Below are 52683 nucleotides of genomic sequence, written 5' to 3'. Positions count from 1 at the left end.
GGAGCAAATAGCGCTCGCGGATCATGCGGGCCAGCTCTGGCGTGTCGCGCACCTTGACCATCTCGTCAGCCGCGTGCAGCACACCGTCTCGCATGACGTAGATGATCCCGGCCATGTTGTTGACGTTGAAGTCGATGCCGACGTGGATCGGCTCGCCAGGCTGCACAGTCGTGTCGCAGTGGTTCAGCACCCGGGAGAACTCCGGGTACACAGCGCCAGATGTCAGGTTGACGAACTCACCCTCAAGGTAAGCCTCAATCAACTGAGGTGGGTAGCTGGCGCGCAGGCTGTCGATATAGTCGGGCGGCAGGAACGGGTTGGTGCGCGTCGGCGCCTGGACAATCTCGTATCCGGGCTTGGCGTCACGCTTCCATGTCTCGTAAACGAAACGGAAGCCTTCCGGTGTCGTGTATACGCTCACCCGGTTGAATGGGTTCTGGACGCCCTTGGGGCGCTGCCTGTTACGCGCAATGATCTTTCGCCATGCATCGGCAGCGTGGTCGCGCTTGAGCGTGTCCAGCTCGTCCACATGAGCGCAGTACGACTCATAGCCAACGATCCGGGCCGGGTTGTCCAGTGTCCGCAGCACGAAGTCGGCACAACCGCCCGAGCTGCAGTAAATGATGTTCTCTTGCTTGTTGTACTTGTACCGAATGCCGTAGTCGGTGAGCTTTTCTTCGATCCGGGGCGCCAGGATCAGGCGCACCAGGTCGTAGGTCGGTTCATAAAGGGCAATCATGCCGGTCGATGCTTCGAAGCCGTCACGAATGGCGCAGTTGGCCAGGGTCTCAGTCTTTCCGGTGCCGAAGCCGCCGACGAATGCCGGATACTTGCAGGTCTTCAGGAAGAACTCAGACTGAGGCGCGGTCATCACCATCTCGATTTCACGCGCCATTGGTGACCACCCTTACCGCAATGCCAGTGACAGGGCCGCCACCCGACTTGCCGTGTTCGCGCTCCTTGTCGGCCAGCTCAAGGCCGCGCAATGCGCGCTCTTGGCTCTGAGTCATCAAGTACGAGCGACGCGCCTCCAGCGATTCAATGCGAGCCGTCAGGCGATCAATCAGTCCGGCGTAGTCGCGGACCTTGAACTTCTCTTCTGTCTTGGCCTGGTATTCGCCAGCGCCTTCACGCTCAACACGAGCCTCAAGCTCAGCCGAATCACCGCGCTCAGCCTCTTGAGCCAGCGCGCGCATCAGCCTGATCCGCGTCAGGCGCAATTCATCGTCGACCGAACCAAGCTCAATGCTCGGCAGAAGGTCAGCTTCCTCATCAGTCAGGAACTTGCTGTAGATAGATCCAGGCTTCGCGGCGCGCTTGTTGCCAGACTGATCGCCTGGAACTTTTGGGCCGCTACTCTTGCCACCGTGCAACTTGCAGCGAGAGGAACCCGGTACTGCGTGACGCTTACATGGTTCCCCGTTGCCGCGCTTTGATGCGCCGCATAGGGCCATTGGAAGCCTCGTTCATGGGGTTCGGTTTTCGCAATGGATCATTCAACGTCGTTCGAACGTCATTCAATGATCATTCGTCTTGCGCTCGGCCTGCTCAAGGTTGTTCAGGCATTGCTCACAGTGCAGATACCGGCACAGCCAAGCCTTGACGCGCGGCCAGTGGTTGGCGACGAACCAGTGTCTCAGTCCAGCCAATGCGAGCGCTCCGTGGAAGGTGACGCCTGCAGCGCTGGGGCTGAGGAGTACAGCCTCGCCCCGGGTAGCAATCGCAAACCCGGACACGGCGATTGCCGCGTAAATGATCTTGCCGACAATACCGTCTCTCACCTTGTGGCTCAGTACGCACCAGGTCGCCCAAATGGCGATGATAGAGACGAAAGCCGTGCTCAATGTTTGAAGGCTCATGAATTAACCCCCTCCGAGCTTCGAGCGGATAAGCGCCCAGATGTCGGCGGCTTTGATGGCCCGGTTGATGGCGGTCAGGAGTGACCCGCCGAACGCCCCAAGAAGGAACCCAACACCAGCCACATTGCTAGGGTCAGTCACAGCCAGGCGGTCGCAAACAATGCCCGTCAAGTACAGGGCGCAGGCAATACCCGTCAGCAGGAAGATGACCCAGGACCAGAGATCCTTGAGGTCGTCCTTGCTCCACCAGCTCGCGATGATGGCGCCGACTACCCCGGCAAGGATCAGGTCGGCCTTGTCGAGCAAGCGATGCAGGAATTCCATGCGCTCGACCTCTCAGTTGCATGATTGGATAAAATGGCCGTCAGGTGGCGGCCAAACGCTGGGGAGCAGCGGCGAATAGATCAGCCCCGGCGGCACTCCCAGCTCAGAGCGAAGGGCGTGGCGGGGCCGAAAACAAGAAGGCCCCGATCAATGTCGAGGCCCTGAATAGGTGCGCGTGTCTTCCCACGCTGCCAGCCAAAGACAATCACGGCGTCGACACCCAAGTGCATCGATCTCGCCGATCCTGTCTCGCGCCACCCTGAAAGCGTGTTAGGTCAGGGCGCGTGGGCTGCCGGTGTTTTTCCGTAGCGCTGCACTACCGGCTTATCAGCGTCCAGGCCTCCCGAGGGCTGCCCTGGCTGCAGTTAAAATCAGAATGCTGGGGTGATATCGAAGTAGTAGTCCTTCCCTTCTTCGAAATGCTCAGCGCGATCTGCGGCCACGTTTACGGTGTATTCGCCGTATGGGGTGTACTTGCCGTAGATCGCATCCTCTTCCGCCGGGTTGGCCGACCACACGGCACCGAAGTGCAGGCGGGTCAGTGATTCCGTCGAGCCCTGAACAGGCCCTTTGGAGCGGAGAGTCATTTTGCAGCGGGTGATATGCGACATCGGTAGATCCTCTGGTATCGAATAAGCAGGAGGGTCTTTCCGGTCTTTCGCCTGCATTTTGGCAATAAAAAACCCGGCGCAGTGGCCGGGCTTCTTGGATCATCGAGTAAGTTGCCGAAGGCAAAACTCTAACAGTGGCGAAATCATGCCACGAGCCGCACGGGAACGCAATAGGCCCTCATGCGGCCTCGCGCATTTCGTAAATTACCGCCGCCACCGGACTGAGTGCTCGTCGGTCCAGATCCTCGCAGCAATCGAAGATCAGTTGCAGCATGCCGCCCCAATCCCGCTCCCAGTTGCATGACTCCAGGCGCACACCGTAGAACTGCCACATCCACTCCCTGAACTTCTCGGGATTGGCGAACGGGTCTTCGTTGGCCGACTGGCCGCCCTGGTGCATGTACTGGTACCGACGCATGACGCCCTTCACCACATACTCCAGCTTCTCCCGCTTGGCCGCTGTCATTCGCGGTGACTTGCTCTGCACCACCAGGAATACCACCTCCTCCGCAGCCTCGCGGATGTCGTCGCTCTGCTCAGCGGCGTACATGAAGTCGCCGAAGACGCGGATCTGCGGGTGCAGTCGAGCGATTACCGACTGGATATGCCCAGCCAGGGCGCCGTGGACTGCGTGATTCGCAGTAGGGCCGCGCTCGGTGTTCTGCACCACCACGCCCAACTGAACAACGTCAGAGGTCTGGCCCGGGGCCGGGTTGTATTTGCAGTCATGCCACGCCTGGCGCGCTGAGTTGATCTTCATGCTGCCTCCCCCTTCTTCAGCTCTTTGGACATTGCCCGGTATTTGGTCCTGATGGCCTTGATTTCTTCCACGGTGTATTTGCAGGCCGGGTGGCGGCCTTCTAGCCAAGCTACGATGTCTGCGCCGATGCGCAGCACCAGACGGATTCGGTACTCCACGGCGTTGCCGGACAGGTTGCGGTTGCACTTCACACACTGGCGGTGGATGTTCAGCGGCTCGAAGCGCAGCTCCGGGCAGGCGCCGACGGACCGGTAGTGCCCTGCATCCCAGCGGCTACCGGTCATAAGGTCGTTGTCGTTCGGCGTCGAGTCGCAACTAATGCACGGCAGGTGCGCGTCACGCAGGCGCACGTATTCGTTTACTGCGGCCTGGGCTTCGCGCAGGTGATCCGCCCTCGTCTTCAGTTTCTCCTTGCGGACCTTGATCTCGCGGCGCTCAACCTGGGCCAGCGACTTGTGCGCCTTCTCCTGGTGGACGTCCTTGATGGCCAGGCCGCACTTCGGACTGCATACCGCCTGCCCAAGGCGCTGCGGGACGAATGAGGCCCTGCAATCTGGGTTTTTGCAGGTCTTCGGCTTGGGTTGCTTGGTGGCGAGCATCAGATGTCCTCCCCGGCGAAATAACCCATGAGGAAGGTCGCCCCGGACACCAGGAACACCACGGCGCCGTGGGCGTGCTCAGTCGTCTGGCTGTAGGCGGTCGATGCGATCACCAGCATCAGGCCGGCGATCAACTTGAAGGTCTTGGAGGTATTCATGCCACCGCCTCCCGCGACTTCTGCTGCTCTGGCGCGAAATCGCCGCGCAGGGGCATGAGGTAGCGGGGCGATACAAGAGCAAGTCCATGAATATCGATGAACGAAAAAGCCTCAATATCGCCAACCACCAGCCAAGTCGCCTCGTCATCAGCATTGGTAAAAGGCCCGCGATTATTGAATAAGAAGCTCCCCTCCTGGCCTGGATGAAGGTACTCAACCAGCTCCACCACCTTCCCGATTGCATCCGGCCGGCGTCGAGCGCCTACGATCAGCGCCAGGTCGCCCGGCTTGAAGTTATGGCTCATGCGGCCTCCTTACTCAGCAGATCGGTGAACACAACGCCCTGGCCGGTGAAATAAGCGGCCATGCGGTCGGTGTACTGGACGCCCTGGGCGCGATTGAACAGGCTGGTCACCGGGAAGCCGTCAGGGCCGAACAAATGGCACTCCCCCATCATGGCCAGCTTGGTTTCGTAGGGCAGATGGCGCATGACCCGATACCACTCAGCTTGGAACCCGGCGTCCTCGTTCAGCAGGATCTGCACCCCGAAGTGCAGCTTGCAGTACCGTCGGGCGTCGGCCGCGTCGCCAATCTGGGTCATCTCGGCAATCCGCTTGTACATCGCGAACCACAGGGCGTTCTGGTCGAGGGTTCGGTCCTTGCCAGGTCGAAGGGAGACCACCACGAACTTCTTGTCCCGGTACATGGTGGTCAGGCAGGTGATGGCCTCGGAAAGCTTGGCCTGGCAGTTGACGGAGATTTTGTCGGTCATGGCTGGTCACCTGTACTGATCGGCTCCATTGGCGTGATACCTGGAATCATGTTGGCCCGACGGATCAGGACATTGCAGCGCTCATGAGGTATGCCGCTGGCATCAGACTTGCCGTTCATGTAGCCGTGCATGTAGGCCACGTTTCGGCGCTGAGGCGGTAGGCAATCCTTGCCGCGCATGTAGCCCTGGACCATTTCCCAATCAGCATCGGTGTAGCTTTCTGGCTTGGCGTAGGTCATGACTGCTCTCCCTGGCCCAGGGCGGCGCGGGCGGCGTCGACATTGATCGATTCACCAGGTCGCAGGTCATCCCAATGTGCAAGCAATGGCCGCAGAGCGTTGCGCAGCCCCTCTACCTCACCCTTCAGCTCAGCATTCACCCGCTCGTAGGCTTCGTAGCCGGTCTTGAGGCCAGCTATTTCGGCGCGGAGCTGGTCGCGCTCGTCGGCGGCCGCGACGTAGTTCGCGTGATGGCTTGCCTGCCATTCTTTGAATTGCGCGGCCTGGCGCTCGTTATCGGCCTTGAGCTGGTCGTTTTTGGCCTTGAACAGATCGGCGTTTTCGTTATTGAGGCGCACGACCGACTTCAGATCCACCCTCAGCCGCTCGTTCTCGGCGATCTGGGCCAGCACCGCAGAAGGCGTTGCGACGGCTTCAAACTCGTCCCATGCTTCGCCGATCGGTGCTTCGCCGTCGCCTGCCTCAAGATCGATTACGCGCTCGGCCAGCCGCTTCAGTTCGGTGTTGTCGGTCATGGCTTCACCTTCAGGCCGGCGGCCTCGATCGCTGAAATCCATCGCCCGACGATCTGCCGGTGATGGGCAATCAGGATTCGCGCGTTTGGGTTGCCGCCGTCCGTGAAGTCTTCTGGCCTTTCCACCGACGCAGCGCGGGAGCACTGCCAGCCCCACCACGCAGATTGCACCAGCGAATTCAGGTAATCATCACAGTGATCCTTTGCGAAAACTGAAGGATCAAACCGCGCCACTGCACGGCTCAGGCATGCGGCCTGGTAGGCAACCTCAAACTCTTCACGCATCTTGTCGTTCATGTCCGCTTCTCCCCTGCTTCTGCGATCAACGCCATGCGCTCCAGGCGCTCGGTGGCTTGCGTGGCCAAGTTCAGGTGGTCCGCCTCATCAACAGCCGGGACACACACAAAAAGGATTCCGAGCTTGACCATCTTGTTTGCCAGCTCAATGGCTTGGCGTAGCTGTGCCGGGTTTGCTCGTTTCATCACTTGCGCTCCCGTGCAGCCAACATTTCGTCAGCGAAGCGATAGGCGGCGCCCGAATACTCCGGCATCGATGTCCAGTTGTGGCGCTTTCCATCGCTGCCGGTGTGGCCCCAGCTACCGGCGATGATCATCGCGTTCAATGCCTGCATGGCGATCTCGTCGCGCAGCCGGACCAAATCTTCAGTTGATGCAATCTTTGTTTGTAGAATTGCCATCAGAATTTCTCCGCTCCGCGCTGTGCATCGCGCTTGATATTCATTTTTGCCAGAAGCAGTTCACGGGCTGACTTGCCGTCGGCCGGAATTCCTTGCTCGATGATTTTTGCCTGGACCTTCTGGTCGGCCAGCTCGTTTGCCAATTCGAAGGCGGTCTTCTGGCTGTCGTGGCCGATGCTGGTGAGGATCTTGCCGTCCAGCGGCCGGCCTTCCTGGGCGCGGCGGATCACCACGGCGTAGTTGTGGTCGAAGCGCTGGCGGAGGCCCTTGTCTTCCTGCTTGGCGGAACGCAGGTCGAACAGCCCAGTGGCAACGGCCGCGATCTTCACGCCTTCATGGCTGTAGACGCCCATCAATGCCTCCACCCATGCGTCAGCGCTCGCTGGCAGTCCGAACGCCTCAGGTCCAGGCTTGCACCAGCCTATGAACTGGCCGACGCTTGGAGCGAACGGTGAGCCGCTTTTCCGGCACTGCTCGATTCCATAGCGGATCTGCTCCAGCGTGCGAATGCCGGCAGCCATGAAACCCATCGTCCAGTTGCGCATCGCCGCGGCCTTGGCCTTGTCGTCAGGCCACGCCTGCTTGTGGGCCGGGAAGATGGCCTGAAGCTGGCGGAACAGGCGCTCAACCACTTCGCCGGTGGCGTCATCCACTACGCCGAGCTGGGTGCCGATTTGTGCCGGGGCCTGATAAGGCGCCGAGGTGCCCAGTGCCCGTGCCGCGCCGGGTATCATCTGAGTGACGTTCTTCATAGGTCATCACTCGTATCGGTGCGCCACGACTGGTCGTAGAAGTCAGGGCCGTTGCCGACAGTCCTGCCGCCCGCCACGACCTTCTCCGGGAACAGGCCGGTCCAGCCATTGCTGATGGACTGGTTGATCACTGCGTCAGGGTCGTGGTGACCGGCCATGGTTTTGGCTTGCTTGGCGCAGGTGGTGGCGGTCAGAGGCTTGCGGATCTCCTTCCGATGCTGGCACCAGTCAGCCCAGGCCGACTCGCTGACATTGGATGGCTTAGCGGTCAGAGGGTCGAATTTCACAGCCTTCGCTTTCGTGCGCGAGGGAGCTTTAGCGACCGGCTGCTCTACTGGTTCTATGACTGATTCAAAAGAGTGACTGGTTCTGGTGCTTTCTGGGCCTACAGGGGGTGTAGGCGGTGTGCCTACACCTGTGCTTTTTGGGCCTACAGGGGTGCTGTTTGTGCCTACACCCCCCAGGGTCAACAAATAGAGGTTCGACGAGTTGCCTTTAGGGCCGTCGCGATTCTCAATTTTAAGCAGGCGCTGCTCTTCCAAGTGCTTGATATGACGGCGGACAGTGCTGCGGTCGATCTCACACTGGTCGGCAATGTGCTGGTATGACGGCCAGCACTCGCCCACGTCGTTGGCATTGTCAGCCAGCTTGATCAGTACCAGCTTGCGCAGCGGGTTTCCTACCCTGGTCTTCATGGCCTTGACCATCAATTCCATGCTCATTGCAGAGTCTCCCACTGAGGCAAGCAATCGCTTCTCAGGAGCTTGTTAAAAGCCCTTTCACGAATGGAGCGAGGGTTGACACCGGTCAGGCGGCGGATCAACACCTTAGAAGCAAGAACGGCCGTCATAAGCTCGAAACGGGCGTCGTTCGTGCAGTCTTCACACTTCGATTCCTCTTCATCCAGGTAGACGCTCAGAGAGAACTCGCTTTTGTCCCAAGCCATGAAGGCCAACTGGTCGTTGGTAAACTGCTCCATGTAGGCGTCGTCAATCATCGTCGCCTGGATTTTTGGTTCGTCTTTCATGGTCAGAACTCCAGGCGCTTGATTTCGGAGAGAAGAGCCCGGCTATGGCGCTGGATGTAGATCTGGCTGAGCTTCTGCTTGCGGGATTCGAAGTCCATGCCCACGTCGATAAGGGATGCATTGACCCGCTGAAGGTGCTCAATGCAGCGGATCTCGCAGGGAGTGAGGTGGTCGCGGATCGAATCGGTTGGGCTGATGCAGTGCGCCGCCCGGTACGCCTTGGAAGGCATGCCCAGGGCAATGCGGTTGATCAGGTCGAATTCATTGCTGAAGTGGTAGTGCTTGGTTTCTTTGCCGGCGGCGAGACGGCCGTGCTTAATTGCGTCAGTTAAGGCCGGGGCCTCAAGGCGAGCCCTCTCCCTTGCCTGCTTCCCTTCGACAAGCTGAATGTGCCCGATGACGACAGCGTCGAAGGTGCGGATCACGTGCAAGTGGAATCGAGCATTGACCCACATTGCATAGGCGTAGATCAGCTCCTTGACCACGTAAGTCCCGCCGCTGCGCCCCTCAATAGTCACCACGGGTAAACTACCCGGATTCTGGGTAGTTAATTCATCGAACATTTCCGTGAACGATTCGGTTGCCATGTACTTGCCCGGCTCTTTGGTGCGCTTGTTCGCGCCATCCGCCACCGCCGCCTTGTGCAGGTCGTTCAGGCAATACCGACCTTCAAGGTCTTGCTTGATTTTGACGCCGCCGAGACTAAGAGCCATTGTCCGCGCCACGTTTTGCGATTGCAGAAAACGTGGCGCGGATTCGTTGGTGTTGACTGCTGATTGGGGAATAGGCATTATTCGCTCCAGAACGTTGTTGCAAGCGCTGTAAAAAGAACCGACCTGATCCGTCGGTTTTTTTGTGCCTGCGATTTGGTGGATGGGTGTTTCATTGGCAGATCCTCAATAGTCCCTGAGGGGCTAATCAGCCCTTGCGTCCTATGGAAGCGACGTTGCTCCGGCTTTTTGGTGGGCGCGTCATTCGATCTAGCGCCTCGTTCATGATCTTGGTGGTCAGCTGTTCGGTTGTGATGCCGTTCGCTTTGGCTAACAGCTCCAGTTGCGATTGGCCTTTCCCGTCAAGCCAGACCTCCAATGGTTTTCTTTCAGGCACAGGGACTCCTTGGCAACTTCATGCCACGTCTGTTTTCGCGTTAAGCTCTTCCATCATCTGGTTCAGGCCGCGCTCGAGGATTTCCCGGGCGAGTACTGCTTTCTGGGTCCGCTGGAACCTGGCCATGGCGGTCAGCAGGTCGTCGGCCACCTCGTCGAGGCGGACCTTTGTGGGTTTGTCGTGCATGTGGCTTGGGTCGAAGTGCATCGTTTTTGCTCCTTTGAGCATGCAAGGTGAATTAAGCGGCTTGAGTAGCAGTGTTCTTGGCGGCTTCTTCGCGATCAGCCAGCAGCAGCTCAATGGCTTTGCCGGTGCTGTAGCCGACCATCGTCCCGCTGGTTGCGCGGGAGATCGTGGCCTGCGTGGTGCCGCACTTCTCAGCTACTTCTGTCTGCGACAGCCCGAGCTGGAAAAGGCGATTCAACATCTCTTGAACTGTCATGACGGGAATCCTATGAGGTTTTGCATGACAAATCATACGAATAAGTATGAGTCCATGCAATAGAATTCGCATAACCCGTATTCGTATAATTGGTGAGCAATGGATATCGCTGGGCGCTTGCGCGCAAAAATGGCTTCTCTTGAGATGAGCGAGAGTGAGCTTTCGAGGCGGTGCGGTGTTCCCCAGCCAACCATCAACCGCATTCTTTCCGGTGAAAGCAGCAGTCCACGCAAGAGCACTGTCGAGCCGCTGGCCAGGGCCCTGAAAGTTTCGCCTGACTGGCTTCTATTTGGAGGCGATGACTCCAGATCTAACGGATCTCCCAGTGAGGCCGACTATGCACTCATCCCCCAATACAAGGCGCACGGCTCGTGTGGCGATGGATACCTGAACGACCACGTCGAGGTCACCGAGGGCCTGGTATTCAAGCGGGACTGGCTAGCGCGCATGAAGGCCAAGCCTGAAAACCTGCGCATTATCTACGCCGAGGGGGATAGCATGGAGCCCTACGTGTTCGAGGGCGATGTCGTGCTGTTTGATAGCTCAAAGACCGAGCCAAAGGATCGCCAGGCCTACGTCATCCGACGACCAGATGGTGGGATCAGCATCAAGCGCATGATTCAGCAGATGTCCGGGGCCTGGATGATCCGTAGCGACAACGGTGACAAGGCCAAGTACCCGGACGAAATGCTGTCGGAGAACGCTTTGCACGAGATTCCCATCTTGGGGCGCGTCATCTGGCGTGGCGGCGAGATGTAGTACCAGCCACATAGCCATTCACTAATAGAGCCTGCCTTGTGCGGGCTTTTTTACGCCCATGAAAAATATTATGCAAAAACGTATTGACGACTGTTATGAGGATTCGTATAGTTCATCCATCGAGTCACCCAACAGGGACTCGCCAGGGCCTCACAGCTCGCCGCTCTTTAGTCGCACCGCTTCACCATTGCCGGATCACCACCGGCCTCAGATTCAAGGTAGCGAGCCGAACGCCTTAAGTTCGGTACAGGGGATGCCTCACCCCGTGGCCAGCAGCGTAGATGGCCCTAGATCAAAGAGTGCTGACGGATGGGATGCCATTGCATGGACTACATCGCGGTCAGTGAAAACAATTCGAACCAGGCCAGTGAGTGCAGCCAGTAGCTGATCACGGCTCGCAGATGGCTCCCTGCTGATTCAGGTAGCCATCTGGTTTCACAAATGCCTCTAGACCCCCTGGAGGTATTTGGAAGCCCATCAGGAGACAGCAATATGCAAATCAATCAGCAGAAAACGGTGCAGGTCGATGTGACTGAGCTGCGCACCTACATGAAAGTCCGTGACCAGGTATGCGTAACTCTGCACGACGCCCAGGGCGAGGAAGTAGCCGCCTATACGGGCTACGTTCCGGATTTCTTTCCGGGTGAGCATTACGGCGACTACTTGATGCTGCACATCGATCTGGAAACAGGCCAGATCAAGAACTGGAAAAAGCCAGTCGCCGCCGACATCGAAAAGATGATCGAAGCGGGCGACGACGACTGAGTAACCCTCTCCTTGCACGTCAGCCAGACGAAAATTGGCCCGATCCTTTCCTTGGGGAGACTCGTATAGGGAGAGGCTGTATCGGAGTGGACGTTGTGACATGCCGGCGGTTGCCTTGCGGTGACTTAGCTTCAGCGTCCACCCCGATGCAGATGAATGCCCAGGCTGATGGGCAAGTGTAAGACCTGAGGGATCGCGGGAATCATGGCCGGTAAAGTGAGTAAGCGCCCAGATAGCCACGGCGAGTCCAAGAATAAGCGGCTGAAACCTTCGCCCCGGTGAAACTCCGGTGTCACTAAGGCCGCTAATAGTCGTGCCGGGATCAGCTCCGGCATCTGCATCAGGCGTTCGGTGCCATTAACCGACGGCGTGGGAAGCGTCGATAACTCAATCTCTGACAGCCGGAAAGACGGCACCCACCCTTCTCGCCTAACCCCAAACACTGGAGGTCGCCATGGCCCGCACTTACGAATACTGGACGGTCAAGGATGGCGAGGACATTGCCGTCAACCTGACCGTCGTATATTTCTCGGCTCGAAAAGGCAATTTCAGCTCCCAAGCCGCAGACCCCGATGAGTACTTCGGCCATTGCGAAATCAACTGGGAGTCGAAAGACGACACCAGCTTCATGACTGAATCCGAAATCGCCTCGATGGAGGAATGGCTTGTGAATGAGCATTCCGAGTACCTGGCTGATCAGGACTACTACGACTAACCCGCCACCCTGGAGGCGACCATGAACGCAGCATTGAAGATATGCCAGGAGCGTTACGACGCTCAGTTGCCGCCTCCAGTGAGCGAGTCGGCGGTGGAGATTGCCCGTAGGGAGTGGCTGTACAACGCCACGGAACAGCTGGTGCGGTTCGGCCAGGACGTGAAGGTTCAGCGGCGCCTGCGCAGGCCTCAGGTCGTCACGGTCGCCCAGCTGGCACTGGCGGCAGATGAACTGGCGAACGCCCGGCAGGCGGACTGTGATGTCGGCACACCGGCACTTGGCTGGATGTTGATCGCCAACAACTGCGGCCGAGCCGACAAAGATTCTGTCGCCCAGCTGCTGGGCTACAGCGATCACCCATTCGGCAAGCTTGGCGAGATTGCAGAGGCCCTGCTCAGCCCTATCGCTGATGACGCACTGGCCGCCCAGGCCGAGGATGACGAGCTATGAAAATGAGCCCGCACGTCCTCATCGGCGAAGAGCTTGAAACGCTCGATGACCGCCAAACGCCGGTCAGCTGGTCGGTGATGATCCAGAAAACACTGAACGAAATGATGCTAGACGATCGCATCACCATCGCCGAATTCAACCACTACTGCGGGCGCCTCAACAAGATTGTTGCCCGGCGCAAGGAGGCAGCATGACCACTCCTCCAGTTAAATCGCTGATAGACAGCCAGCTCGAAGAGATAGAGCGCAGCCTGACCATTCTCGGCGCCGGTTTACCGCGCGACCTGCCTGTGTCGGCGCTGCCGCCAAAGCTTGCTGCTGCGATCAAGGGCGGGCGTATCGCGGTAAGGGTTCGGCCATGACCTCCTACCAAAGAGCCAAGCGCTACTGCTTCTGGCGCGGGTCTGCCATAGCAATCGCATTCTTCACCTTCCTGATGTTGCTCGGCGCCCTCGCTGATCGAATCACTCAATAACCAACACCTTCAATCGCTGCGAGCATCGCGGCAAGGATTCCCACGTGTCCGCAAATCAGCAAGTCATCACCATCGACGACATCAGCGCCGACAACGCGCCGGCCATTTATGTTGCCGGCGGCCTGGGCCAGTTCTTCGACGCGGTGAAAGCCGAAGTAACTGGCGAGGTGCCGGACCTCAAGACGGCCAAGGGCCGCGCCCGCATCGCCAGCCTGGCAGCAACCGTCAGCAAATCGAAGACGGCAGTCGAGAAGCCGGGTCGCGACTACCTGAAGCGTCTCAAGGAAATGCCGAAGGTCGTCGAGGCCGAGCTGCGCGAGTTCGTCACCAAGATGGACAACCTGCGCGACGCTACCCGCAAGCCGCTGACGGACTGGGAACAGGCAGAGATTGCCCGCACCGACAAACACGTCGACGGCATCCAGAACATCAAAGACCTGGCCTTTTTCGAAGAGTCGCCTAGTGCTGCCTGTGTCGCCAAGATCATCGCCGACCTGGAGCTGATCGCGATCAACGACACATGGGAAGAGTTCTTGGTCGAAGCCGCCCAGGTGAAGGATCAGACCCTGGTCAAGCTGCGCGGCATTCTGGCCGAGCGCACCCAGTACGAGGCCGAGCAAGCCGAACTGGTCAGGCTGCGCGCCGAGGCAGAAGCTCAGGCCCAGCGAGACCGCGATGCAGAGATTGCACGGGTAGCGGCTGAGCAGGCCCAGCGCCAGGCCGAAGAGCGCGCAAAAGCTGAGCGCGACGCAGCAGCGCGCCGCGAGCAGGAGTTGCTGGATCAGGCCGCAGCAGCGCAGCGGGCAACCGAACAGGCCGCCCGTGATGCAGAAGCCGCCGCCGAACGCCAGCGCCTGCAACTGGAGCTGCAAGCCGAGCAAGCACGCACAGCGGCGGCCCAGGCAGAGGCAAGCCGTGTTGCTGCCGAGCAGCGCGCCGAGCAGGAGCGTCTTGACTCCATACGCCGCCAGGAAGAAGCCGTAGAGCGGGCTCGACTGGATGAGGTCGCCCGAGCCAACGCAGCAGCAGACGAAATCCTGCGCCAGCAACAGGCGCGCCAGGATGACGTAGCGCATAAGTCGAAAATCCTGGGCGAAGCCAAGCAGGCTTTGATCGGCATGAACATCAGCGAAGAGCTGGCCAAGGCCATCGTCCTGAAGATCGCCCGCGGCGAAGTCCCCCACATCACTATCCAATTTTGAGGCTATAGCCATGTCGCAAGAAATCATTATGCCGCTGGAGCGCGATCGCCAAATGGCTGCCCAGCCAGCGCAGGAAATCAGCATGTTGTCGACCATCAGCCGCCTTGCCCTTGATCCTCGCTGCGACATGGACAAGCTGGAGCGCCTGATCTCCCTTCAAGACCGGATGGAGGCTAAAACCGCGCTTGAAGCCTTCAACGCCTCGTTCGCTGAAATGCAGTGCGAAATGCCATCTGTCGAGAAGCGCACCGAAAACACGCACACCAAGAAGATGTACGCCGATCTGGATGACATCAACTACGCCGTGCGCCCGGTGATGGCCAAATTTGGATTTGGCGTTTCGTTCAAGATCGTCAACCAGGCTGCCGGCGTGAGTATCACCGGCATTCTGATGCACAAGGGCGGCCACCGCGAAGAAACGACCATGATTCTGCCACTCGATACGGGCGCCGGACGTAGCGCCGTGCAGTCGGTTGGCTCGACCACTACCTACGGCAAGCGTTATGTGATGTGCGCCCTGCTGAACATCACCAGCGGCGACGACAACGACAACGATGGATATGTCGAGCCATCCGATCAGTTGGTCACGCCAGCCCAAGCAAGGCAGGTACAGGCCCTTCTGGACAAGTGCAGCGAGGCCGTTCACGCCAACTTTGAAAAGATGTACGGCGACCCTGGCCAGATTGCGAGGTCTGCCTTTGACGGCGTAGTGGCAGGGTTGAACAACTCAATCTCAAAAGCTGCCAAGGCGGCTCAGCAAGCGGGGTAAAGAGACCATGCAAATCATCACAGAAGTTGAGCAGGGATCGCCTGAGTGGCTGGCCTTACGCCTGGGCATCGTCACTTGTTCTGAGCTGGAGTGCCTGCTTACCAGCGGCAAGGGCGAGGCTGGTTTCGGTGTAGGCGCATTCAGCTACATGAACACGCTGATCGGCGAGCGCATCACCGGTGAGGCTGCCGACCCATTCCAGGGCAACCGCCACACAGAGCGCGGCCACGAGCTGGAAGGTGTTGCCCGCAAGCTGTACGAGCAGCGCGAAGAGGTCGAGACCAAGCAGGTTGCGATCATCCTGAACCACGGCGCTGGCTATTCGCCTGACTCACTGGTCGGCGAGCCTGGTCTGACCGAGATCAAAACAAAGCTGCCGAAGTTTCAGGTCGAGGTGATCCTCTCCGGCGAGATCCCGAAAGAGCACGTAGCCCAATGCCAGGGCGGCCTATGGATCTCGGAGCGTGAGTGGATCGACTTCGTTTGCTACTGGCCAGGCATGCCGCTGTTCATCAAGCGCGCATACCGGGATGAGGCGCTGATCCGCAAGCTGTCGGAGCGGGTCAAAACCTTCTACGAAATCTTGGACGACCGAATGAATCGGGTATTGGGGATAGCAGCATGATCAGCATCCTTCAGAACGAAGTTGAGCGTCTGCGCGGCGCATCCTGCGCCCTGGCTCACGATATCGAATCCTTCTTGAGCCGTGGAGGGACTATCCAGGTGCTGGAGGGGCCAAGCTTCAGGCCACCACCCGTCAGGCACCACCCAGAACCGAAGCCAAGGAAGAAAAAGGCCCCGGCGTGCATCGCGGAGCCAGTCAAGTTCCTGGACAAAATGGCGCTCCGGGACATCGAGCGCGATGAAAGGAAGGTAATGCGCGAGAAAGCCAAAGCGGATGAACTGGAGTGCATCAGGGGGCTGGCCGAGACCATGACCTATACCCAGGCCATCCTGAGAACCGGCATGCACATACGGTCATTGCAGCGGCTTGCACGGCTTGGCGGATTCAAATTCCAGCCGGCAGATACGCGAGGCAAGAAGGATCTTCGGTTTGTCGATGAAGAACGCGATACCAGAAACGCCGCACTGATCCGCGAACTCTTGGCGCGAGGCTTCAGCAGGAACCAGGCGCGCGAAAGCATCCAAACCAACCGGAAAAACTTCGAGCGGTTACTGGCCAAGTTCGATATCGACTATCCGAAGGCAACCAAAGGCCCAGCGCCGGCATTCTTCGCGAAACCAGCCAAGCAGGCCTGATCATGGCAGCCCAACCGAAAGAACGATCGGCAAAACTGCAGCTCGCCTACAACCGCGAATCACTGCGCATCTGCAACGAAGAATAACCCACCCTACTCGCTGCATCCGGAACCCGGAGGGCGGCGCCTACCTGGAGATAACATGAATGAGCTGGCTCTTTTCGCAGGCGCTGGCGGCGGAATACTCGGCGGCCACCTGCTCGGGTGGCGCACCGTCTGCGCCGTTGAGCGTGATGCCTACGCCGCACAAGTTCTGGCGCAACGACAAAACGATGGAGCCCTCCCAGCTTTCCCGATTTGGTCTGACGTGTGCAGTTTTGACGGAAGACCATGGCGCGGCCTTGTTGACGTGGTTTCTGGCGGATTCCCGTGTCAGGACATATCAGCTGCCGGGAATGGCGACGGCATTGATGGTGCCCGCTCCGGACTCTGGCGTGAAATGGCGCGAATCGTCGGCGAGGTACGACCTGCCTACGTCTACGTGGAAAACTCACCTCTACTTGTGGGAAGAGGACTTGCACTGGTCCTCGGTGACCTTGCCGAAATGGGGTATGACGCGAAGTGGTGCATTGTTTCAGCATCCGACCTTGACGCGCCCCATCAACGCGAACGCATCTGGATTGTGGCCAACGATAACCGTGTGCGGGAACCACAACCAACCGGGCAGCAGCAAGAATGCAGGATGGGGCCTGAGCGCGGCCGTGAAGCTTTGGCCAACACCGGTCCGCAGGGATTACCGGCACCCGGGGAAAAGCCGAATGGAAAGGACCGGGAGCAAATCAGACGAGTGCCTGCCTCAAGTCATAGGTGGCCCACTGAACCCGGAGTGGGTCGAATGGCTGATGGGGTGGCCTTCCGGTTGGACCGAATTAAAGCCCTTGGCAATGGACAAGTTCCAAGAGTGGCAGCAACAGCATTCTCCATCCTATCGATCGACGACTGACGCCGCCTAGCAGCGCCTGGAGAACCCCATGATCCGCCAATACCGATTCAGCGAGCTAATGACTCGACTGACCAATGAAGAGTGGACGGTCGTTGAAATTAGCCGAGACAATTTTGTGTTTATGCCGGTTGCCTACAGAGGCCGTCGGTTGTGATTTCTGATTATTTGGAGGTGGGTCATGAGTGAAGTGAAGCGGTATCGGTTTATCAGTTCGAATGGGTACGCGGCGATCCCTGTTGTGGACTCGGTTAAGGCTGAACGCTTTGTCGAAGAGCAAGAATTCGACCGTGTAACCGCCGAGCGTGACGCGGCGCTGGGGCGTGAGGCTGCGTTGAATCTACAGATCTCCAATCAGGCGGAAACCATAAAACAGTTATCCGGCAGATATGGCCCCATCGCAGAAGCCCTACAACAGCGCCTGACCGTAGCGGATGAGCGGGTGGATATGCTGGGGAAAGAGGTTGAGCGCCTGAGCCGCGTGAAGCTGTCACTGAAGGATTTGGCAGAAAGCCGTGCTGACAACTGCTCGGTATACCGGGAACACCTGAACGAGGCGCTGACGATGGCGAAAAAGGTCAGGGATGCAAGTCCCGGTATGCAGCGGAAATGCCTGAGCGACCTGATCGTTTACCTGTCCCAAAACAGTGGCGCCGCACTCAATCCAGTAGATGGTGGTGGCGATGACGCATAAATGCTACCGCCGAGACCCAAGCGTTAACGCAGTCACTGACCTCGTGACCGACGAGCAGATGCGGGGCTCGTTCCAGGGTACCAACTTCGGGCATGACGACTTCCGTGGCCTGATAGCCCAGGGCTGCATCAAGGCCTTGGCCGGTTGGCACCAGGGGCACACGATTACGTGCATCCTTGAAGAGCTGCGGCTGATCAGTTGGAATCGTCAGGCCGACAAGATCAAGGTCACCGCCAAGGGCCGACACTACATCTGGCTCTCCTTCAAAGGCCGCCCAGGCGTTTAACTCCCCGCCTACTGCTGGTGCCTGCTGGCACTGGCACAACTGATTTGCTGAGGTGATTTATGTTTTCAAATGATCCCTACGAAGATCTTGAAAAAGCTGCACGTGCGGCCACGAAAGGTCGGAATTTTGATCGGTTGCCCGCTGCAGGTGGTGGCCTGAAATACGAGTGCCTAGGTAACGACGGAACGCTGGTGCTGAAGGTAGACCACAAAAACAATGAATTCGGATTCGTTGGCGAAAAGGGCGAGCAAGACGAAGCATTCTTCCTAAAATGCACGCCGGACATAGTGCTCAACCTGATTGCTGAGTACCGCCAACTCAAAGCAGAGGCGCAGAAGCCATGACCACCAACCAAACGATTGACGGCGTGCCGCGTGATCCTGGTGGAATTCTTGAGAAGCGGAAGGCGAAGGAGACACCGGCAAACAAAGCGCTGGTCCTGGCATCGCTTTCGTATGATTCGTTGACCGGCGAATTCAGATGGAAGACGGCGAGGAAGAACGGGCGTGAATCCGGATCCGTGGCTGGATGCCTTCACCACTCCGGATATTTGCTCATATCCGTGGACAGAATCAAATTTCCATGCCAGAGACTGGCTTGGCTTTTCCATACAGGCGATTGGCCAAAGGGGCACGTTGACCACATAAACATGGATAAATCAGATAACCGCATATGCAATCTGAGAGAAGCCACTCATTCGCAAAATGCGTTCAACACACCAATTCCGCCAAGCAATACCTCGGGATTCAAAGGCGTTAGCTGGTACGGCCGAGCGCAGAAATACAGATCCCAAATCACGGCATATGGCAAGCGCCACTATCTCGGGCTTTTTGATGATCCTTGCTTGGCCCACGAGGCTTACAAGGCAGCATCAATCAAACTGCACGGCGAGTTTTCCAGTCCCGGAACGCCTGCCTCGACGAGCTGAAACGCCTCAACCCCTCTCTGTAACCCCTCCCCCTTCAAAGTCAGCCGCTATAGCGGCGTATTCGCATGCCTGCCGCACCCCGGCAAGGAGCTTTGCCATGTCTCGCATTGAAGAAATCGAAGGCTGGCACCTGGCTGATGAGTTGATCAAAGCCGGCCGCCAGATTGACCCGATCCTGGGTGGCGTAGAGCGCGTTATCGAGAACATCGAGCGCACTGCCGCGTTACGGCCGGAGAGCTATCGGGTGGGGATTCAGAAGCGCATCGAGGTGGAACGCCATGGCCTGCTTTGACGTGCACGAACGGAGGGAGGATGGCGGCGTAGGCAAGCTGCTCGACGTGATCGACCGCGTACCGGAGCGCAGGAAATCAGGCCTATTCATCGAATTCGACGGCGAGATGTTCCAGGTACTGACCGGCATCCGCAATTTTATCACTGTGACGACTGAGCGCTGGGTGCGGAAGTCGGGGAGGAAGGCGTGAGAACGTTTTTGAATGCATGGCTACGACGATGGGCCGAGGCATCGCTGCGCACCGAACTGCATCAAGCTCAGGAAAAATTGATACGAGAAAAGGAAAAGCTATCGCGATCATTAGCTAATTACGAATCAAGCTTGAAGGCGTGGAAGGCGCGCGAGAGTGACATCAAGCGAAAGCATGTAGAAGCTAATTCATACAATGAGCGCCTCATCAGCGCCCTACGAGAACGAGTCCCTGCGGAACTTTTTTATAGCGTCTGTGAGTACGCACGCAATCGTAAGGCCCGCGAGGACTCGCTATGACCACCCACCGAATCCAAGACAACACCGGCCGCTGGCACCGTGTCAGCAAGTCGACATCAACCCGAGGGAGCTACGTCAGCTTCTACCGTGGCGAGCCAAGCAGGCTTTGGCGGCCGGGGCAATTCAAGGCTGTGGAGGTGGTGAAGTGAGCATGATTACCGATCTTATCGAAGAAAACTCCGAGCTTAAAAATCGTGTGGCAGATCTTGAATTAGCACTGGGCGGCATGCTGTTTGGGTTTGACGATGGTGTGGGTCGCGACTGGTCGGCTCCGCTGCTCGACTACGCACGCACGCTGACGAATGCGGTCGAGTTCAAGTCCCGCGCCAAAGCTGGGGAGGATGAATGATGGGTACTGAGAAAATGCGGCAGGAATTCCTGACCTGGTGGTGGCACGACGATCAGCGAGAGTTGCGGCAGAGTTGTGCGCAGGGATGGGCGCTACACGTCTGGATCTCGTCGCGCGCAGACATTGAGGTGGAGTTGCCAAGAGAGGATCGCAACATTGATTACTCTGGCTACATCTCAAAATCAGAGACAGAAGCAGCCATCGAATCACTCGGCCTGAAGGTGAAGCCATGACAGAAGAAGCCGAGATTGTGTTTGTGGACGGCCTGGGCAAGATGCTTGGCCGAACTGAAGCGTCTGTCAGGGAGGGGATCCGCCGGGGTGTACCGTGGCTGCCCAAGGGCTTCAAGATGGGCATCAGGCATTGCTGGCTGAAGGAGGATGTGCGGGAGTTTTTGCGGGCATGCCGCGACGGGGAGAACAAGGCGCCGAAGGTCGGCCGGAAGCGGTTGCCGCCGCCGACCTTGCGGGGTGTGGCCTGATGCTTGGGCTATCCCAGCTTCTCGGCCAGGTCGTTGGGGCAAAGGTGCGTGTAGCGCTTGAGCATCGAGAGGGTCTTGTGGCCGGTGATGGTGCTGATCTCCATGACCGACAGGCCGCGCTCAAACAGGCGGCTCGTGGCCTCATGCCGCATATCGTGAAGGCGGAGGTCTTTGATCTTCGCCGCCTCACACGCCAGGGCGAAATAGTTGCTCACGCTGTCCAGTTTCAAATGAAAGAACCTGCCTCCATCAATCGGCGTCGGCAACCCATCTAAGAGCTCAACCGCCCGCTTTGACAGTGGGACGGATCGGCGCTCGCCGTTCTTCGTGTCCTCGAGGAATGCAACTCTCCCCCGAACTTGATCCTTTCGCAGCATGACCAGCTCGGACCGGCGCATCGCTGTCTCGACTGCCAGTTCAATAATCACCGGCAGCTCGGCATTGATATCGCCTGCGTGCTTGAGCAGCGCCTTCAGCTCGGCGGTTGTCGGCCGGCGCTCCCGTTGCTTACTGCCCTTCGGCATGCGAATAGCGGTGCACGGGTTTTTCAGGCCCTGAATGCCCCAGTCCTTCGCCGCAACTGTATATAGGTGGCTGATCAGCGCCAGGTTCAGCCGGACGGTGGCCGTGGACTTCCCGGCCTTCAGTTCGGCATCCCGGTACGCTGCCATATCGCTCGAGCGGATCGCAGCCAGAGACTTGCTGCCCCACTCCGATTTCTGCCACTTCTTGGCGCGCACCTTCTCCTGGGCCGATCCTTTCTTCGCCTCGCTCACCTCGTTGACGTACCGCGTCAGGGCTTCGGTGAGCGTGGTGCTCTCAGCCTCTCGGGTATCAACGAATCGCTTGCGTGACATATCACCCTCGATCTCGGCGGCCCATCGCTGGGCTTCTGCCTTGGTGTCGAAGGTTGAAGAAAGTGTCGGATATCCTTTGCGACGGATCTGGGCTCGCCAGGCGTCACCGCGCTTCTCGTAATAGGCCATCTACGAATATTGAAGGGGGGCTGGGGGAATCGCAAGGGGAGCCAATCCCCCAGATTTCCCCCAATCTACAACCAAATGCAAAAAGGCCCCGAGGCAAAATGCGCTCGGGGCCTTTAAATATGGCGGAGAGATAGGGATTCGAACCCTAGGTACCGGTGAAGGTACAACGGATTTCGAATCCGTCCCATTCGGCCACTCTGGCATCTCTCCAACGGCGCGCATCATAACAGCCTGTCTCTGGAAAGCAAAGCGCCGAAGCGATTTTTTTCCGTGCTATCAGATGCTTGCGTCGATTACAGCGGTACGCCGAGGCGCTTGGCGACTTCTTCGTAGGCTTCGATCACATCACCGAGGCCTTGGCGGAAGCGGTCTTTGTCCATCTTCTTCTTGGTGTCCTTGTCCCACAGGCGGCAGCCGTCCGGGCTGAATTCGTCGCCCAGGACGATGGAGCCGTCGTGGAACACGCCGAATTCAAGCTTGAAGTCGACCAGCAAGAGGCCGGCGTCGTCGAACAGCTTGCTCAGCACGTCGTTGACCTTGAGGGACAGTTCCTTCATGCGCGCCAGTTGCTCGGCGGTGCCCCAGCCGAACGCCACGACGTGGGATTCGTTGATGAACGGGTCGCCCTTGGCGTCGTCCTTCAGGAACAGCTCGAACGTGTAAGGGTTGAGCTTGAGGCCCTCCTCCACGCCCAGGCGCTTGACCAGGCTGCCAGCGGCGTAGTTACGCACGACGCATTCGACCGGGATCATGTCCAGCTTCTTGACCAGGCACTCGTTGTCGCTCAGCAGTTTGTCGAATTGGGTCGGAATGCCGGCCGCTTCGAGTTTCTGCATGATGAAGGCGTTGAACTTGTTGTTCACCATGCCCTTGCGATCCAGTTGTTCGATGCGCTTGCCGTCGAACGCCGAAGTGTCGTTGCGAAACAGCAGGATCAGGCGGTTGGCGTCGTCGGTCTTGTATACCGACTTGGCTTTGCCGCGGTAGAGTTCTTCACGTTTTTCCATGATGGGCTCCGCTTTGAGTGAGGTGGGCTAGGCGATGTGTCGCCAGTCGAGCCCTGAATCTTGATCGGCCAGTTGCAGCCAGTCCGGGTCGCACCCAAGGGTATCGACAAAACATTGCCGGGCCAGCTGCGGCAGGTTGTTCTTGCTGCTCAGGTGGGCCAGGACCAGGTGTTGCAGGTCTTGCCAGCCCAACTCATACACCAGGTACGCCGCCTGGTGGTTGTTCAAATGCCCGAGTTCGCCGCCCACCCGTTGCTTGAGAAAGTACGGGTAATGACCGCGAGCCAACAGGTCTCGGCAGTGGTTGGACTCGATCATCAATGCATCGAGATCCCGGTAACCGTCCAGCACCTTGGCGCAGTAGGAACCCAGGTCGGTGAGTACGCCGAAACGTCGCTCGCCGCCACTGAATACATACTGCGTCGGCTCCTGGGCGTCATGCGCCACGGCAATCACATCGATGCTCAAGGCACCGATCTGCAACTGCTCGCCACCGGCCAGGAAGCCTGCGGGTTCAATGGGTTTGCGCATCCCGCGCAAGGTGCCGCGACTCAGGTACACCGGAAGATTGTAGCGCCGAGACAGCAAACCCACGCCATGCACATGGTCGGCATGTTCGTGGGTCACCAGAATCGCGCTCAGCTGCGAGGGGTGAACCCCCAGGCGCAGCAGGCGCCGCTCGGTTTCCCTTAACGAGAAACCACAATCCACCAGCACATACGTGTCGTCTTGAGCGACCAGCGTGCCGTTCCCTTGGCTACCGCTGCCGAGAACGGCAAAACGCATCGGATCAGCCCAGGTTGTCCTGAATCACGCCCAACACTTTGCGCGCTGTTTCAGCTGGCGCAACGGTGTTGATGTTCTTCTCGACGGTGACTTGCACGCTTTCGCCAACCTTGCTCAAACGAATCTGATAACGCTCGGCGCGGGTTTCGATCTCTTCCTTGGTCGGCGCGCTGCCGAACAATTTGCTGAAGAAACCTGGCTCGGCGTCTTTCTTCTCGGCTTTTTCCGCCACGTTGATGTAGTACAGGCCCAGGCTGCGGTTGATGTCTTCAACACGCCAAGGGCCTTGTTCCAACGCGCGACCGACACTGGCCCAGGCACGGTCCAGGTCTTCACCCAGGTTCAGCACCACGTTGCCGCTGCCGTCTTCGGTGAGGCTGACGCGGCTCGGGGTGTCGTAATCGCGTGCGGCGAGCAGGGAGATCGAACCGCCCTTCTCGGAAATACGGCTCATGCTGGCCAGCATCTCGTCGACCAGTGCGGCGTCGACGCCGGTGTTGACCGAGCGATTGGTGAACTCGACGTTGGACGTGCTGCCGGCAGGACGCTCGGCGCTGACCACATAGACTTCACTGGTATTGCGCTGCACGCCAGGCTCGATGCGTACACGTACACGGGCTTCGCTGTCAGCGGCGATACCGCCGGACTGCAAACGCTTGGCCATGCTGGCGGACAGCTCGCTGCCCTGCTGCCACGCCGTGGTGAACTCACCGGTCTGCGGGCGCTGCTCGTCGATGCGAAAGCCATTGTCCTGGAAGAACTGCACCGCCACCGGCCAGACTTCGGCAGGTGGGCGCTGTGCCACGATCCAACGCGAATCGCCGCTCTTCTGCAGGCTGTAGTCGCTGGTATTCGCCACGGCCGAGATCGGCTGTGGACGCGGCACCACGTACTCACCCTTGGCGGTGTCGTCGGCGACATTGCGCGGAATCGGCAGCAACGGGTCAAGGCGCTTGGCGACGTTGACGTCCGGCGGCAATTGCATCGGTTTGGTTGCTTGTGCTTCCAGGTAATCGCTGCCGCGGTCACGGAAGTAGCCTTCCGGGCCCCAGATCCAACCGCAGCCGCTGGTGCTGGAGATAATCAAGGCAAGTGCGGAAAGTCCGGCCAATCGCTTCATGCGTAGTGCTTCCTCAATTAAACCAGGACGCCGGACTGGCGCAGGGCCTGTCGCAGCGGTTCGTGACAGGCTTCGCTGAGGCGGGTGAGCGGCAGACGGATACCGTCCGGCATCATGCCCATCTCGAACAGCGCCCATTTCACGGGAATAGGGTTGGATTCGATAAACAGTGTCTTGTTGAGCGGCATCAGTTTTTCGTGAATCGCACGCGCGGTCACGGCATCGCCGGCGAGGGCGGCGGCGCACATGTCGCTCATGGCACGCGGGGCCACGTTGGCGGTCACCGAGATGTTGCCCTTGCCGCCCAGCAGGATCAGCTCGACAGCAGTGGCATCGTCGCCGGAATACACCAGGAAGTCGCTGCTCACGCCTGCCAGGATGTCCTTGGCGCGCTGCAGGTCGCCGGTGGCTTCCTTGATGCCGATGATGTTCGGCACAGTGGACAGGCGGATCACGGTCTCGGCCTTCATGTCGCACGCGGTGCGACCTGGCACGTTATAGAGGATCTGCGGGATATCGACCGCTTCGGCAATGGTGCGGAAGTGCTGGTACAGGCCTTCCTGGGTCGGCTTGTTGTAGTACGGGGTCACCAGCAGGCAGGCGTCGGCGCCGGCTTTCTTGGCGTTCCTGGTCAGCTCGATCGCTTCACGCGTCGAGTTGGCGCCCGTACCGGCGATCACGGCGATACGGCCCGCGACACGCTTGACCACGAACTCGATGACCTGGATGTGTTCTTCCACGTCGAGAGTGGCCGACTCACCTGTGGTGCCGACCGCCACAATGGCGTTGGTGCCCTCTTGCAGGTGGAAGTCCACCAGTTTGCCCAGGCTATCCCAGTCGAGACGACCTTGTGCATCCATGGGTGTGACCAGTGCCACCATACTGCCCGCAATCATGCAACCGCTCCTGCCGGAAAAAGAGAGCCGTAATGGTACTGGCGCCAAGATGCTTGTACAAGCGAAGTACCGCCTGAGGATGCGTTCTGGCGCAACTAAACGACGGGCATTGCCATCATTGCGCGAAAGTGCGGGTCGAGACGGGGTAAAAACCCGCCGATCACGCAATGAAAACGCCACCTCCTATCCCTTGGCGACGCTTTTCGCTACCCTTCATGCTTTGATCGATACAGCCCTCACCGTATCGACCGCTCATCGTTTTAGGAAGGCTGCATGTCCACCCCCACAGTTCGCGAACAATTCCTTGTTATCAGTGCCCTCGGCGCCAACCCCATGGAGCTGACCAACGTCCTGTGCCGCGCCAGCCATGAAAACCGCTGCGCCGTCGTCACCTCCCGCCTCACCCGCCATGGCGAGTGCAGTGCGCTGGTGCTGCAGATTTCCGGCACCTGGGACGCCCTGGCACGCCTGGAGACCGGCCTGCCGGGCCTGGCCAAGAAGCACGACTTCACCGTCAATGTGGTACGCAGTGCCGCGCTGGAAAACCGCCCGCAGGCCCTGCCTTATGTGGCGTATGTCAGTTCGGCCTACCGCTCGGACATCGTCAACGAGTTGTGCCAGTTTTTCATCGACCATAACGTCGAGCTGGAAAACCTCACCTGCGACACCTACCAGGCACCGCAAACCGGCGGCACCATGCTCAACGCCACGTTTACCGTGACCTTGCCGGCCGGCGTGCAGATCAGTTGGCTGCGCGACCAGTTCCTCGACTTCGCCGATGCCCTGAACCTCGACGCCTTGATCGAGCCGTGGCGCCCACAGAACCCAATGTAAGGAAGCCCCCATGGCGGTAGTCATCGACAACCCCGTAGCCGATTTCGAAGCCCAGGCCACCAGCGGCCAGACCTTCAGCCTCGCAGCCCTCAAGGGCAAGCAAGTGGTGATCTACTTCTACCCGAAGGACAGCACCCCGGGTTGCACCACCGAAGGCCAGGGTTTCCGTGACCAGTACGCAGCGTTCAAGGCAGCCAACACCGAAGTGTTTGGCGTGTCGCGCGACAGCGTGAAGTCCCATGAGAACTTCAAGGGCAAGCAGGAATTCCCGTTCGAGCTGATCAGCGACAAGGACGAAGCGGTTTGCCAGCTGTTTGACGTGATCAAGCTGAAGAAGCTGTATGGCAAGGAATACCTGGGCGTGGATCGCAGCACCTTCCTGATCGACAAGGATGGCGTGCTGCGCCAGGAATGGCGTGGCGTGAAAGTGCCAGGGCATGTGGACGCCGTGCTGGCGGCCGCCCAGGCTTTGCATAACGCGTGAGCATCATCGGGAGAGGGCGCACGCGCCCTCCCCTCGCTTCAGAGTAAGGGCGCCACCACCGGTTCCTGCCGCGGCCATGCATCCAGCACCGCCTTGAACAGCGTCGCCAGAGGGATCGCAAAGAACACGCCCCAGAACCCCCACAACCCGCCGAACAACAATACCGCGCAGATGATCGCCACCGGATGCAGGTTGACCGCCTCCGAGAACAGCAGCGGCACCAGTACGTTGCCGTCCAGGGTCTGGATGATGCCGTACACCGCCATCAGGTAGATAAACTGGTCGCTCCAGCCCCACTGGAACAAGGCGATCAACGTGACCGGCACCGTCACCACCACCGCGCCGACATACGGCACCACCACTGAAATGCCCACCAACAATGCCAGCAGCGCCGCGTAGTTCAGGTCCAGGGCAATAAAGGCGATGTAGGTCACGCCGCCACAGATGATGATCTCGATCACCTTGCCGCGAATGTAGTTGGCGATCTGCCGGTTCATCTCCTCGGCCACCCGGGTGATCAGCGCACGCTCACGCGGCAGATAGCCACTTACCCAGCGGCCGATCATCGCGCGGTCCTTGAGGAAGAAAAATACCAGGATCGGCACCAGCACCAGGTAGATCATGATGTTGACCAGCAACGGCAGGCTGGACAGGGAAAAGGTCACCGCCCACTGCCCGAACTTTCCGATCTCGCCGCGCGCCACTTCGATGGCTTGCAATACCTGCTCATCCGACACCAGATGCGGGTAGCGCTCCGGCAACAGCAGCAATAGCGACTGCCATTTGGCGAGCATGCCGGGCAACTCATTGAACAGGGTGATCAACTGGTGCCACAGCAGTGGCACGACCACCACGATAAATACCAGCAACAGCCCCATGAACAAAGCAAATACCAGCCCCACTGCCGCCGCGCCCGGTAAGCGCAGACGCTCCAGGGTGGTGACCAACCCCTGCATCAGGTAGGCCAGCACCATCCCCGCCAGTACCGGGGCGAGCATGCCACCCAGGGTGAGGACGGCGGTAAAGGCCAGGAACAGCAGGACCGCCAGCACCACGGCTTCCTCGTCGGAGAAGTAGCGCTGAATCCAGTCTCGTAACACTTTGAACATCAATCAACCTCGGGTGGTGGGAAGCGGACGCTTCAGGCCTTGCGCAACCAATAACGGTAGACACCGGCGGCGTCTTCTTCATGCACCAGGGTATGACCGGCCAGCCTGGCAAAGGTGCGGAAATCACGCTGGGAACCGGCATCCGTGGCGATGACTTTGAGCACCGCGCCGCTGGCCAATCGATTGAGTTCGAGTTTGGCCTTGAGCAAAGGCAACGGGCAATTGAGGCCGCTGGCATCGAGTTCGGCATCAAAGGCTACAGCGTCGGTCATGGTTTTACTCCGGGCAAGCGTTCAGGTTGCTTAGAATATCTGGTCCGACGCTCAGTGTCCGGCTACAGTAAGCTCTTTGTCGAAAGGCTCTGTGCATGACTTTTTTGCGCCCCACCCTGCTGACGCTGGCCTGCCTGCTGGCCTCCCCGGCCTTTGCCGACGACCTGCCGTCACTTGGCGACGCCAGCTCAGCCATTGTCTCGCCGCAACAGGAATACCAACTGGGTCGCGCCTGGCTTGCCTACTTACGCGGCCAGGTGGCGCAGCTCAACGATCCGCAGCTCAAGGATTACGTCGAAACCAGCGTGTACAAACTGGTGGAGACCAGCCAGGTCAATGACCGCCGCCTGGAGTTCATCCTGATCGACAGCCCGCAGCTCAACGCCTTTGCCGCACCTGGCGGTATCGTCGGGGTCAACGGCGGGTTGTTCCTCAACGCTCAGACCGAAGGTGAATACGCCTCGGTGCTGGCCCACGAACTGGCTCACTTGTCCCAGCGTCACTTCGCGCGCGGCGTCGAAGCGCAACAGCGCATGCAGATCCCGATGATGGCCGCGATGCTCGGCGGCATCATTGCCGCCGCAGCCGGTGCGGGCGACGCCGGCATTGCTGCAATTGCCGGCACCCAGGCCGCGGCGATCCAGGAACAACGGCGGTTCTCGCGCCAAAATGAACAAGAAGCCGACCGCATCGGCATCCTCAACCTGGAGAAAGCCGGTTACGACCCACGCTCCATGCCGACCATGTTCGAGCGCCTGATGCGTCAATACCGCTTCGACGCCAAGCCGCCGGAATTCCTGCTGACTCACCCGGTGACCGAATCGCGCATCGCCGACACCCGCAACCGCGCCGAACAGGCCAAGCTCGGCGGCACCGAAGACAGCCTGCGTTATCAATTGATTCGCGCACGGGTGCAGCTGAAATACGAAGACACGCCAGGCCTCGCCGCCAAGCGCTTCCAGGCCCAACTGGACGAAAACCCGAAAAGCGACGTGGCGCGCTATGGTCTGGCCATCGCCCAAATCAAGGGGACCAAGCTCAAGGAAGCCCGGGAAAACCTGGCCCCGCTGTTGGCCAAGTCGCCCAACGACATTACCTACAACCTGGCGCAGATCGAACTGGACATCACCAACAACCGCTTGCCGGATGCCCAGCAACGCACTGACCGGATGCTCACCCAGTACCCCGGCAACTATCCGCTGAACCAGGTGCGAGTGGACCTTTTACTCAAACAGAACCGCACCGCCGATGCGGAAAAGGCCCTGGACGGTTTGCTCAAGTCGCGCCCGGACGATCCGGACGTGTGGTACCAAGTCGCCGAAACGCGCGGCTTGTCCGGCAATATCATCGGCCTGCACCAGGCGCGCGCCGAGTACTTCGCCCTGGTCGGCGACTTCCAGCAGGCCATTCAACAACTGGACTTCGCCAAGCGCCGTGCCGGCAGCAACTTCCCACTGTCGTCACGTATCGACGCACGCCAGCGTGAGCTGATCGAACAGGAACGCTTGGTGAAAGGAATGATGGGCTAAACCCACCGCCCACAAAAAAGCCCCGCCTTCGTTTAACGAGGGCGGGGCTTTTTGATGCGCCGGTGTTACTCAGCCAGCTTGAAGGTAATGAAGCTGGCACGGCCCTGACGCAGGACGCGCATCGAGACCGAACGGTTCTTCGGCAGCGCCTTGGCGATGTCGGTGAACTGCTTGGTGCTGTCGATGGCCTGATTGTTCAGGTGAGTGATCACATCGCCTGGCTGCAGGCCGATCAACGCGGCAGGACCGTCCTGCACTTCCTTGATCACCACGCCGCTTTTCAGGTCGAAGGCCTTCTTCTGCTCGTCCGTCAGCTCGGCCACGGCAATACCCAGGCGATTGCTGCTGCGCTCGGCGCCCGGCTTGGCGCTACCGAGGGCATCAAGGGTCGCGCCTTCTTCCGGAATGGCGCCGACGGTCAGTTCAACGTTCTGGCGCTTGCCTTCACGGATCACTTCCAGCTTGGCTTTGCTGCCCGCCTTGAGCGCGCCCACCAAATGCGGCAGGTCTGCCGACATGACGATCGGCTGGCCGTTCATGCTCAGAATCACGTCGCCGACTTGCAGGCCGCCCTTGGCTGCCGGGCCGTCGTCCTGGATCTGAGCGACCAGCGCACCGGCCGGCTTGTCGAGGCCGAAGGACTCGGCCAGGTCCTTGTTCACTTCCTGGATCACCACGCCCAACCAGCCACGGCTGACTTTGCCGCCGCTTTTGAGTTGGTTGGAAACGTCCATGGCCACGTCGATCGGGATGGCGAACGACACGCCCATGAAGCCACCGGAGCGCGTGTAGATCTGCGAGTTGATGCCGACCACCTCGCCGTTCAGGTTGAACAGCGGGCCACCGGAGTTACCTGGGTTGATCGGTACGTCGGTCTGGATGAACGGCACGTAGTTTTCGTTGGGCAGGCTGCGGCCGATGGCGCTGACGATGCCTTGGGTCACGGTGTGGTCAAAGCCAAACGGCGAACCGATCGCCACGACCCATTGCCCGGCCTTCAGGTCCTGGGACTTGCCCAGTTTCAGCACAGGCAGGTCCTTGCCGTCGATCTTCAGCAACGCCACGTCGGAACGTGGGTCGGTGCCGACCAGCTTGGCTTTCAACTCGCTGCGGTCAGCCAGACGGACGAGGATCTCGTCAGCGTCGGCAATCACATGGTTGTTAGTCAGGATGTAGCCATCGGGCGAGATGATGAAGCCTGAGCCCAAGGACTGCGCTTCACGCTGGCCACCGCCACCACCACGGGGCGCGCGTTGTTGCGGCATGCCACGCTCGAAGAACTCGCGCAGCATCGGCGGCAGGCCTTCCAGGTCCGGCATCTGCTGGTCGGAGACTTTGCGCTCGGGCAGTTTTTGCGTGGTACTGATGTTCACCACGGCAGGCGAGGCCTGCTCGACCAATTGGGTGAAATCAGGCAGCTCGACCGCTTGCGCGGGCACGGCCTGACCCAACACCAACAATGTGGCGACTATGGATAAATAGGACTTCAAGCGTGGTATCGACATACAGCTCCCGTTACGACGAGCAGGGTTGGGCGACAGGGTTCTGGAAACGCCGGAAACTGTGACCGACATCTCCGTTCCGCGAACAAAACATGGTCAGCGCCGACAAGCCCTGACCTATAAAAAATATGAGAGATTTTTGCAAGTGAAAATGCTGGACCGGACATTTCATGACGCTCGGCAGCCAACCTCGCATGGACGTAGGGTGAAAGGCCAGGATGAACATAAGATTAACGATTCACGGCTTGGCGGCTGGTTTTTTTTCACCGCGCACCGACAGCGCGATGCGCTCGGCGGTGCCCATGGGGATTTCGCCCACTACCGTGACCATCATTTCGCCATCCACCGTATTCAGCCGACGCGACACCGCCACCGTCGGGCCCAACTGGGTACGGGTTTCGGTAACGCCGGATTCGCCGATCGGCTCAAGAAATACCGAAAACCGCGCCAGCCCATCTTCATACATCCGACTGTCGACCGTCGCTTTGGTCTGGGTGTCTTTGCGCGCATTGCTGCTGGTCAACTGGAAACCCGGCGGCAACCATTCCAGATGCCAGTCCTGGGCAGGTTGCACCTCGGGCGCTTTAGCCGTGGCCACTGCAATAGGCGTGCAATCGCCAGTGGGTTGCAAGTCGCGATCATCCGGCGTGACCGAGGTGTTCAATCGCGTGAACTGGAAACGCTCCAGCAACTGCCCCTGATCGTTCACCAGCAGGGATTTAAGGGGCAACGCAGTTTCGCGGTCCAGGTGCAACTCAAAACCATAGCGGTATTGGTCACGCGGAGTGATCGACACAATCACCGCATTTCGACCGGCCACGCGAGATTTGCCGATGACGGCCAGTTCGTAGAATTGCGCGATTTTTTGCGGATCAAGCGCACGTGAAGGGGCATCACGCGAATTGCCGAGGCCGGCGACAAGAGTGCCGCTGACGCATTGCGTCCGACCGTCTACCCGCACGACTTCCTGAGCCGAACCGTCGAGCTGCAAAAGCCGCTCGCGAACCTGACCGTCCTGGACACGATGCCAGATGTCGTGGGTAGAAAAATTGCCGTTACGCTCGTAGACGAACGTACCTTGGAAGCTTTGCTGTTGCTCAGCACGCCCAAGTCGAGTCAACCAGTCTTGGGCATCATCGGCGTGGGCGGGGAGTGCAAACCAACCACTGAGCAAAAGCGTAAGGAGCGGTATGGCGCGCATAGTGCTCCTCAACGGTTCAACGGTTTTCCAGGCTTGCCGCGCGAGCATAAGGCAGAGCGCTTTCAGTGCCTTTCAAGGCCGATTCCTGTGCGTGTTGGCGCAGGTAGCCTGGAAGACGCTGATCCTGCCAGCCGGATTGCCCTTGAAGCACACCGTTCGCCATCGGGCCGGTAGTGTCGGAGCTTTCCTTGTAGCCTGCCAGTACGGCGGGGCCCTTGACTTGCGGGCCAGCCATGATCGGTTGCTGAGTCTGCTGGGCCAGTTCGGCACCGGCGATTTCGTCCTGGTTGTACAGGCGAACACCAGCCAGAACGGCAACAGTCACCGAAGCGGCCACTGCCAGGCGACCCAGGCTACGCCATGGCCCCCGCGCAGCTTTTGCCGGAACGGCTTCATCAGCCAGTGCAGCAGAAACGGCCGCAGCAATATCCAGACGAGGGATTAGAAGATCCTTGTGCATCACCGCCCGAGCGACTTGGTAACGAGACCAGGTATCACGGGTTTCGGCATCACCGAATGCATTGAGCACCCGACGAAGTTCCAGTTCATCCGCTTCGTTATCCATCACTGCGGACAGCGATTCCTGCAGGGCATCACGACTCATGGCGGTTCCTCTCTTGGCTGTCGCCGCTGTCTTTAGTTTTCCTGCAACAACGGTTGCAAGGCTTTATCGATGGCTTCCCGGGCCCGGAAAATCCGTGACCTTACAGTCCCCACCGGACACTGCATGACGCTCGCAATGTCTTCATAACTCAGACCATCGAATTCACGTAAAGTTAACGCCGTCCGTAAATCTTCTGGCAGTTGCTGAATAGTGCGATGAACGGTGCCTTCGATCTCGTCGCGCAGCAATGCACGCTCCGGCGACTCGAGATCTTTGAGGCCGTGATCACCATCGTAAAATTCTGCATCTTCCGAACTGACATCACTATCTGGTGGGCGGCGTCCGCGAGACACCAGATAGTTCTTCGCCGTGTTGATGGCGATGCGGTAGAGCCACGTGTAAAACGCGCTGTCACCGCGGAAATTGCCCAGCGCACGGTATGCCTTGATAAAGGCTTCCTGTGCAACGTCCTGCGCTTCATGGGTGTCGTGCACAAACCGCACGATCAACCCGAGAATTTTGTGCTGGTATTTCAGCACTAGCAGATCAAAAGCTCGCTTGTCGCCGCGTTGAACGCGCTCGACCAGCTGCTGATCCTCTTCCTGGGTTAGCATGAACACTCCTCGTTGTACTTGAAGGAGGCTTGCATAACTGAACGATCAGGCTTGCAAACATAGACTCGGACTTTCCGCAAAAGTTCTCCCCTCCAAGCAAGTTTCCGGCATGCACTGATTTGGCACACACGAAAAACGCAGCGCGGGCAATGCCGGCTGCGCGAATAATCTTGTCGCCGGTTTCCTGACGCGTCCAATGCTCCCGACGGGCCAATAAACTCAACGTTTTCCCAGCTTTCGGGCAACCTGCTATTGAGTCGGGGCTTATGCAAAAAGTTCCCACTTCAATAACCGGTCCATTTACCTTGGCCGTGCACCGTAATTTCACATTGCCACGAATGCGCGGCTATTGTGCCGCTCCCCCCCTCTATATACTAGTAGCCCGTGTGACCCTTTGATTCGCCGATCCAGGCGTCCTGTTTGCGCCAGCCCCTGTGGATCGCTTTTTGCGGAATCCTTCAAATGAGCCAACAGTTTCAACACGATGTCCTGGTGATCGGCAGCGGCGCAGCCGGCCTGAGCCTTGCGCTGACCCTCCCCAGCCACCTGCGCATTGCGGTGCTGAGCAAAGGCGACCTGGCCAATGGCTCGACATTCTGGGCCCAGGGCGGTGTTGCCGCCGTGCTGGACGACACCGACACGGTGCAGTCCCACGTCGAAGACACCCTCAACGCTGGCGGCGGCCTGTGCCACGAAGATGCGGTGCGCTTTACCGTCGAACATAGCCGCGAAGCCATTCAATGGCTGATCGACCAGGGCGTGCCGTTTACCCGTGACGATCACGCCGGCAGCGATGACGGCGGCTTCGAGTTCCACCTGACCCGCGAAGGCGGGCACAGCCATCGCCGCATCATCCACGCCGCCGACGCCACCGGGGCCGCGATCTTCAGGACCCTGCTCGAACAAGCCCGCCAACGCCCGAACATCGAACTGCTCGAGCAACGGGTCGCCGTCGACCTGATCACCGAGAAACGCCTGGGCCTGTCGGGCGAGCGCTGCCTCGGCGCCTATGTACTCAACCGCAACAGCGGCGAAGTCGACACCTACGGTGCGCGCTTCACCATTCTCGCCTCGGGCGGCGCGGCCAAGGTCTACCTCTATACCAGCAACCCCGACGGTGCCTGTGGCGACGGCATCGCCATGGCCTGGCGCTCGGGCTGCCGGGTGGCCAACCTGGAATTCAACCAGTTCCACCCCACCTGCCTGTATCACCCGCTGGCCAAGAGCTTCCTGATCACCGAAGCCCTGCGCGGCGAAGGCGCGCACCTGAAACTGCCGAATGGCGAGCGCTTCATGCAACGCTTCGACCCGCGCGCCGAACTGGCCCCGCGCGATATCGTCGCCCGCGCCATCGACCATGAAATGAAGCGCCTGGGCATCGACTGCGTCTACCTGGACATCAGCCACAAGCCCGAAGCGTTCATCAAGACTCACTTCCCGACGGTCTACGAGCGCTGCCTGGCCTTCAACATCGACATCACCAAAGGCCCGATCCCGGTGGTGCCGGCCGCGCACTACACCTGCGGCGGCGTGATGGTCGACCAACACGGGCGCACCGACGTGCCCGGCCTGTACGCGATCGGCGAAACCAGCTTCACCGGCCTGCACGGCGCCAACCGCATGGCCAGCAACTCGCTGCTCGAATGTTTCGTCTATGCGCGTTCGGCGGCAGCGGACATCCTTGAACAACTGCCGCAGATCCCCGTCCCTGCCGCCCTGCCCCGCTGGGACGCGAGCCAGGTGACCGATTCGGACGAAGACGTGATCATCGCCCACAACTGGGACGAACTGCGACGCTTCATGTGGGACTACGTAGGGATCGTGCGGACCAACAAACGCCTGCAACGCGCACAACACCGCGTGCGACTGTTGCTGGATGAGATCGACGAGTTCTACAGCAACTACAAAGTCAGCCGCGACCTGATCGAATTGCGCAACCTGGCCCAAGTGGCGGAGCTGATGATCCGCTCGGCCATGGAGCGCAAGGAAAGCCGGGGCCTGCATTACACCCTCGACTACCCGCAGATGCTGCCCGAGGCCCGCGATACTATTCTGGTGCCAACCACCTACGCCGACTGAACTTCAGGCGAACCCGCAGGCGCCGGTGTACATCGGCGGCCTGCGAATCCTTGGGCACACAGATCGACCGCACCGCCCATTCGCCCTGCACCCGATAGCGCAGCACCACGATCAACGGCAACGCCAGGCTGTCGGGACGCAGTTGCACGCGGTGCCAGCCGCGCGCTTCGCTCCACAACTGCCACCCGCTTTCGTCACGGCGCAGGCCGCGAATCGACGAACGGTGAGTCAGCCGGATATGGCGCGGGATAACCCAGGCGGCGTGAGCCAGGCACAGCAACAGGCCAAGGCTTGAATAAGGCAAATCGACAAGCAGCAGCGCACCCAGTGCGGACGACTGGGCCAGGAGATAGGCCGCCAGCAACAGCCGCGAGGCCTGCCAGCGGCATTCGAAGGCGGGATTACTTGGGCTGGACACGATCCAGGATCATCCGAACCATGCGCTGCAGCTCCGGGTCTTCCGATTCAGCGCGTTCCATGAACCAGCCGAACATGTCCTGGTCTTCGCATTCCAGCAGGCGCACGTAACACTTGCGATCCACCTCGTTAAGGGTCGAGTAAACCTCTCTGACGAATGGCACCAGCAACACGTCCAGCTCAAGCATGCCGCGACGGCTGTGCCAGTAGAGGCGATTGAGTTCTACATCTTCGACCATGGAACGCTCCTCAAATAGATTGCAAGTATACAGGCCCCAAGGCAGCGGAACAGTCGGCTTTGGTCGCCCCCTACAGAAACTATCCATTTGTCGGGCGCCCCTCTATGATGCACCTAGACTTTTTGACCTGCGATGACCCATGGCCGACTCTGCTTTCTTCTGCCCACTGACCCACGAAGGCGTTCTCGCCGTCCGCGGCGCCGACGCTGCCAAGTTCCTGCAGGGCCAACTCACCTGCAACCTCAACTACCTGAGCGACACCCAGGCCAGCCTCGGCGCGCGCTGCACGCAAAAAGGGCGCATGCAGTCGAGCTTTCGCATCCTGCTGCAAGGTGATGGCGTGCTCTTGGCCATGGCCACCGAGCTGCTGGAACCGCAACTGGCCGACCTGAAGAAATACGCGGTGTTCTCCAAATCCAAACTCACCGACGAAAGCGCCGCCTGGGCACGTTTCGGCCTGGCGAACGCGGATCATGCCCTGGCGAGCCTGGGCCTGGAACTGCCGGCCGCGACCGACAGCGTCGTCCGCAGCGAACAATTGATCGCCATCCGCGTATCCCCTGGTCGCGTCGAACTCTGGGCGCCCGCCGAGCAAGCCGAAGCTGTGCGCAGCCAATTGGCCGCGCAGTTGCAAACGGCTGACTTGAATGACTGGCTGCTGGGCCAGGTGCGCGCCGGTATCGGCCAGGTCATGCCGCAGACCCGCGAGCTGTTTATCCCGCAGATGCTCAACCTGCAGGCCGTGGGCGGCGTCAGTTTCAAGAAAGGCTGCTACACCGGCCAGGAAATCGTCGCGCGCATGCAATACCTGGGCAAACTCAAGCGTCGCCTGTACCGCCTGAGCCTGAATGCCGCTGAATTGCCCGAGCCCGGCACGCCGCTGTTTTCTCCCAGCCACAACAGCTCGATCGGCGAAGTGGTGATCGCGGCAAAAGCTGACCAAATGGTGGAACTTCTGGCGGTTCTGCAAGCCGAAGCAGCCGAGAGTGGTGATGTGCATTTAGGCACCCTCGAAGGTCCCGGTTTGCAACTACTTGACCTGCCCTACCAATTGGATCGTGATCGAGAGATCCAGCACTGATCGTCGCACCCCTTTGCAACACCTTAGAGAGCATGAATGAACGAGCTGGCGGAAAAAGTCCAACAGGCTTTGATTGCGGCCATCGACAACGATGACCTGGTTCTGCCGACATTACCGGAAGTGGCCCTGAGCATTCGTCAGGCCGCCGAAGACCCGGAAATCGGCATCAGCCACTTGAGCAAAGTGATCGGTCGCGACACCGCGCTGTCGGCGCGCTTGATCAAAGTGGTCAACAGCCCGTTGTTGCGGGCGACGCAGGAAGTCACCGACCTGCACACCGCCATCACCCGGCTGGGCACCAACTACAGCAGCAACCTGGCGATCGGCCTGGTGATGGAGCAGATCTTCCACGCCCGTTCCGAAGTGATCGAACAGAAAATGCGCGACGTCTGGCGCCGCAGCCTGGAAGTGGCGGGCGTCAGCTACGCGCTGTGCCGCAGCCACAGCCAGCTCAAGCCGGACCAGGCAGCGCTCGGAGGCCTGGTGCACCAGATCGGTGTGCTGCCGATCCTGACCTATGCCGAAGACCATTACGAGTTGCTCTCTGACCCGGTCAGCCTCAACCACATGATCGAGAAAAGTCACCCAATGCTCGGCGACAAACTCCTGCGTGGCTGGGACTTCCCGGAGATGCTGGTCAAGCTGCCGGGCCAATACCTGGACCTGGAACGCGACTCCGCCAGCCTCGACTATATCGACCTGGTGCAAGTCGCCGTGCTGTATTGCCATCGCGGCACCGCGCATCCACTGGCGGATGTACCGATCACCAACCTGCCGGCAGTCAAGAAACTGCGCCTGGACCTTTACAGCGACAGCGTGCGTGCGGAACTGGATGAAGCGCGGTCGATGTTCTACTGATCAACCGGCGACAAAACTGACGCGCACTTTCAAGCCCGTCGGTTCACCATCATGCAGACTGATCTGGGCCAGATGCGCGCGACAGATTTCGCCGACAATCGCCAGGCCCAGACCGGAGCCCAGGCCCTGCTGACTGCGGCGATAGAAGCGTTCGAACACGCGGTCGCGCTCGTCCAGCGGAATGCCCGGGCCATCATCTTCCACTTCCAGCACCGCCGGTGCCGTCACGCGCAGGATCACATTGCCGCCAGGCGGCGTATGCGCCAGGGCGTTATCCACCAGGTTACTCAACAGCTCGTTGAGCAGCGTCGGTTCGCCGCGCAGCCACACCGGCTCGTCGGCTTCCAGCGCCAGCGCGACCCCACGCGCATGGGCCAACGGCGCCATGGCCATGCCCAGTTCGCGGGCCAGTTGGCTGAGGTCGAGCAATTGTGCCCCGCCTTCGGCAATCGCCCGTGCGCCGTTTTCGATGCGCGCCAAGGACAACAATTGATTGGCCAGATGGGTCAGGCGGTCGGTGCCTTGCGCGGCGGTTTCCAGGGTGCTGCGCCAGGTGGCCGGGTCTTCGGCGCGCAGGCCGAGTTCCAGGCGCGCCTTGAGCGCGGCCAGCGGCGTGCGCAGTTCGTGGGCCGCATCGGCGATAAACTGTGCCTGGCGCTCGAACTGGCCCCGCAGGCGTTCGGTGAAATGGTTGATGGAACGCACCAGCGGGCCGAACTCGAGCTGCACCTCGACCAGCGGCAACGGCCGCAGATCGTCGGGCTGGCGCTCTTCCACCGCCGTGCGCAAGCGCTCCAGCGGGCGCAACGCCGCGCTCACGGCAAACCACACCAGCAATAGCGCGCCGATGGCGAGCATGCCCAGGCGCAGCAAGGTGTCGGCCATCAGGCTGCGGGCCATGCTGACGCGAGCTTCATCGGTCTCGGCCACGCGGATTTCCGCCATGCCGTTCATGTTCGGTTCGGAGACCGCCTTGAGCAGGCTCACCACGCGCACGGCCTGGCCCTGGTACGTGGCGTTGTAAAACCGTGCCAATGCCGGGTAATCATCAGTGCGCGGCGTGCCAGGCGGCGGGCCGGGGAGGTTTTCGTAACCGGAAATCAGCTTCTGGTCGATGTCATTGACCTGGTAATAAATCCGCCCGGCGCTGTCGTAGGCAAAGGTGTCCAGGGCCACATACGGCACATTCGCGCTCAAGCTGCCGTCGACCTCGGTCAGGCCGGCGGCAATCGTGCGTGCAGAGGCCAGCAAGGTGCGGTCATAGGCGGTGTCGGCGGCTTCGCGGCCGTTCCAGTAGGCGCTCATGCCGCTGGCGACCATCAACAGCACCAGCAACAACGCCAGGTTCCACAGCAGCCGCCAGCGCAGACTGCTGGGCTTATGCATCGCGCGCTTCCAGCAGGTAGCCGAGGCCACGGAAGGTGACGATGGCGATGGGCTGGCCGTCGAGTTTCTTGCGCAGGCGGTGTATGTAGATTTCGATCGCATCCGGGCTGGCTTCTTCATCGAGGCCGAACACCTGGGCGGCCAGTTGCTCCTTGCTCATCACCCGGCCCGGGCGCGCGATCAGCGCTTCAAGCACGGCTTGCTCGCGGGACGTGAGGGTCAGCAGCTCGCCGCCGACCGTGAAGCGGCGGGTGTCGAGGTCGTAGACCAGCACGCCGCACGCCTGCTGGCGCTCGCCGCCGAGCACGCTGCGCCGCAACAGCGCCTTGACCCGCGCCTCCAGTTCCGTCAGCTCGAACGGCTTGGCCAGGTAATCGTCGGCGCCCAGGTTCAGGCCATGCACACGGTCTTTCACATCACTGCGCGCTGTCAGCATCAGCACCGGCAGATTTTTCCCACGCGCCCGCAAACGCGCCAACACCTCGAAACCGTCCATGCGCGGCAAGCCCACATCGAGGATCGCCGCGGCGTATTCCTCACTGCCCAAGGCCAGGTCCGCGGCCACTCCGTCGTGCAGCACATCGACGGTCAGACCCGTGCTCTTGAGCGCCTGGGCGACACTTTCGGCCAGTTGCAAATGGTCTTCAACCAGGAGGACACGCATGGATTTCTACCTCATTCGGGGGTGGTCGGCGCCACGCTCTGCGAGGCAGTTTACAGGCGCCGCCTGGGCTGTGAAGCCCGAAAACATTGAAAGGCAACTGAAAGGTTAGTGAAAGCTTCACCCTTTAGCATCCAGCCACGGTAGGCCATGCCCGCCGAGCTGCCTGATCCGTAGCGCCCGAAAAACGCCTCGAAGCGTTTTCGTCAAATAAGAACAATAACGGAGTACTCAACGATGCTGTCGACACAGCCCCAGGCTTGCACGCCTGTGCGTTTTTCCCGCCTGACCCAAACCGCCCTTGCCAGCGCCGCCACCCTTGCCGGCTTTTCGCCGCTTGCCCAAGCCGCCTTCTTCGAAGACAGCAGCGCGACCCTGGAAACCCGCAACATGTACTTCAACCGCGACTTTCGCGACGGCACCAGCGCCCAGCAATCCAAGCGCGACGAATGGGCCCAGGGCTTCATGCTCAACCTGCAATCGGGCTACACCGATGGCACCGTCGGCTTTGGCGTGGATGCGCTGGGCATGCTCGGCGTCAAGCTCGACTCCAGCCCCGACCGCACCGGCACTGGCCTGCTGCCCACCCACGACGATGGCCGCGCCGCCAACGAGTATTCCAAGCTGGGCCTGACCGGCAAAGTGAAGATCTCCGCCACCGAACTGAAAGTCGGCGCGCTGATCCCCGAGCTGCCGATCCTCAAGCCCAACGACGGCCGCATCCTGCCGCAAACCTTCAACGGCGGCCTGATCACCTCGAAAGAGTTCAAGAACCTGGTGTTCACCGGTGGCCGTCTCGACAAGGCCAAGGACCGCGACGACACCAACTACGAGGACATCGCCCTCAACAACAAGAACAGCCGTTTCCTCAGCGGCGCCACCGGCAAGCACTTCAATTTCGGCGGCGTGGACTACAAGTTCGCCGACAAGATCACCGGCAGCTATCACTTCGCCCAACTCGACGACGTGTACCGCCAGCACTTCCTCGGCCTGGTGGCTGCGCGCCCGATGGGCCCCGGCACCTTCGCCACCGATCTGCGCCTGGCGATCAGCGACGACACCGGCGCCGCCCGCGGCGGCAAGATCGACAACACCTCCCTCAACGGCCTGTTCAGCTATGCCCTCAATGGCCATAAGCTCAGCGCCGGCTACCAGCACATGTCCGGCGACAGTGCGTTTCCGTATGTGGATGGCAGCGACCCGTACCTGGTCAACTTCGTGCAGATCAACGACTTTGCCGGCGCTGAGGAACGCTCCTGGCAGGCACGCTACGACTATGACTTCGCCAAGCTGGGGATTCCCGGCCTGAGTTTCATGAGCCGCTACCTGTCGGGTGACCATATCAAGCTCAAGAACGGCGAGACCGGCAAGGAGTGGGAACGCAACAGCGAGATCAAGTACGTGGTGCAAAGCGGCACATTCAAGGATGTCGCCGTGCGCCTGCGCAATGCGACCTATCGTTCCAACTATTCAGCGCGTGATGCGGATGAAGTACGCCTGCTGGTCAGTTACAGCGTCGCGCTCTGGTAAGCAGTGCCTGGTAATAGCCACTCATAACAACAACGATGGAGATAACCATGACCCTTTCATTGCGTAAATTCGCCCTCGCCGCCGGCTGCATGCTGTTCGCCGGCCAACTGCTGGCCGCCGACGAACCCAAGCGCCCGGAATGCATCGCCCCGGCCTCCCCTGGCGGTGGTTTTGACCTGACCTGCAAACTGGCGCAAAGCGCGCTGGTCAACCAGAAGCTGCTGAGCAAGCCGATGCGCGTGACCTACATGCCCGGCGGCGTGGGCGCAGTGGCCTACAACGCCGTGGTCGCACAGCGCCCTGCAGACGGCGGCACCTTGGTGGCCTGGTCCAGCGGCTCGCTGTTGAACCTGGCCCAGGGCAAGTTCGGGCGCTTCGATGAAAGCGCCGTGCGTTGGCTGGCGGCGGTCGGCACCAGCTACGGCGCCATCGCGGTGAAAAGCGATTCGCCTTACAAAAATCTCGACGACCTGGTGCAGGCGCTGAAGAAAGATCCGAGCAAAGTGGTCATCGGTTCCGGCGGCACCGTGGGTAGCCAGGACTGGATGCAAACCGCGCTGATCGCCAAGGCCGCCGGGATCAACCCGCGCGACCTGCGCTATGTGGCGCTGGAAGGTGGCGGTGAAATTGTCACCGCGCTGATGGGTAACCACATCCAGGTGGGCAGTACCGACATCTCCGATTCCATGCCCCATATCCAGAGTGGAGACATGCGCTTGCTCGCGGTGTTCTCCGAAGCGCGCCTGGACGAGCCGGAAATGAAGGATATTCCGACCGCCAGAGAGCAAGGCTACGACATCGTCTGGCCAGTGGTGCGCGGTTTCTACCTTGGGCCAAAAGTCAGCGATGCCGACTACGCCTGGTGGAAAGACGCCTTCGACAAACTGCTGGCCTCCGAAGACTTCGCCAAGCTGCGTGACCAGCGCGAGCTGTTCCCGTTCGCCATGACCGGCCCGGAGCTGGACACCTACGTGAAGAAGCAGGTAGCGGACTACAAAGTGCTGGCCAAAGAGTTCGGCCTGATCCAGTAATCGCCCCTCTGTCGCACGGCCACGCCCTGCTGAACCAGGGGCGTGGCCCAGGAGTTCAACATGCTCTTACAACGCATATTCGCCGCCGCGCTGCTGCTGGCCTGCGCGGGCCTGGCCTTGATGGCCTGGCCCTACCAGGCGTCGTTTTCCTACGAACCCGTGGGGCCTCGGGCCTACCCGCTGCTGATGCTTGGGCTGATGAGCCTGGCGCTGATCTACATGCTGTTTCGCCCGCAGCCGACCAAACACACTGAGGAAGAACCCGCGCTGGACCGCGCCACCCTGATCAAGATCGGCATCTGCGTGGCGCTGTTGATCGTGTTTGCCGCCACCTTCGAATCCCTCGGTTTCATTCTCAGCAGCATGTTGATCGGCATTCCGATGGCACGGCTGTATGGCGGCCGCTGGTTGCCCGGTGCGGTGATCATCACCTTGATGAGCGTCGGCCTTTATCTGCTGTTCGATAAAGCCATGGATGTTCCGCTGCCCCTCGGCCTGCTCGACGTTCTGGAGAACTGATATGGATACTTTCGGCTATTTGGGCCAGGGCTTCGGCGTGGCACTGTCCCCCTACAACCTGGTGACCGCGCTGTGCGGCACCTTGATCGGCACCGTGGTCGGCCTGCTGCCGGGCCTGGGCCCGATCAACGGCGTGGCGCTGCTGATCCCCATCGCGTTCGCCCTGGGCCTGCCGCCGGAGTCGGCGTTGATCCTGCTGGCGGCCGTGTACTTGGGCTGCGAATACGGTGGGCGTATCAGCTCGATCCTGCTGAACATCCCGGGCGAAGCCTCCACCGTGATGACCACCCTCGACGGTTACCCGATGGCCCGCAAAGGCCTGGCCGGTGTGGCCTTGTCGTTGTCGGCGTGGAGTTCGTTCATCGGCGCGTTTATCGCCACCTGCGGCATGGTGCTGTTTGCCCCGCTGCTGGCCAAGTGGGCGATTGCCTTCGGCCCGGCGGAATATTTCGTACTGATGGTGTTCGCGATTGTCTGCCTCGGCGGCATGGCCGGCGATAAACCGCTGAAGACCTTTGTCGCGGCGCTGATCGGCCTGTTCCTGTCGGCGGTGGGCATCGACGCCAACAGCGGCGTGTACCGCTTTACCGGCGATAACATCCACCTGACCGACGGCATCCAGTTCGTGGTGTTGGTGCTGGGCCTGTTCTCCATCAGCGAGATCCTGTTGCTGCTGGAAAAAACCCACCGTGGCCAGGAAGCAGTGAAAGCCACCGGGCGGATGATGTTTAACCTGAAGGAAGCCTCGTCGGTATTTGTGGTGAACATCCGGTGCGGCCTGCTGGGTTTCATCATGGGCGTATTGCCCGGCGCCGGCGCGACGTTGGCGTCAGCCGTGGCCTACATGACCGAGAAACGCCTGGCCGGGGCCAGCGGTAAATTCGGGCAGGGTGACATGCGCGGTCTGGCGGCACCGGAAACCGCCATCGGCGCCTCCGCCTGCGGCGCGCTGGTGCCGATGCTGACCCTGGGCGTGCCGGGTTCGGGCACCACCGCGGTGATGATCGGCGCCCTGTCGCTGTACAACATCACGCCGGGCCCGCTGTTGTTCCAACAGCAACCGGATATCGTCTGGGGCCTGATCGCCTCGTTGTTCATCGCCAACATCATGCTGGTGATCCTCAACATCCCGATGATCCGCATCTTCACGCGCATCCTCGCCGTGCCGAACTGGGCGCTGGTGCCGGTGATCGCGATCATTACCGCGATCGGCGTGTACGCGGTTCACGCCACCACGTTCGATCTGTTCCTGATGATCGGTATCGGCATCTTCGGCTACATCCTGCGCAAGCTCGACTTCCCGCTGTCGCCGGTGTTGCTGGGCTTTATCCTCGGCGGCCTGATGGAGCAGAACCTGCGCCGCGCGCTGTCGATCTCCAACGGTGCGCTGGAGATCCTGTGGTCCAGCCCGATCACCTTCGGCGTCTGGGTATTGACCGCCGTGATGCTGCTGTTACCGCTGGCGCGCATCTACCGCAAACGTGCGTTGCAGCGTCGTGCCGTGGCCGATGTCTGAGGCCAGCTTTAAACACTGGTGGGGAACACCGCTGGTCGGCCTGGCCGGCGGTTACCTGGCCAGCCTGGTCGGCTGGCCGTTGCCGTATATGGTCGGTTCGCTACTGGCGATCATTCTCGTGCGTTGCCTCACGCCGTGGCAGTTGGCGGAGATTCCCGGCGGGCGCAAAGGCGGCCAATGGGTGGTGGGCATCGGTATCGGCCTGCACTTCACTCCGCTGGTGATCGAACAGGTGATGAGCCACTTCGGTTTGATCTTCTTCGGCGCGCTGGTCACCAGCCTGTCGAGCGTGGTCGGCGTGTGGTTGATGCGCCGCAGCGGCGAAGACCGCGCCACCGCGTTTTTCTCCAGCATGCCCGGCGGTTCCGGCGAGATGGTCAACCTCGGCGCACGCAATGGCGCGGTGCTCAGCCGGGTCGCGGCGGGGCAAAGCTTGCGGGTGTTGGTGGTGGTGCTGTGCGTACCGGCGATCTTCAAGTATGTGCTGGACGGTGGCGCGCCGCAGTTTCATCCCGCCCCCGTGAGCTGGGCCTGGCTGGCGCTGCTGTTTCCCGCCGGTGCGCTGGTGGCCTGGGGCTGGCAACGCTTGCGTCAGCCGAACCCATGGTTGTTCGGGCCCCTGTTGGTCAGTGCCACCGCCAGTGTGGCGTGGGACCTGCACATCGGCCTGCCCGACGGCGGCAGCCAGATCGGCCAGTGGCTGATCGGCAGCGGGTTGGGCTGCCACTTCAATCGTCAGTTCTTCCGCAGTGCGCCGTCGTTCATGGCGCGCACCTTGATCGGCACCGCCTTGACCATGGTGCTGGCGACGCTGGCCGCCGTGGGCTTGAGTGCGATGACCCAACTGGACCTGCGCTCATTGACCCTGGGCATGATGCCCGGTGGTATTGCCGAGATGAGCTTGACCGCGGAAACCCTGCAACTGTCGGTGCCGTTGGTGACGGCAATGCAGGTGATGCGCTTGTTGTTCGTGTTGTTTCTGGCGGAGCCGCTGTTCAGGCATTGGAACCGCCAAGGCTAGCGGCTGCCGAGGGCCGCTACCGCCTGTCGGCACTGTCATTTCTAACAGCTAGCCTGCTCGCTGCCCTTCTGCGTTCAATCCTTGTGTGCCCCGGACCTTTTTGGCTCCTTGGCCCAGCACGAGGTGAAAACCATGGCTCCAGACCGCAACGCGCCCCCTTTCGTCGCGCAGTTGTCGCCTTATATTCCCGGCCTGACGACCCCGGTCGTGGGCTTCTCCGGCGGCGTGTATCAACTGCTGCTGGAGAGCCATGGCAGCGCGGGCCTGATTTGCATCTTGCGCGCCTACGCAGGCCAGCTTGAAGGCGATTTCATCGAGTTGTTCTGTAGCGACCTGCTGGTCCCGGTCGACTTCCATACCGTAACCGAGCAAGAAGCGCGCGAAGCAAAGGCGATTACCCTGCACGTCTCCCTGGCCCGCTTGGTCGACGGCGCGGCCGGGCCCGTATTTTTCCGGGTGACGCACCTCGATCACCGCGTAGAAGAAACCCAACGCCTGACCCTCAAGATCGACACCGTGGCGCCAACCGGCAGCGACCCCGTTACCCGCCCGCCCTGGGTCAATGAACAACTGTCGCGACCGCAACCGGCGCAGGTCCTGATCGATTCGGCCGCAGCCGGGCGTGGGGTGGTGGTGAGAATCCCCTTTTACCCGCTGGACCTCAACCGGCCTCCCAGTACCTACCGGGCGGTACGCGATCGCATTCGCTTGATCATCGGCGGGCAAATCATCGAGCACATCGTCACAGAGAATGAGGCCAGCAGCCGCAACCCGATTTCAATCACGGTCTATTACGGCACCTGGCTGCGCATCGGCAGTGGCTTTCAGGCCTGCGCCTACGATGTCATCGATGAGGTCGGTAACTACGCGTCGGGGCGCTCGCCGATGCAACTGATCGAAGTGCGGCTGGATCCCAACGAACGGTTGCTGGACGCCGCCCAGATTGTCGAAGCACCGACCGGCACGCTGGATGCGGACACGCTGGCAGGCAAAGACGCAACCCTCAGGGTGGCTGTCGAGGGAAAAGGCTGGGCGTCGGGCGACGGTCTTCGACTGACCATTCGCGGGCGTTTGCCGGAAGGTGTCGATGTCGAACAGACCTACGATGCCAGTATCACATCGACCACAACGCCTTTCGTCGACGTCCCATGGCCCAATGCTGACGTGCGTATGCTTATCGGCGCCTTGATCCAACTGAGTTATGAGCGAATTCGCACAGGGCAAGTCAACCGCCCCTCGGAAAACACCTTCGTCCAAGTGAGCGGAACCCCCGAACAAACCGGCCTCGTGGCACCGCAAGTGCCGGCCGCCAGCGGCGGCGTTCTGCATCCCTTGACCGACCCGGTGACCGTTACGATCGCGGCTTACACCGGCCAAAAGCCCTTTGACCGCGTCACGCTGGTGCTGGAAGGCACCTACGCCAACGGCCACCGTTTTTATCAGGAGCACGGGTTGCCGGCCGGCGAAGGCAGCGTCGTGTTCGAACTGCACAATGGGATCGACGGTGACATCCGCCAGCTCGATGGCGGCGAGCTGATGCTCTACTACTACATCAACACCGCCGGGGGGCGCCCACCGTCGGCCATTCTGCAACTCAACATCGGCGAGCCCCAGGACGCCCTGCCCGCGCCTGAGGTGTTGCAAGCACCCGCCCCTGCCTTCAACTTCGACCCCGAGCAATCCCGAGGCAATGCCAACGTGAGGGTTGCGGCGCATGCCGCTTTCACGGAAGGCGCCACGGTCACCCTGTACGTCGAAGGCAGCGCCATGGGCGGCAGCGCCCCACCGGACCGGTTCCCTATCACCCGGCCGTGGGTCGGGCAGGACCTGGCGTTTGTCATCGCACGGGTGTTTGTCGTGGCCAACCTCAACGGCTCGGCGCGCATTTACTATCGGGTGGAGCACGCCGGCCAGCGCACCCGTTATTCCCAGGCGTTGGTGATGAGCGTCGGCAGCGGTCTGCAACTGCCGGTGCCGCATATTCTGGAAAGCACGATCAACATCGCCGACCCCTCCACCGCCCGGCTCAACCCGCAACATGTGCTGGAGCCGCCGGTCTGCACGTTTCGGGTGAGCTACAAGCCGATGCTGGCCAGCGATGATATCCAGCCCAGATTCACCGGCACCTACGGGCTCGGAACGCCCGTCATCAATCCACGGCCAGGCGACCCGATGAAAGGTTATGTCGACTTCATCATCAGTAATCGGGTGATTGCCGCCAACCTGGGCAGAGACGCTGCATTGTCCTATACCGTGACCCGTGCCGGTGCCACCAGCATCTCCCAGGTGTTGACCTTGACCATCGACCCGCTGGCCGAACAAGTGCTGGACCTGGTCAACGTGCCCCAGGCGTCGAACGGCATCATCAACGCCAACGTGGCGCATAGTGCAGTGATTCAGGCATGGCCGTTCATGCGGACCGGGCAGCCGGTGTGGCTCGAAATCAAGGCCGCGGCCAATCGGGTGCTGCGCGACGGCATGCCGCTGAGCGCCGCGGAGTTCAATGCCAAACGCGTGGAAGTCCGCTTACCCGCCGATCATCTGCAATCCTTGCCGACCCAGAGCACCCTGCGGGTTGAGGCGCGGGTATCGCTGAACGGCAGCGCCCATAAGGATTTCGCCATCGCCTTTCGCCCTGTCGACTACCGCATAAGCAACACCGTGGGCATCTTCGCCACAATCCCGGTGGGCAATTCGCCGAACGCCCTGGCGCTCAGCCCGGACGGTACGCGGCTCTACGTCGCCTGCACCTTCGGCCGCACTTCGATCTGGGTCATCGACACCCTGCGTAACCGCGTCATCGACAGCTTCGAGGTGCCGGGCTCGCCGTTGCGCCTGGCCATTCATCCAACGGCCGAGCGTCTGTATGTGACCGACAACAGCAGCGCCACCAATACCCCGATTCGCCTCTACAGCACGCGGGACTATTCGCTGATCGACACGCTGACCGGGTTCACCACCGTCCGAGGCATTCGCTTCAATGCCAACGGCTCGCGCCTGTATGTGGCCGATGAAGGTGCATCGCGCCTGGTCGTCATCGACACAAGCAACCACCAACGCGTGGCTTCGATCCCGGTGCGCGCGCCCATCGATGTCGCCGTCAGCCCTGATAACAACCGCGCACACGTGGCCACATTCTTCGACTGGTCCATCATCAATCTGCCGACCAACAGCCTGATCAACAGCGCCGACACCCGCTCCGCCCCCGTCGCCATTGCCCATAACCCCCGTGGCTCTCAGGTGTATATCAGCGCGCGCGAAGGCGGCAGCGTCACGATCGGCAACACCTCGACCCAGCGCATCGAGCAGACCTTGACCGGGTTGCTGGGCCCCTACGACATCGCCTTCGAACGCGGGCGTGATCGGGCCTACGTGTCGCAGACCGATGGCGACCTGCTGGGCATTATCGATACGCGCTCGCGACAGGTGATTGGCAGCTATGCCGGGTTTAACAAGCCGCGCGGGCTGGTGGTGGCTCCAGACGATTCCCACGGCTACGTGGCCAATATCGGCGGGGATTCAGTGTCGTTGGTGGTGTTTTAGCTGACGGACAAGTCGGGTTCACCATTCGTCGGCACTGTCATTTCTCACAGCTAGGCAGTCCCGGGTTCAGGACGTTGAATTGAGCGTGCCGACGCCTCGCGTCAGTCGTCCAATCAACTGCTCAGACAGGATTACGATCATGGCCACAGACTCCGATGATCAAGCGCTCATCCCCGCCGACAACGCTTTGCCCGTGTTGCCCTACGATCCTCCAAGCGATGAATTCAGTGCCCGCGAACCGGACGAGCCGCGATCGGAAGGTTTCACGCTGCCTCAGGTCGACGGCTCGACATTGACCCCTCAATCGTTTCGCCAGACGCCGTTCGCCGATCTTCCCCTGTACCTGCCGACGCTGAGCACCCCTGTCGTCAGTTTCGACGGCGGGCTCAACCGGGCGGCGCTGGAGGTGAATGAAAAAGGTGTCACGTGCATTTTGTTCAGCTACCTGAACCAGGCAGAAAACGACTTCATCGAGTTGATGCTCAACGACGAACGGGTTGTTTTTCACACCGTGACCGAAGACGAAGCCCTCAAAGGCACACAAATTGTCCTGTATGTGCCCAGCAAGCATTTCATCAGCGAGGCAGGCAATGCACTACAGGCATTCGTAACTCCTTTGGGAGGCAACACTCAACAGACCAAACGCTTCAACATCAAAGTTGATATCGAACACCCCGGTGGACGCGACCCGATAGCCAGCACATGGCAAAACGAAAACCTGCCCAAACCGATATTTCCCGACGACGTCATACAATTTGGCGTGGACAGCGACACCGCGGGTAAAGGCGTACCGGTGATCATCGACTATTACCCGGTGGATTCCTCGGCGCCCGTCGCCAACCGCCGCAAGGTGCGAGATCGCATTCGCCTAAGCATAGGCGGAGTCGTGGTTGAACACCGTGTCAGCGAATTTGAAGCAGCGGGTACTGCGCCCATTACCATATGGGTCTACGCGAACACCTGGGCCACCGTGGGCAGCGGGGTAAAAATCTGTGAATACAACCTATTCGACGAGGTAGGCAACGCGTCCCTCGGGTTCTCACCCGAACAAGAACTGACGGTGCGCCTTGACGATGGGGCGCAGCCGCTGCTGCGTGAAGCCTATATTGATGAGGCCGAACAGGATCCCGACGGTAACGATCAACTCGATGCCGATAGCCTCGGTGGCGAACCGGCGACCATTATTGTTCCCGTGCGCAATGAAGGTTATATCTCCGGCGATACGATTCGTGTGAGGGTCAACGGCCTCACCGCTGAGGGTATCCGGATCATCACATTTTACGATTTCCCTGTCGTATCACCGACCATCGTCACCGCGAAGATCCCCTGGCCGTTCGCAGACATCCTGCCGCTGGTCAACGGTCGCATTCAGTTGACCTATCAGCGCATACGCACAGGCGTTCTACCGCGCGACTCCAGAGGTGCCAACGTCAACATCGTCGGCACGCCTGGCGAGGTCGGCCTGGCAGCGCCCATTGTCGAGGCGGCCATGGGTGGCACGCTGCCTGATCCCACCGTCAATCCGTTTGAAGTGCTCATCAAGACCTACCCCGGCCAGCTATCCAGTGATCGCGTCACGCTGGTACTGGAAGGTACCTTCGCCAATGGCAGGTCTTATTACGCCGAATACAGCGATATGGCAGGCATCGGTGACATTTACTTTGACTTGCCCAACGGACCCGGCGGGCCCATCGCCCAGCTGGAAGGTGGCTCTCTCATTACCTATTACAAAGTCAACAATCGGCCGCCGTCACGTCGACTCGAGCTGAGTATCGGCGAGACCCAGGCCTCACTGCGTGCCCCGACCACCCGGCAGGCTGTGCCGCCAAATCATGTGTTCGACCCGCTCGTCAGCAAGGCCAACCTGAACGTCACCGTTCACCACCATGCCAGTTTTGTACTGAATGCCGTAGTTACCCTGCACTTTGAAGGGAGCAAGGCGGGCGGCAGCAATCCGCCAATCGCCTTCCTGATCGATTCAAACTGGTTGGGGGCAGACCTGCCCTTCACGATTCCTCGAACTATCGTCCTGAACAACCTGAACGGCTCGGCACGCCTTTACTACACGGTCGATGCGCCTGGACAGCCACGCCAACTCATCTCCCATGATCTGGTGATTACGATAGGCAGCGCACTGGAGTTGCCAGAACCGGTCGTACTGGAGTCTACCCCGATCAAGCCGCCCAGCCTCGCCTCGATCAACCCCCTACATGTCCTGCCGCCGCGTCCTGCCGTTGTCACTGTCCGCGTGACCTATGCCATGCTCGCCAGCGATAACGTCAAAGTACATATCATCGGAGAAAGCGGCACTGGGATTGGAACACCGAATATCCCGATGAAACCCGGCATCCCTGATGCGGGGGAGGAGTACATCACGTTCACCACGTCCAACGTATTCGTGGGGGCGAACCTGGGTCGCAAGTGCCGGGTATTTTTCGAGGTGACCCGCGACAACGCCATCACCCAGTCGCGGGAATTGACCCTGGAGGTCGAAGAGCTGCCAGAGCAGGAATTCGAACTGGTCAGTATCCCCGAAGCCTCGGGTGGGGCGATCAATACGGCAGTGGCGAACAACGTGCGGATTGATAAATGGCCGTTCTTCAGAGCCGGGCAACCCGTGTGGATTCAGTTACTCAGCACGACCAATCGCGACCTGCGGCTTGCGGTCGGCGTGACATCCGCGGAATTCAATGCCGGACGCACGCTCGACCTGATACCCGCCAGCTATTTGTCAGGCTTGGAGAACAACAGCGAGGTTGCGGTCAAAGCCTGGGTATCGCTGGACGGTTCCAACAGCCTGGAGACGGCCAAGTACTTCAAGGTGCCTACTTATGTGACGCGTAAGGGAAACGGGGAGATTATTCGTCATATTACAGCTGGGAATGGCCCGGCTAAAATCGTAATCAGTCGAGACGGCACAACGGCATGTGTCGCGAACTCGCGTGCCAATGCGATTTCAATCATCAATCTTACAACTGATGCAGTCAGAACACTGAGCACTCCCTATGCCTATGCTGCTTATAGATTGGCGTTGCACCCTACTGACTCAATGAACGAGCCCCATGAAAGACAGGACACCGTTTCCCCCTTACGATAAGGGATAGGCAAACGGGTATGTTTATGACTAACAGCAACGATAAGGGTG

70 protein-coding genes and 1 tRNA gene (1 of these 71 only partly in view) are annotated in these 52683 nt (G+C 60.2%); 33 read left to right on the top strand and 38 right to left on the bottom strand.

Translation table 11 applies throughout. The annotated features are described in order from the left end of the window. From C8K66_RS03875 to C8K66_RS03775, 22 genes are all read right to left on the bottom strand, one after another. A protein-coding gene (locus tag C8K66_RS03875) for a terminase large subunit domain-containing protein (RefSeq protein WP_108524309.1) crosses the window boundary here: on the bottom strand, positions 1 to 895 show its 5' portion. Its footprint begins 389 nt before the window's first position; the window shows 895 of its 1284 coding nt (coding positions 1–895); it begins with the start codon at positions 893 to 895; the stop codon falls past the left edge of the window. After that, entirely contained in the window at positions 885 to 1454 is a 570-nt protein-coding gene (locus tag C8K66_RS03870; RefSeq protein ID WP_108524308.1) for an HGGxSTG domain-containing protein, read from the bottom strand. Before C8K66_RS03870 ends, C8K66_RS03875 begins: the two co-directional genes overlap by 11 nt. Positions 1455 to 1517: 63 nt before the next feature. Next, positions 1518 to 1859, bottom strand: a complete 342-nt coding sequence (locus C8K66_RS03865) for a hypothetical protein (RefSeq protein WP_108524307.1) — start codon at positions 1857 to 1859, stop codon at positions 1518 to 1520. 3 nt (positions 1860 to 1862) lie between these two features. Then, on the bottom strand, positions 1863 to 2183 hold the full coding sequence (locus tag C8K66_RS03860; RefSeq protein ID WP_108524306.1) for an MFS transporter: 321 nt from the start codon (positions 2181 to 2183) through the stop codon (positions 1863 to 1865). Positions 2184 to 2554: 371 nt separating this feature from the next. After that, positions 2555 to 2794, bottom strand: a complete 240-nt coding sequence (locus C8K66_RS03855) for a hypothetical protein (RefSeq protein WP_046489974.1) — start codon at positions 2792 to 2794, stop codon at positions 2555 to 2557. A gap of 178 nt (positions 2795 to 2972) precedes the next feature. Beyond that, a complete protein-coding gene (locus tag C8K66_RS03850; RefSeq protein WP_108524305.1) occupies positions 2973 to 3554 on the bottom strand; it encodes a hypothetical protein in 582 nt (193 codons plus the stop codon). Continuing rightward, positions 3551 to 4153 (bottom strand): recombination protein NinG, encoded by a 603-nt coding sequence (locus C8K66_RS03845; protein WP_108524304.1) that lies wholly within the window; start codon positions 4151 to 4153, stop codon positions 3551 to 3553. Before C8K66_RS03845 ends, C8K66_RS03850 begins: the two co-directional genes overlap by 4 nt. Then, entirely contained in the window at positions 4153 to 4311 is a 159-nt protein-coding gene (locus C8K66_RS30860; protein ID WP_158276043.1) for a hypothetical protein, read from the bottom strand. Before C8K66_RS30860 ends, C8K66_RS03845 begins: the two co-directional genes overlap by 1 nt. Beyond that, positions 4308 to 4616 (bottom strand): hypothetical protein, encoded by a 309-nt coding sequence (locus tag C8K66_RS03840; RefSeq protein ID WP_108524303.1) that lies wholly within the window; start codon positions 4614 to 4616, stop codon positions 4308 to 4310. The genes C8K66_RS30860 and C8K66_RS03840 overlap by 4 nt, the downstream gene beginning before the upstream one ends. Further along, complete coding sequence (locus tag C8K66_RS03835; protein ID WP_108524302.1) at positions 4613 to 5083, bottom strand: hypothetical protein; 471 nt, start codon at positions 5081 to 5083, stop codon at positions 4613 to 4615. Before C8K66_RS03835 ends, C8K66_RS03840 begins: the two co-directional genes overlap by 4 nt. Continuing rightward, positions 5080 to 5322: a hypothetical protein gene (locus C8K66_RS03830; protein WP_108524301.1), complete on the bottom strand. Its 243-nt coding sequence runs from the start codon at positions 5320 to 5322 to the stop codon at positions 5080 to 5082. The genes C8K66_RS03835 and C8K66_RS03830 overlap by 4 nt, the downstream gene beginning before the upstream one ends. Further along, positions 5319 to 5837 carry a hypothetical protein gene (locus tag C8K66_RS03825; protein WP_108524300.1) on the bottom strand — a complete coding sequence of 173 codons (519 nt, stop codon included), beginning with the start codon at positions 5835 to 5837 and terminating at the stop codon, positions 5319 to 5321. Before C8K66_RS03825 ends, C8K66_RS03830 begins: the two co-directional genes overlap by 4 nt. Then, a complete protein-coding gene (locus C8K66_RS03820; RefSeq protein WP_108524299.1) occupies positions 5834 to 6133 on the bottom strand; it encodes a hypothetical protein in 300 nt (99 codons plus the stop codon). The genes C8K66_RS03825 and C8K66_RS03820 overlap by 4 nt, the downstream gene beginning before the upstream one ends. Continuing rightward, positions 6130 to 6318, bottom strand: coding sequence for a DUF1382 family protein (locus tag C8K66_RS03815; RefSeq protein WP_108524298.1), 189 nt, complete (start codon positions 6316 to 6318; stop codon positions 6130 to 6132). Before C8K66_RS03815 ends, C8K66_RS03820 begins: the two co-directional genes overlap by 4 nt. Continuing rightward, positions 6318 to 6533: a hypothetical protein gene (locus tag C8K66_RS03810; RefSeq protein WP_108524297.1), complete on the bottom strand. Its 216-nt coding sequence runs from the start codon at positions 6531 to 6533 to the stop codon at positions 6318 to 6320. The genes C8K66_RS03815 and C8K66_RS03810 overlap by 1 nt, the downstream gene beginning before the upstream one ends. Further along, the gene (locus C8K66_RS03805; protein WP_108524296.1) at positions 6533 to 7285 is read right to left on the bottom strand and encodes a replication protein P; all 753 of its coding nucleotides are present in this window, start codon (positions 7283 to 7285) and stop codon (positions 6533 to 6535) included. Before C8K66_RS03805 ends, C8K66_RS03810 begins: the two co-directional genes overlap by 1 nt. Next, positions 7282 to 8007 carry a helix-turn-helix domain-containing protein gene (locus tag C8K66_RS03800; protein ID WP_108524295.1) on the bottom strand — a complete coding sequence of 242 codons (726 nt, stop codon included), beginning with the start codon at positions 8005 to 8007 and terminating at the stop codon, positions 7282 to 7284. Before C8K66_RS03800 ends, C8K66_RS03805 begins: the two co-directional genes overlap by 4 nt. Further along, entirely contained in the window at positions 8004 to 8312 is a 309-nt protein-coding gene (locus C8K66_RS03795; RefSeq protein WP_108524294.1) for a hypothetical protein, read from the bottom strand. The genes C8K66_RS03800 and C8K66_RS03795 overlap by 4 nt, the downstream gene beginning before the upstream one ends. A gap of 2 nt (positions 8313 to 8314) precedes the next feature. Further along, positions 8315 to 9103 (bottom strand): KilA-N domain-containing protein, encoded by a 789-nt coding sequence (locus C8K66_RS03790; protein ID WP_108524293.1) that lies wholly within the window; start codon positions 9101 to 9103, stop codon positions 8315 to 8317. A gap of 127 nt (positions 9104 to 9230) precedes the next feature. Next, a complete protein-coding gene (locus C8K66_RS03785) occupies positions 9231 to 9419 on the bottom strand; it encodes a hypothetical protein (protein ID WP_102642905.1) in 189 nt (62 codons plus the stop codon). An 18-nt stretch (positions 9420 to 9437) separates the two neighbouring features. After that, on the bottom strand, positions 9438 to 9626 hold the full coding sequence (locus C8K66_RS03780; RefSeq protein WP_010568074.1) for a hypothetical protein: 189 nt from the start codon (positions 9624 to 9626) through the stop codon (positions 9438 to 9440). A 31-nt stretch (positions 9627 to 9657) separates the two neighbouring features. Beyond that, a complete protein-coding gene (locus tag C8K66_RS03775) occupies positions 9658 to 9861 on the bottom strand; it encodes a helix-turn-helix domain-containing protein (protein ID WP_102642906.1) in 204 nt (67 codons plus the stop codon). Between the two features lie 99 nt (positions 9862 to 9960). Between C8K66_RS03775 and C8K66_RS03770 the strand changes: the two genes are divergently transcribed. From C8K66_RS03770 to C8K66_RS03680, 20 genes are all read left to right on the top strand, one after another. Further along, on the top strand, positions 9961 to 10620 hold the full coding sequence (locus tag C8K66_RS03770) for a LexA family transcriptional regulator (protein ID WP_102642907.1): 660 nt from the start codon (positions 9961 to 9963) through the stop codon (positions 10618 to 10620). A gap of 492 nt (positions 10621 to 11112) precedes the next feature. Then, positions 11113 to 11385, top strand: a complete 273-nt coding sequence (locus C8K66_RS03765) for a hypothetical protein (protein WP_108524292.1) — start codon at positions 11113 to 11115, stop codon at positions 11383 to 11385. 454 nt (positions 11386 to 11839) lie between these two features. Continuing rightward, a complete protein-coding gene (locus tag C8K66_RS03760; RefSeq protein WP_108524291.1) occupies positions 11840 to 12100 on the top strand; it encodes a hypothetical protein in 261 nt (86 codons plus the stop codon). Between the two features lie 21 nt (positions 12101 to 12121). After that, positions 12122 to 12550: a hypothetical protein gene (locus C8K66_RS03755; protein WP_108524290.1), complete on the top strand. Its 429-nt coding sequence runs from the start codon at positions 12122 to 12124 to the stop codon at positions 12548 to 12550. A 2-nt stretch (positions 12551 to 12552) separates the two neighbouring features. Further along, positions 12553 to 12744: a hypothetical protein gene (locus tag C8K66_RS03750; protein ID WP_108524455.1), complete on the top strand. Its 192-nt coding sequence runs from the start codon at positions 12553 to 12555 to the stop codon at positions 12742 to 12744. Beyond that, positions 12741 to 12911 (top strand): hypothetical protein, encoded by a 171-nt coding sequence (locus C8K66_RS30945; RefSeq protein ID WP_165933313.1) that lies wholly within the window; start codon positions 12741 to 12743, stop codon positions 12909 to 12911. Before C8K66_RS03750 ends, C8K66_RS30945 begins: the two co-directional genes overlap by 4 nt. Positions 12912 to 13068: 157 nt before the next feature. Next, positions 13069 to 14226: a hypothetical protein gene (locus C8K66_RS03745; protein WP_108524289.1), complete on the top strand. Its 1158-nt coding sequence runs from the start codon at positions 13069 to 13071 to the stop codon at positions 14224 to 14226. A 10-nt stretch (positions 14227 to 14236) separates the two neighbouring features. Then, positions 14237 to 14995, top strand: coding sequence for an ERF family protein (locus tag C8K66_RS03740; RefSeq protein WP_218278004.1), 759 nt, complete (start codon positions 14237 to 14239; stop codon positions 14993 to 14995). Positions 14996 to 15002: 7 nt separating this feature from the next. Then, complete coding sequence (locus tag C8K66_RS03735) at positions 15003 to 15620, top strand: lambda exonuclease family protein (RefSeq protein ID WP_108524288.1); 618 nt, start codon at positions 15003 to 15005, stop codon at positions 15618 to 15620. Further along, positions 15617 to 16255 carry a hypothetical protein gene (locus C8K66_RS03730; RefSeq protein WP_108524287.1) on the top strand — a complete coding sequence of 213 codons (639 nt, stop codon included), beginning with the start codon at positions 15617 to 15619 and terminating at the stop codon, positions 16253 to 16255. Before C8K66_RS03735 ends, C8K66_RS03730 begins: the two co-directional genes overlap by 4 nt. Before the next feature lie 141 nt (positions 16256 to 16396). Beyond that, entirely contained in the window at positions 16397 to 17197 is an 801-nt protein-coding gene (locus C8K66_RS03725) for a DNA cytosine methyltransferase (protein ID WP_108524286.1), read from the top strand. A 178-nt stretch (positions 17198 to 17375) separates the two neighbouring features. After that, entirely contained in the window at positions 17376 to 17888 is a 513-nt protein-coding gene (locus C8K66_RS03720; protein ID WP_108524285.1) for a hypothetical protein, read from the top strand. Next, positions 17878 to 18174 carry a hypothetical protein gene (locus C8K66_RS03715; RefSeq protein ID WP_108524284.1) on the top strand — a complete coding sequence of 99 codons (297 nt, stop codon included), beginning with the start codon at positions 17878 to 17880 and terminating at the stop codon, positions 18172 to 18174. Before C8K66_RS03720 ends, C8K66_RS03715 begins: the two co-directional genes overlap by 11 nt. 59 nt (positions 18175 to 18233) lie before the next feature. Beyond that, positions 18234 to 18518 (top strand): hypothetical protein, encoded by a 285-nt coding sequence (locus tag C8K66_RS03710; RefSeq protein WP_108524283.1) that lies wholly within the window; start codon positions 18234 to 18236, stop codon positions 18516 to 18518. Continuing rightward, positions 18515 to 19102: an HNH endonuclease gene (locus C8K66_RS03705; protein ID WP_108524282.1), complete on the top strand. Its 588-nt coding sequence runs from the start codon at positions 18515 to 18517 to the stop codon at positions 19100 to 19102. Before C8K66_RS03710 ends, C8K66_RS03705 begins: the two co-directional genes overlap by 4 nt. A gap of 97 nt (positions 19103 to 19199) precedes the next feature. After that, a complete protein-coding gene (locus C8K66_RS03700) occupies positions 19200 to 19394 on the top strand; it encodes a hypothetical protein (RefSeq protein ID WP_108524281.1) in 195 nt (64 codons plus the stop codon). Then, complete coding sequence (locus C8K66_RS03695; RefSeq protein WP_108524280.1) at positions 19381 to 19584, top strand: hypothetical protein; 204 nt, start codon at positions 19381 to 19383, stop codon at positions 19582 to 19584. Before C8K66_RS03700 ends, C8K66_RS03695 begins: the two co-directional genes overlap by 14 nt. Positions 19585 to 20034: 450 nt before the next feature. Continuing rightward, a complete protein-coding gene (locus C8K66_RS03690; RefSeq protein ID WP_110644298.1) occupies positions 20035 to 20232 on the top strand; it encodes a hypothetical protein in 198 nt (65 codons plus the stop codon). Further along, positions 20232 to 20465, top strand: coding sequence for a hypothetical protein (locus C8K66_RS03685; protein WP_108524278.1), 234 nt, complete (start codon positions 20232 to 20234; stop codon positions 20463 to 20465). Before C8K66_RS03690 ends, C8K66_RS03685 begins: the two co-directional genes overlap by 1 nt. Further along, a complete protein-coding gene (locus tag C8K66_RS03680) occupies positions 20462 to 20713 on the top strand; it encodes a hypothetical protein (RefSeq protein ID WP_108524277.1) in 252 nt (83 codons plus the stop codon). The genes C8K66_RS03685 and C8K66_RS03680 overlap by 4 nt, the downstream gene beginning before the upstream one ends. A gap of 8 nt (positions 20714 to 20721) precedes the next feature. Here C8K66_RS03680 and C8K66_RS03675 read toward each other — a convergent pair whose 3' ends face one another. The 6 genes from C8K66_RS03675 to dapA all read right to left on the bottom strand — a co-directional run bounded on the left by C8K66_RS03675 (position 20722) and on the right by dapA (position 25508). After that, positions 20722 to 21699 (bottom strand): site-specific integrase, encoded by a 978-nt coding sequence (locus C8K66_RS03675; RefSeq protein ID WP_108524276.1) that lies wholly within the window; start codon positions 21697 to 21699, stop codon positions 20722 to 20724. A gap of 120 nt (positions 21700 to 21819) precedes the next feature. Next, a tRNA-Ser gene (locus C8K66_RS03670) sits at positions 21820 to 21909 on the bottom strand. Positions 21910 to 21992: 83 nt separating this feature from the next. After that, on the bottom strand, positions 21993 to 22706 hold the full coding sequence (gene purC / locus C8K66_RS03665; protein ID WP_017844921.1) for a phosphoribosylaminoimidazolesuccinocarboxamide synthase: 714 nt from the start codon (positions 22704 to 22706) through the stop codon (positions 21993 to 21995). A gap of 27 nt (positions 22707 to 22733) precedes the next feature. Next, positions 22734 to 23492: an MBL fold metallo-hydrolase gene (locus C8K66_RS03660; protein ID WP_017844920.1), complete on the bottom strand. Its 759-nt coding sequence runs from the start codon at positions 23490 to 23492 to the stop codon at positions 22734 to 22736. 4 nt (positions 23493 to 23496) lie between these two features. Continuing rightward, complete coding sequence (bamC, locus tag C8K66_RS03655) at positions 23497 to 24612, bottom strand: outer membrane protein assembly factor BamC (protein WP_046490359.1); 1116 nt, start codon at positions 24610 to 24612, stop codon at positions 23497 to 23499. Positions 24613 to 24629: 17 nt separating this feature from the next. After that, on the bottom strand, positions 24630 to 25508 hold the full coding sequence (gene dapA / locus C8K66_RS03650) for a 4-hydroxy-tetrahydrodipicolinate synthase (RefSeq protein ID WP_017844918.1): 879 nt from the start codon (positions 25506 to 25508) through the stop codon (positions 24630 to 24632). A gap of 273 nt (positions 25509 to 25781) precedes the next feature. On the opposite strand from dapA, the gene C8K66_RS03645 reads away from it, so the two are divergent. Together C8K66_RS03645 and C8K66_RS03640 are read left to right on the top strand one after the other, a co-directional pair. Next, positions 25782 to 26342 (top strand): glycine cleavage system protein R, encoded by a 561-nt coding sequence (locus C8K66_RS03645; protein ID WP_003172487.1) that lies wholly within the window; start codon positions 25782 to 25784, stop codon positions 26340 to 26342. A gap of 10 nt (positions 26343 to 26352) precedes the next feature. Beyond that, positions 26353 to 26826: a peroxiredoxin gene (locus C8K66_RS03640; RefSeq protein WP_108524275.1), complete on the top strand. Its 474-nt coding sequence runs from the start codon at positions 26353 to 26355 to the stop codon at positions 26824 to 26826. Between the two features lie 38 nt (positions 26827 to 26864). Here the strand turns inward: C8K66_RS03640 and C8K66_RS03635 are convergent, their stop codons facing one another. Together C8K66_RS03635 and C8K66_RS03630 are read right to left on the bottom strand one after the other, a co-directional pair. Continuing rightward, positions 26865 to 27935 carry an AI-2E family transporter gene (locus C8K66_RS03635; protein ID WP_017844916.1) on the bottom strand — a complete coding sequence of 357 codons (1071 nt, stop codon included), beginning with the start codon at positions 27933 to 27935 and terminating at the stop codon, positions 26865 to 26867. Between the two features lie 32 nt (positions 27936 to 27967). Continuing rightward, complete coding sequence (locus C8K66_RS03630; protein WP_017844915.1) at positions 27968 to 28207, bottom strand: sulfurtransferase TusA family protein; 240 nt, start codon at positions 28205 to 28207, stop codon at positions 27968 to 27970. A 95-nt stretch (positions 28208 to 28302) separates the two neighbouring features. Between C8K66_RS03630 and C8K66_RS03625 the strand changes: the two genes are divergently transcribed. Next, entirely contained in the window at positions 28303 to 29736 is a 1434-nt protein-coding gene (locus C8K66_RS03625; RefSeq protein ID WP_057004971.1) for a M48 family metalloprotease, read from the top strand. A 65-nt stretch (positions 29737 to 29801) separates the two neighbouring features. Here the strand turns inward: C8K66_RS03625 and C8K66_RS03620 are convergent, their stop codons facing one another. From C8K66_RS03620 to rpoE, 4 genes are all read right to left on the bottom strand, one after another. Then, a complete protein-coding gene (locus tag C8K66_RS03620) occupies positions 29802 to 31241 on the bottom strand; it encodes a DegQ family serine endoprotease (protein ID WP_108524274.1) in 1440 nt (479 codons plus the stop codon). A 235-nt stretch (positions 31242 to 31476) separates the two neighbouring features. Beyond that, positions 31477 to 32439 carry a MucB/RseB C-terminal domain-containing protein gene (locus C8K66_RS03615; protein ID WP_046384369.1) on the bottom strand — a complete coding sequence of 321 codons (963 nt, stop codon included), beginning with the start codon at positions 32437 to 32439 and terminating at the stop codon, positions 31477 to 31479. A 16-nt stretch (positions 32440 to 32455) separates the two neighbouring features. Then, a complete protein-coding gene (locus C8K66_RS03610; protein ID WP_046384370.1) occupies positions 32456 to 33043 on the bottom strand; it encodes a sigma-E factor negative regulatory protein in 588 nt (195 codons plus the stop codon). Positions 33044 to 33075: 32 nt separating this feature from the next. After that, the gene (gene rpoE, locus C8K66_RS03605) at positions 33076 to 33657 is read right to left on the bottom strand and encodes an RNA polymerase sigma factor RpoE (RefSeq protein WP_003172477.1); all 582 of its coding nucleotides are present in this window, start codon (positions 33655 to 33657) and stop codon (positions 33076 to 33078) included. A 462-nt stretch (positions 33658 to 34119) separates the two neighbouring features. On the opposite strand from rpoE, the gene nadB reads away from it, so the two are divergent. After that, the gene (gene nadB / locus C8K66_RS03600; protein WP_017844910.1) at positions 34120 to 35736 is read left to right on the top strand and encodes an L-aspartate oxidase; all 1617 of its coding nucleotides are present in this window, start codon (positions 34120 to 34122) and stop codon (positions 35734 to 35736) included. Here the strand turns inward: nadB and C8K66_RS03595 are convergent. After that, positions 35705 to 36154, bottom strand: a complete 450-nt coding sequence (locus C8K66_RS03595) for a protein YgfX (protein ID WP_017844909.1) — start codon at positions 36152 to 36154, stop codon at positions 35705 to 35707. The genes nadB and C8K66_RS03595 overlap by 32 nt on opposite strands. Beyond that, positions 36138 to 36392: a succinate dehydrogenase assembly factor 2 gene (locus tag C8K66_RS03590; protein ID WP_057004969.1), complete on the bottom strand. Its 255-nt coding sequence runs from the start codon at positions 36390 to 36392 to the stop codon at positions 36138 to 36140. Before C8K66_RS03590 ends, C8K66_RS03595 begins: the two co-directional genes overlap by 17 nt. Positions 36393 to 36531: 139 nt before the next feature. On the opposite strand from C8K66_RS03590, the gene C8K66_RS03585 reads away from it, so the two are divergent. Further along, positions 36532 to 37473, top strand: coding sequence for a folate-binding protein YgfZ (locus tag C8K66_RS03585; protein ID WP_108524273.1), 942 nt, complete (start codon positions 36532 to 36534; stop codon positions 37471 to 37473). A 36-nt stretch (positions 37474 to 37509) separates the two neighbouring features. After that, positions 37510 to 38331 carry an HDOD domain-containing protein gene (locus tag C8K66_RS03580; protein ID WP_017844907.1) on the top strand — a complete coding sequence of 274 codons (822 nt, stop codon included), beginning with the start codon at positions 37510 to 37512 and terminating at the stop codon, positions 38329 to 38331. On the opposite strand, the gene C8K66_RS03575 is transcribed toward C8K66_RS03580, so the two are convergent. Next, on the bottom strand, positions 38332 to 39717 hold the full coding sequence (locus tag C8K66_RS03575; RefSeq protein WP_017844906.1) for a sensor histidine kinase: 1386 nt from the start codon (positions 39715 to 39717) through the stop codon (positions 38332 to 38334). Then, on the bottom strand, positions 39710 to 40381 hold the full coding sequence (locus C8K66_RS03570; RefSeq protein WP_017844905.1) for a response regulator: 672 nt from the start codon (positions 40379 to 40381) through the stop codon (positions 39710 to 39712). Before C8K66_RS03570 ends, C8K66_RS03575 begins: the two co-directional genes overlap by 8 nt. A 234-nt stretch (positions 40382 to 40615) precedes the next feature. Here C8K66_RS03570 and C8K66_RS03565 point away from each other — a divergent pair, with 234 nt between their 5' ends. The 7 genes from C8K66_RS03565 to C8K66_RS03535 all read left to right on the top strand — a co-directional run bounded on the left by C8K66_RS03565 (position 40616) and on the right by C8K66_RS03535 (position 52635). After that, positions 40616 to 41908, top strand: a complete 1293-nt coding sequence (locus C8K66_RS03565) for an OprD family porin (RefSeq protein WP_046384374.1) — start codon at positions 40616 to 40618, stop codon at positions 41906 to 41908. A gap of 41 nt (positions 41909 to 41949) precedes the next feature. Beyond that, the gene (locus C8K66_RS03560; protein ID WP_164887021.1) at positions 41950 to 42939 is read left to right on the top strand and encodes a tripartite tricarboxylate transporter substrate binding protein; all 990 of its coding nucleotides are present in this window, start codon (positions 41950 to 41952) and stop codon (positions 42937 to 42939) included. A gap of 60 nt (positions 42940 to 42999) precedes the next feature. Continuing rightward, the gene (locus C8K66_RS03555) at positions 43000 to 43458 is read left to right on the top strand and encodes a tripartite tricarboxylate transporter TctB family protein (protein WP_046384376.1); all 459 of its coding nucleotides are present in this window, start codon (positions 43000 to 43002) and stop codon (positions 43456 to 43458) included. Position 43459: 1 nt separating this feature from the next. Then, on the top strand, positions 43460 to 44974 hold the full coding sequence (locus C8K66_RS03550) for a tripartite tricarboxylate transporter permease (protein ID WP_046384377.1): 1515 nt from the start codon (positions 43460 to 43462) through the stop codon (positions 44972 to 44974). After that, positions 44967 to 45995, top strand: a complete 1029-nt coding sequence (locus C8K66_RS03545) for an AbrB family transcriptional regulator (protein WP_108524453.1) — start codon at positions 44967 to 44969, stop codon at positions 45993 to 45995. The genes C8K66_RS03550 and C8K66_RS03545 overlap by 8 nt, the downstream gene beginning before the upstream one ends. A gap of 132 nt (positions 45996 to 46127) precedes the next feature. After that, positions 46128 to 49538, top strand: coding sequence for a YncE family protein (locus C8K66_RS03540; RefSeq protein WP_108524272.1), 3411 nt, complete (start codon positions 46128 to 46130; stop codon positions 49536 to 49538). Between the two features lie 139 nt (positions 49539 to 49677). Beyond that, positions 49678 to 52635 (top strand): hypothetical protein, encoded by a 2958-nt coding sequence (locus C8K66_RS03535; protein ID WP_108524271.1) that lies wholly within the window; start codon positions 49678 to 49680, stop codon positions 52633 to 52635. The last annotated feature ends 48 nt before the right edge of the window (positions 52636 to 52683 follow it).

Source organism: Pseudomonas sp. GV105 (assembly GCF_003058185.1).
Taxonomy (GTDB): Bacteria; Pseudomonadota; Gammaproteobacteria; order Pseudomonadales; family Pseudomonadaceae; genus Aquipseudomonas; species Aquipseudomonas veronii.
The sequence above is the reverse complement of the archived record's forward strand: the minus strand, read 5'-3'. Positions and strand labels throughout refer to the sequence as shown.

Bases quoted from the DNA above. Each gene is read 5' to 3' on its own strand.
- C8K66_RS03870 (WP_108524308.1), bottom strand. From the start codon at position 1,454: ATGGCCCTATGCGGCGCATCAAAGCGCGGCAACGGGGAACCATGTAAG.
- C8K66_RS03865 (WP_108524307.1), bottom strand. From the start codon at position 1,859: ATGAGCCTTCAAACATTGAGCACGGCTTTCGTCTCTATCATCGCCATT.
- C8K66_RS03860 (WP_108524306.1), bottom strand. From the start codon at position 2,183: ATGGAATTCCTGCATCGCTTGCTCGACAAGGCCGACCTGATCCTTGCC.
- C8K66_RS03855 (WP_046489974.1), bottom strand. From the start codon at position 2,794: ATGTCGCATATCACCCGCTGCAAAATGACTCTCCGCTCCAAAGGGCCT.
- C8K66_RS03850 (WP_108524305.1), bottom strand. From the start codon at position 3,554: ATGAAGATCAACTCAGCGCGCCAGGCGTGGCATGACTGCAAATACAAC.
- C8K66_RS03845 (WP_108524304.1), bottom strand. From the start codon at position 4,153: ATGCTCGCCACCAAGCAACCCAAGCCGAAGACCTGCAAAAACCCAGAT.
- C8K66_RS30860 (WP_158276043.1), bottom strand. From the start codon at position 4,311: ATGAATACCTCCAAGACCTTCAAGTTGATCGCCGGCCTGATGCTGGTG.
- C8K66_RS03840 (WP_108524303.1), bottom strand. From the start codon at position 4,616: ATGAGCCATAACTTCAAGCCGGGCGACCTGGCGCTGATCGTAGGCGCT.
- C8K66_RS03835 (WP_108524302.1), bottom strand. From the start codon at position 5,083: ATGACCGACAAAATCTCCGTCAACTGCCAGGCCAAGCTTTCCGAGGCC.
- C8K66_RS03830 (WP_108524301.1), bottom strand. From the start codon at position 5,322: ATGACCTACGCCAAGCCAGAAAGCTACACCGATGCTGATTGGGAAATG.
- C8K66_RS03825 (WP_108524300.1), bottom strand. From the start codon at position 5,837: ATGACCGACAACACCGAACTGAAGCGGCTGGCCGAGCGCGTAATCGAT.
- C8K66_RS03820 (WP_108524299.1), bottom strand. From the start codon at position 6,133: ATGAACGACAAGATGCGTGAAGAGTTTGAGGTTGCCTACCAGGCCGCA.
- C8K66_RS03815 (WP_108524298.1), bottom strand. From the start codon at position 6,318: ATGAAACGAGCAAACCCGGCACAGCTACGCCAAGCCATTGAGCTGGCA.
- C8K66_RS03810 (WP_108524297.1), bottom strand. From the start codon at position 6,533: ATGGCAATTCTACAAACAAAGATTGCATCAACTGAAGATTTGGTCCGG.
- C8K66_RS03805 (WP_108524296.1), bottom strand. From the start codon at position 7,285: ATGAAGAACGTCACTCAGATGATACCCGGCGCGGCACGGGCACTGGGC.
- C8K66_RS03800 (WP_108524295.1), bottom strand. From the start codon at position 8,007: ATGAGCATGGAATTGATGGTCAAGGCCATGAAGACCAGGGTAGGAAAC.
- C8K66_RS03795 (WP_108524294.1), bottom strand. From the start codon at position 8,312: ATGAAAGACGAACCAAAAATCCAGGCGACGATGATTGACGACGCCTAC.
- C8K66_RS03790 (WP_108524293.1), bottom strand. From the start codon at position 9,103: ATGCCTATTCCCCAATCAGCAGTCAACACCAACGAATCCGCGCCACGT.
- C8K66_RS03780 (WP_010568074.1), bottom strand. From the start codon at position 9,626: ATGCACTTCGACCCAAGCCACATGCACGACAAACCCACAAAGGTCCGC.
- C8K66_RS03775 (WP_102642906.1), bottom strand. From the start codon at position 9,861: ATGACAGTTCAAGAGATGTTGAATCGCCTTTTCCAGCTCGGGCTGTCG.
- C8K66_RS03770 (WP_102642907.1), top strand. From the start codon at position 9,961: ATGGATATCGCTGGGCGCTTGCGCGCAAAAATGGCTTCTCTTGAGATG.
- C8K66_RS03765 (WP_108524292.1), top strand. From the start codon at position 11,113: ATGCAAATCAATCAGCAGAAAACGGTGCAGGTCGATGTGACTGAGCTG.
- C8K66_RS03760 (WP_108524291.1), top strand. From the start codon at position 11,840: ATGGCCCGCACTTACGAATACTGGACGGTCAAGGATGGCGAGGACATT.
- C8K66_RS03755 (WP_108524290.1), top strand. From the start codon at position 12,122: ATGAACGCAGCATTGAAGATATGCCAGGAGCGTTACGACGCTCAGTTG.
- C8K66_RS03750 (WP_108524455.1), top strand. From the start codon at position 12,553: ATGAGCCCGCACGTCCTCATCGGCGAAGAGCTTGAAACGCTCGATGAC.
- C8K66_RS30945 (WP_165933313.1), top strand. From the start codon at position 12,741: ATGACCACTCCTCCAGTTAAATCGCTGATAGACAGCCAGCTCGAAGAG.
- C8K66_RS03740 (WP_218278004.1), top strand. From the start codon at position 14,237: ATGTCGCAAGAAATCATTATGCCGCTGGAGCGCGATCGCCAAATGGCT.
- C8K66_RS03735 (WP_108524288.1), top strand. From the start codon at position 15,003: ATGCAAATCATCACAGAAGTTGAGCAGGGATCGCCTGAGTGGCTGGCC.
- C8K66_RS03730 (WP_108524287.1), top strand. From the start codon at position 15,617: ATGATCAGCATCCTTCAGAACGAAGTTGAGCGTCTGCGCGGCGCATCC.
- C8K66_RS03725 (WP_108524286.1), top strand. From the start codon at position 16,397: ATGAATGAGCTGGCTCTTTTCGCAGGCGCTGGCGGCGGAATACTCGGC.
- C8K66_RS03720 (WP_108524285.1), top strand. From the start codon at position 17,376: ATGAGTGAAGTGAAGCGGTATCGGTTTATCAGTTCGAATGGGTACGCG.
- C8K66_RS03715 (WP_108524284.1), top strand. From the start codon at position 17,878: ATGACGCATAAATGCTACCGCCGAGACCCAAGCGTTAACGCAGTCACT.
- C8K66_RS03710 (WP_108524283.1), top strand. From the start codon at position 18,234: ATGTTTTCAAATGATCCCTACGAAGATCTTGAAAAAGCTGCACGTGCG.
- C8K66_RS03705 (WP_108524282.1), top strand. From the start codon at position 18,515: ATGACCACCAACCAAACGATTGACGGCGTGCCGCGTGATCCTGGTGGA.
- C8K66_RS03700 (WP_108524281.1), top strand. From the start codon at position 19,200: ATGTCTCGCATTGAAGAAATCGAAGGCTGGCACCTGGCTGATGAGTTG.
- C8K66_RS03695 (WP_108524280.1), top strand. From the start codon at position 19,381: ATGGCCTGCTTTGACGTGCACGAACGGAGGGAGGATGGCGGCGTAGGC.
- C8K66_RS03690 (WP_110644298.1), top strand. From the start codon at position 20,035: ATGATTACCGATCTTATCGAAGAAAACTCCGAGCTTAAAAATCGTGTG.
- C8K66_RS03685 (WP_108524278.1), top strand. From the start codon at position 20,232: ATGGGTACTGAGAAAATGCGGCAGGAATTCCTGACCTGGTGGTGGCAC.
- C8K66_RS03680 (WP_108524277.1), top strand. From the start codon at position 20,462: ATGACAGAAGAAGCCGAGATTGTGTTTGTGGACGGCCTGGGCAAGATG.
- C8K66_RS03675 (WP_108524276.1), bottom strand. From the start codon at position 21,699: ATGGCCTATTACGAGAAGCGCGGTGACGCCTGGCGAGCCCAGATCCGT.
- purC (WP_017844921.1), bottom strand. From the start codon at position 22,706: ATGGAAAAACGTGAAGAACTCTACCGCGGCAAAGCCAAGTCGGTATAC.
- C8K66_RS03660 (WP_017844920.1), bottom strand. From the start codon at position 23,492: ATGCGTTTTGCCGTTCTCGGCAGCGGTAGCCAAGGGAACGGCACGCTG.
- bamC (WP_046490359.1), bottom strand. From the start codon at position 24,612: ATGAAGCGATTGGCCGGACTTTCCGCACTTGCCTTGATTATCTCCAGC.
- dapA (WP_017844918.1), bottom strand. From the start codon at position 25,508: ATGATTGCGGGCAGTATGGTGGCACTGGTCACACCCATGGATGCACAA.
- C8K66_RS03645 (WP_003172487.1), top strand. From the start codon at position 25,782: ATGTCCACCCCCACAGTTCGCGAACAATTCCTTGTTATCAGTGCCCTC.
- C8K66_RS03640 (WP_108524275.1), top strand. From the start codon at position 26,353: ATGGCGGTAGTCATCGACAACCCCGTAGCCGATTTCGAAGCCCAGGCC.
- C8K66_RS03635 (WP_017844916.1), bottom strand. From the start codon at position 27,935: ATGTTCAAAGTGTTACGAGACTGGATTCAGCGCTACTTCTCCGACGAG.
- C8K66_RS03630 (WP_017844915.1), bottom strand. From the start codon at position 28,207: ATGACCGACGCTGTAGCCTTTGATGCCGAACTCGATGCCAGCGGCCTC.
- C8K66_RS03625 (WP_057004971.1), top strand. From the start codon at position 28,303: ATGACTTTTTTGCGCCCCACCCTGCTGACGCTGGCCTGCCTGCTGGCC.
- C8K66_RS03620 (WP_108524274.1), bottom strand. From the start codon at position 31,241: ATGTCGATACCACGCTTGAAGTCCTATTTATCCATAGTCGCCACATTG.
- C8K66_RS03615 (WP_046384369.1), bottom strand. From the start codon at position 32,439: ATGCGCGCCATACCGCTCCTTACGCTTTTGCTCAGTGGTTGGTTTGCA.
- C8K66_RS03610 (WP_046384370.1), bottom strand. From the start codon at position 33,043: ATGAGTCGTGATGCCCTGCAGGAATCGCTGTCCGCAGTGATGGATAAC.
- rpoE (WP_003172477.1), bottom strand. From the start codon at position 33,657: ATGCTAACCCAGGAAGAGGATCAGCAGCTGGTCGAGCGCGTTCAACGC.
- nadB (WP_017844910.1), top strand. From the start codon at position 34,120: ATGAGCCAACAGTTTCAACACGATGTCCTGGTGATCGGCAGCGGCGCA.
- C8K66_RS03590 (WP_057004969.1), bottom strand. From the start codon at position 36,392: ATGGTCGAAGATGTAGAACTCAATCGCCTCTACTGGCACAGCCGTCGC.
- C8K66_RS03585 (WP_108524273.1), top strand. From the start codon at position 36,532: ATGGCCGACTCTGCTTTCTTCTGCCCACTGACCCACGAAGGCGTTCTC.
- C8K66_RS03580 (WP_017844907.1), top strand. From the start codon at position 37,510: ATGAACGAGCTGGCGGAAAAAGTCCAACAGGCTTTGATTGCGGCCATC.
- C8K66_RS03575 (WP_017844906.1), bottom strand. From the start codon at position 39,717: ATGCATAAGCCCAGCAGTCTGCGCTGGCGGCTGCTGTGGAACCTGGCG.
- C8K66_RS03570 (WP_017844905.1), bottom strand. From the start codon at position 40,381: ATGCGTGTCCTCCTGGTTGAAGACCATTTGCAACTGGCCGAAAGTGTC.
- C8K66_RS03565 (WP_046384374.1), top strand. From the start codon at position 40,616: ATGCTGTCGACACAGCCCCAGGCTTGCACGCCTGTGCGTTTTTCCCGC.
- C8K66_RS03555 (WP_046384376.1), top strand. From the start codon at position 43,000: ATGCTCTTACAACGCATATTCGCCGCCGCGCTGCTGCTGGCCTGCGCG.
- C8K66_RS03550 (WP_046384377.1), top strand. From the start codon at position 43,460: ATGGATACTTTCGGCTATTTGGGCCAGGGCTTCGGCGTGGCACTGTCC.
- C8K66_RS03545 (WP_108524453.1), top strand. From the start codon at position 44,967: ATGTCTGAGGCCAGCTTTAAACACTGGTGGGGAACACCGCTGGTCGGC.
- C8K66_RS03540 (WP_108524272.1), top strand. From the start codon at position 46,128: ATGGCTCCAGACCGCAACGCGCCCCCTTTCGTCGCGCAGTTGTCGCCT.
- C8K66_RS03535 (WP_108524271.1), top strand. From the start codon at position 49,678: ATGGCCACAGACTCCGATGATCAAGCGCTCATCCCCGCCGACAACGCT.